Source organism: Bhargavaea ginsengi, from assembly GCF_900109165.1.
GTDB classification, from domain to species: Bacteria; Bacillota; Bacilli; order Bacillales_A; family Planococcaceae; genus Bhargavaea; species Bhargavaea ginsengi.
Genome location: NZ_FNZF01000004.1, coordinates 115,003 through 172,673, shown reverse-complemented (window position 1 = coordinate 172,673; position 57,671 = coordinate 115,003). Strand labels below are relative to the sequence as shown.

The following is a 57,671-nucleotide window of genomic DNA, read 5'->3' as shown; positions in this document are numbered from 1 at the left end:
GGCAGCATGTTTTCGGGGAAGTCCGAAGAACTGATTCGCCGTGTCCGCCGAGCCCAGTTCGCCAAACAATCAATCGCCGTTTTTAAGCCGGCGATTGACGACCGGTATAGTGAGACAGCGGTCGTCAGCCATAACGGTAATGAGATCGTGGCCTTGCCGGTTGCCAAAGCGGCCGATATCTGGCGCCATATCGATGATACCGTAGATGTGGTGGGAATCGATGAAGCCCAGTTTTTTGATGAGGGGATCGTAGAGACCGTTGCGGAACTTGCGAACCATGGCTACCGTGTCATCATCGCGGGGCTTGACCAGGATTTTCGCGGAGAGCCGTTCGGCCCGATACCGGAACTCATGGCCACCGCGGAACTTGTTACGAAACTCCAGGCGGTCTGCGCGGTTTGCGGGTCGCCGGCAAGCCGGACACAGCGGCTGATCGACGGGAAGCCGGCGCACTATAATGACCCGGTCATCCTCGTCGGCGCGGAGGAAGCCTATGAACCGCGTTGCAGACTTCACCATGAAGTGCCGAATGGAGTGAGTGTGAAAAATCGCTCAGAGGCAGAAAGCTAATCCACAATGCATGACCGATACACCCGGCCGATGACGGCCGGGTGCTTTTTGAGTTATAATGATTGGATGAATGAACCGGAACAATGACTTTAGGGGACCGTAGGGGCTCCCTGATGCCAATCTGAAGATGCGGGAGGAAGGAATCCCTTATGTATGAACGCCTTCAGGCGGTTGAAGACCGCTATGAAAAACTCAATGAACTGCTGAGCGATCCGGGGGTCGTGCAGGACACTGGCCTGCTGCGGAAGTACTCGAAGGAACAGTCGGAGATCGCCGAGACAGTCGAAGTATACAGGGCCTACAAAAAAGCTTCCGACGAGCTATCGGATGCAAAAGAGATGCTTGAGGATAAGCTGGACGCCGAGATGAAGGAGCTTGTGAAAGAAGAAGTCTCGGGGCTAGAAACAGACATCGGGGAAATGGAGGAAAAGCTGAAGCTCCTGCTCTTGCCAAAGGACCCGAACGATTCGAGAAACGTCATCATGGAAGTTCGCGGGGCGGCAGGGGGAGACGAGGCAGCACTTTTCGCGGGCGACCTGTTCCGGATGTATAGCCGATACGCTGAGTCGAAAGGCTGGAAGACCGACGTGATCGACGCATCTCCGACAGGGCTCGGAGGCTTTAAAGAGATCATTTTCATGATCAGCGGAAGCGGCGCCTATTCCCGGCTCAAGTTTGAGAACGGGGCGCATCGCGTCCAGCGAGTGCCCGAGACGGAATCAGGCGGCCGTATCCATACATCGACCGCGACGGTTGCCTGCCTGCCCGAGGCGGAAGAAGTTGAAATCGACATCCATGATAAAGACATCCGCACGGATACATTTGCGTCAAGCGGACCCGGTGGCCAGTCGGTCAACACAACGATGTCCGCAGTACGGCTGACGCACTTGCCAACCGGAATCGTCGTCTCCTGCCAGGACGAAAAATCCCAGATCAAGAACAAGGAAAAAGCGATGAAGGTCCTGCGTGCCAGGGTCTATGACAAGTTTCACCGGGAAGCACAGGCGGAGTATGACGCAATTCGCAAATCCGCAGTCGGGTCCGGGGACCGCTCCGAACGCATCCGGACGTACAACTTTCCTCAAAACCGTGTGACCGACCACCGCATCGGCCTGACGATTCAGAAGCTGGACCAAATTATCAGCGGGAAGCTCGATGAAGTGGTCGACGCGCTCATCATGGAAGAACAGGCTGCGCGTCTGGAGTCGCTGGATGCGGCAGAGTAATACGGCTGCCGCGATTCTCGCGGATGGGAAAGAACAACTAATGAAAGCGGGCCGAGAACCGCATGCAGCGGAACTGTTTCTGATGGACGTGCTTGGCCTGAGCCGCACACAGCTGCTTATCCGGCTGCGTGAACCGGTCGGAGAAGATGAGCGGAACCGCTTCTTTGCAGGGATTGCGCGAATGGCGGCAGGTGTTCCGCTACAATATGTGACCGGCAAGGAAGAATTCTGCGGTCGGCTCTTCACGGTCACTTCGGATGTCCTCATTCCAAGGCCGGAAACGGAGGAGCTGGTCTTGGGCGCGCTCGCCCGGGCCGGGCGGATCTGGCCCGCAAAAGGCGGTCTGAAGATGGCCGACATCGGAACGGGGAGTGGCGCGATTGCCGTGACGTTCAAGTTGGAGCGGCCGGATTCGGATGTGACGGCGACGGACATTTCATCTGCTGCGATCCGGGTCGCACGTGAAAACGCGGAGCAGCTGGGCGCGGAGATTTCGTTCCTGGAAGGGGATATGGCTGCACCGCTTGCAGGCACCCGGTGGGATATCGTCCTTTCCAATCCTCCTTATATCGATCCAGAGGATAAAGCGGGCATGTCCGATACGGTCACCGGCCACGAGCCGCATGGAGCGCTGTTCGCGGCGGACAGGGGGCTTGCCCATTACCGTACGCTCGCCGCTTCGCTTCCGGATCTGATGTCGGACACGGGATTGATCGGAGTCGAAATCGGCCATGACCAAGGATCGGCTGTCCGGGAGCTGTTTAGGGTTGCTTTTCCGGCTGCTTTTGTTGAGGTCGTCCGGGACATCAACGGCAAGGACCGGATGGTATTCTGTGAGATAAAGCAGCAATAAATTCTAGTTTGATTGAATAGATTGCCGGCCTCCTGCCCATAATGCGGTCAAGGAGGTCGTTCCAGATGCTGACAGATTACAATATTAAGAGGAAAGGCAACCGCCGGGAAATCTGGCTTGCCATCTTCCCATTTATTCAATTCATGCTCGTGCTGATCGCACTCCAATGCGCACTGATCCTGCTGTCGGGAGCGGCAGGGGAAGAGGCGCAAGAAGCGTTCCGTGTCCGGGTCATTGCCGATAGTAATACTGCAGATGCACAGCTGGTGAAAGCCGGTGTGGCCGGCGAGGTCAGCCGGCTGCTCAACCAAGCTGCGCTCACAGACCCATCCGGAATCGAGGCGCTCATCCCGGAGATGACACTTGCCGCCGAAGCAGCATCAGGCGGCATACCAGTCCGTGTGATGCACGGGTCGGCATTTTTCCCGCCTAAAGTGGTGGGCGGGGGTTACATCCCGCAGACCAGGACAGATTCTGTTGTCGTGACGCTCGGAAGCGGTCGCGGGGACAACTGGTGGTGCGCACTTTTTTCGGATGTATGCGAACCGGGTGAAGTTGCAGCGGAAGAAGAGGAAACAGAAGAGGAGCCGGTCACCTTTTTCATCATCGAATGGCTGAAGTCGCTGTTCGGTTAAGACCGGCAGAAAGGAAGAGATGCCGAATGGAAACGGTCATGGCACAACTCACGGGAGAAGGCGATCAATCAAAATTTGCTGATGCTGCCGACATCCTGTTAAATGGCGGACTCGTCGCGTTCCCGACAGAGACCGTGTACGGCCTGGGGGCAGATGCCACAAACGAAGAAGCTGTGCGGGACATTTATCGTGCCAAGGGACGCCCTTCCGACAACCCGCTGATTGTACATATCGGTACGGCCGGGGAACTGGAGCGCTACGCGGAGGACGTACCTGAAACCGCCAAAAAATGCGCAGAGGCATTCTGGCCGGGACCGCTCACGCTTATCGTAACGGCAAAGCCGGGTGTGTTTGCACCGTCCGTGACAGCGGGGCTGGATACAGTCGGCCTCAGGATGCCTGATCATCCGGCAGCACTCGGGCTGCTTCGCGCATCCGGTCTTCCGGTCGCCGCACCAAGTGCGAACACAAGCGGCAAGCCAAGCCCGACCCATGCGGAACATGTTGCCGCCGATATGGGCGGCAAAATCCCCTACATACTGGACGGCGGCGCGACAGGCATCGGCATCGAGTCGACTGTCCTTGATCTCACTTCCCGGCCGCCGGCCATCCTGCGTCCGGGTGCAGTGACAGCGGACATGCTCCGTCCCGTCATCGGTGAGGTCGACCACTCGGCGGAAGCGGCGGATGCCGGAGAAAATGCCCCCCGTTCGCCGGGGATGAAGTACACTCACTATTCACCGGAGGCGCCGGTCTGGATGATCGGGCCGGATGCGGAACGGATCATAAATGCGATCAGTCAGCTGCACAGCGAGGGCAAAAAGGTCGCCCTTGTCGCTCCGGAAGGTTTTGGTGCGTCGGGAGCGGATTGGTACTTCCCGACAGGGAGGCTAAATGATCCTGTCTCCGTCTCCGCCGAACTGTATGCTTCACTCCGCGCCTGCGACGGGACTGAAGCTGACATCGTGCTTGCCGTGACGGTCGATGACGCCGGTATCGGCGGAGCCGTCATGAACCGCCTGAACAAGGCGGCCGGAGGACGCCGATACCCCGGATGAACCCCTACATATGCCCATGCCGTTCCGCATAAGCTGGACAGAGTCGGAACGGAGGGAAAACGGATGTGGCAGGAACCGGTTGCGGGTCTTTTGACGGCGATGGATGTGGCTGCGGTCTATACGGTCCTGCCGCTCCGGCGAAAGCGCCTGATGCTTGCCGTCTGGACAGGTGTGCTTCATATGGCCTTTCCGATTGCCGGATTTGTGGCGGGCGGAGCGGCGGCTGAACTATTGGCCGGCCTGGGGGTCTACCTGTCCGCACTGATGCTGATTCTTCTCGGAATCCATATGATGCTGAGCGAGGAAGGCGCAGATGTGAAGATGCCTCCCTACCTGCTTGCGGCACTGCTCAGTATCGATTCCTTTTCGGTTAGCGTGTCGTTTGGTATGCTTCAATTAGATATGGTCCGATTCATCCTCAGTGCAGGAATCAGCGCGTTTGTCCTGTCCTGCGCAGCCCTCTATGTCCGGGGGTCGGCCGCATTTCTCGGGGGACGGAAGCTCCGGGTGGCCGGCGGTCTCGGCCTTGCCGCGATGGGAGTTCTCCCGCTGATCGGCTGAGCGGAGGAAGGTCGGAAGCTAGGGCGGTGATGGGATTGAATATTCTTTTCGTCTGCACGGGGAACACATGCAGGAGCCCGATGGCAGAAGCGATACTGAAAGCCGAACGGATCACGGGGGTCTCTGTCCGCTCTGCGGGCATCTCGGCTTATCCGGGTGCGCCGGTATCCGGCCATTCGGCGGCTCTGATCCGGGAGGTGGGTTTTGATGAACCCGGCACATCTTCCCCGGCGGACCGGGAAGCCGTCGAGTGGGCGGATCTCATCCTCACGATGACGGATGCCCATAAACGGATGCTGGAACGTTCGGTCCGGGAAGCATCCGGAAAGACTTTCACCCTCAATGCCTATACCGGCGTCGGGGAGTGGGATATCGCTGATCCATATGGCGGCAGTAAGGAAGAATACAGGCAGACATTCGAAGAACTGCGGCAGGCGATTTCGGTTTTGGCTGATTCGCTCCGGCGCAATATGTAATGCAGTCCATTTATGGGCTGTATTTTTATTTGTCAAATAATGATATGATGGTGTTGAAATATATCGGAAACGAGGGAAGCGGATGAAAGTAGCGATTTCTTCCGATCACGGCGGCAACCGTTTGCGCGCCGAGATCATCGATCTGATGGACGAGATGGGTATTGAATATGAAGACTTCGGGCCTAAAGATGACGGCTCCGTTGACTATCCTGATTACGCAAAGCCGGTTGCGCAGCGTGTGGCGGACGGTGAATTCGACCGGGGTATCGTCATTTGCGGGACAGGCATCGGCATGTCGATCGCAGCGAATAAGGTCAAGGGCATCCGCTGCGCGCTTTGCCATGATGTATTCAGCGCAAAGGCGACACGCGGGCACAATGATTCCAATGTGCTGGCGATGGGCGAACGCGTCGTAGGGCCGGGGCTGGCGAGGGAAATCGCCCGGACCTGGCTGGAAGGCGAGTTCGAAGGCGGCCGCCACGAACGCCGAATCGAAAAGCTGACAGAGATGGAACAGTGATTTCGTCCTGAAGGGAGTTGGTCTTCTTGGATGCGCGTCAATTATGGAAGCTGCAGCTGGAGGAGATCTTGGGCCAGCTGGAGGAACAGGCGGAATTCCGCCCGGGCCGGCTGTTTGTCGTCGGCTGCTCCACGTCCGAAGTGGCGGGGAGCAGGATCGGCACGGCCGGAGCGATGGATATTGCGGCGATCCTCTATGGCCCGCTCCGTGAGTTCGCGGAGCGGAACGGACTGTGGCTCGCGTTCCAGGGATGTGAGCATATCAACCGTGCCGTGACAGTTGAACGCGAAGCGGCCGAGAAGTACGGGCTGGATGAAGTTTCGGTAATCCCTGTGCAAAAGGCGGGCGGTTCGATGGCGGCCCATGCCTATCGCCAGATGGACGACCCTGTTGTCGTAGAAGGCGTACATGCGCATGCGGGCATTGATATCGGCCAGACACTCATAGGGATGCAGCTGCGCCAGGTTGCCGTTCCGCTCCGCACAACTGTCGAGCGGATCGGGGAGGCGGTCGTCACAGCCGCCACCACCCGGCCTAAACTGATCGGTGGAGCCCGCGCGGTCTACGTTCCCGAACGGGATGAAGAGGAAATGGATGATTTCGATTTGGAATCATCACAAACAGATGAAATGGAAGGGGAATGAAGAATGCAACTCGAAAACGTGAAGTCCCAGGACCAGGCAGTATATGAAGCGATCATGGCGGAAAAAAAGCGCCAGCAAGACAACATTGAACTGATTGCCTCCGAAAACTTTGTATCCGAAGCGGTCATGGAAGCCCAAGGTTCCGTACTGACCAACAAATACGCGGAAGGCTATCCGGGCAAGCGCTACTACGGCGGCTGCGAACACGTTGACGTTGTTGAAAACATCGCGCGAGATCGCCTGAAGGAAATCTTCGGTGCAGAGCACGCGAACGTACAGCCGCACTCCGGTGCCCAAGCGAACATGGCTGTCTACTTCACTATCCTTGAGCATGGCGACACTGTGCTCGGCATGAACTTGAGCCACGGCGGCCACCTCACACACGGCAGCCCGGTCAACTTCTCCGGCGTCCAGTACAACTTCGTCGAATACGGCGTCAGCGAAGGCGACGAAACGATCGATTATGAAGATGTCCGCCAAAAAGCCCTCGAGCACAAGCCGAAGCTCATCGTTGCAGGGGCAAGTGCATATCCGCGGGAAATCGATTTCAAGAAGTTCCGCGAAATCGCTGATGAAGTCGGTGCGTACTTCATGGTCGATATGGCACACATCGCAGGCCTTGTCGCTGCAGGTCTTCACCCGAACCCGGTTCCGCACGCACACTTCGTGACATCGACAACCCACAAAACACTCCGCGGACCTCGCGGCGGCATCATCCTGACGACAGAGGAGTTCGCGAAGAAGATTGACAAGTCGATCTTCCCTGGCCTCCAGGGCGGCCCGCTTATGCACGTCATCTCTGCAAAAGCAGTCGCATTTGGCGAAGCGCTCAAGCCGGAGTTCAAAGAATATATTGGACAGGTCGTCAAGAATGCCAAGGCGCTCGGCGAATCCCTGAAAGCGGAAGGCATCGATCTCGTGTCCGGCGGCACAGACAACCACCTGCTTCTCCTCAACCTCCGTTCCGTGGGCATCACCGGCAAGGTTGCTGAGCACGTGCTTGATGAAGTCGGCATCACCGTCAACAAAAACACGATTCCGTTCGATACGGAAAAGCCGTTTGTCACATCCGGCATCCGTATCGGCACACCGGCGGTCACATCCCGTGGCTTCAAGGAAGAAGAAATGAAAGAAATCGGCGCCATCATGGCCAAGCTCCTGAAAAAGCACGAAGACGAAGCCGTGAAACAGGAAGCTAAAGAGCGCGTCGCTGCTCTTACTTCGAAATTCCCTCTCTATGAAACAAAAGAAGAAACAGCAGCAGCAGCAGAGCGCTGATCAGCAAATAGCCATTCCCCGAAAACGGGGAATGGCTATTTTCATAAAGTAGGAGAACGGGGTGGAGTAGGAGGATGTCTTGGTGGAGTATGTCAACGATCCAACGAAGTATGTCACCGTCTCAAGGTTCGCGTGCGAATCACGGAAGTTCGCGTACGAAAATGCCTCAGCCCCCGGGGTTCGCGTACGAATCCCAAAAGTTCGCGCACAGAAAATGACGCGTCCCGACTCCGTGTCCATTCACGACAGCCTCTTCTTTACCTGTTTCCTCCTTGACTGTGCATGAGCCCGTGCGACTGTTATAATGAACGAGGTTGAAACAGAAAGCCGGGCCTAGGCCCGGTTTGAACAAACAGGCCGGTCCTGCCGGCACTGAACAGGAGAGTGAAACGATGGGAAAAGTGCATGTGTTCGACCACCCGCTCATCCAGCATAAGCTGACGTTCATCCGGGACGTCAATACGGGAACCAAGGAATTCCGCGAGCTGGTCGATGAGGTCGCCACATTGATGGCTTACGAAATCACGAGGGACATGCCGCTCCAGAAGACGGAAGTGGAAACACCGGTCATGATGGCGGAGTCTTATGTGCTCGCCGGCAAAAAGCTCGGCATTGTACCGATTCTCCGTGCCGGACTAGGCATGGTGGAAGGGATTCTGGAGCTGATCCCGGCTGCCAAAGTCGGACACATCGGGCTATACCGGGACCCCGAAACACTCAAGCCGGTGGAATACTATGCCAAGCTGCCTTCGGACGTAGGCGAACGGGAATTCATCGTAGTCGACCCGATGCTGGCCACAGGCGGATCGGCAGTCGCTGCCATCGATTCCCTGAAGGCGCGCGGCGCGACGAACATCAAGTTCATGTGCCTGATCGCAGCTCCGGAAGGGGTACAAGTGCTGGCCGATGCCCACCCAGATGTGGACATCTACATCGCGGCTCTTGATGAAAAGCTGAACGAACACGGCTACATCGTCCCGGGACTCGGCGACGCCGGGGACCGGCTGTTCGGAACGAAGTAAGGAGTGTGACTGAATTGACAAAACGGTGGAAAGTGATGACGATCTTCGGGACGCGCCCGGAGGCCATCAAAATGGCGCCACTCGTCCTGGAACTGGAAAAGCATCCCGACACGATCGAATCGATCGTCACCGTAACCGCCCAGCACCGCGAAATGCTGGATCAGGTCCTGGAGGCATTCGACATTACACCGGACCACGACCTGAATATCATGAAAGCGCGCCAGACGCTCACCGATGTGGCGGCCCGCGGCCTCGAAGGCCTGGACCGGGTCATGAAGGAAGCCGAACCCGATATCGTGCTTGTCCACGGAGATACGTCGACGACATTCATCGCAGGGCTCGCCGCGTTTTATAACCACGTCGCTGTCGGCCATGTGGAGGCGGGACTCCGCACATGGGACAAGTACTCCCCGTATCCGGAGGAGATGAACCGCCAGCTCACCGGCGTTCTTGCAGACCTTCATTTTGCGCCGACTGAAAAATCGGCCGGCAATCTGATTGCGGAAGGGAAGCCTGAAGACCGCATCGTCATCACCGGAAACACGGCGATTGATGCACTGCAGACGACCGTGCGGGATGATTACGAGCATCCGCTCCTTGACTGGGCGTCTGAAGGCCGATTGATTCTCATGACGGCACACCGCAGGGAAAACCTCGGTGAACCGATGCGTCATATGTTCCGGGCGATTCGCCGTCTGCTGGACAAGCATGAAGACACCCGGGTCATTTATCCGGTCCACCTGAACCCCGCGGTGAGGGAAGTGGCGGACGAAATCCTGGCAGGCCATCCGCGAGTCCAGCTGATCGAGCCGCTTGAAGTGGTGGATTTCCATAACTTTGCGGCGCGCTCCCATCTTATCCTCACCGATTCCGGCGGCATCCAGGAAGAAGCACCATCGCTCGCCAAGCCGGTGCTTGTCCTGCGGGATACGACCGAGCGGCCGGAGGGCATTGAAGCCGGTACGCTGAAGCTTGCCGGCACGGATGAGGAGACGATTTTCCGCCTTGCGGATGAACTCCTCAGTGACAGGGAAGCCTACGACCGGATGGCGCATGCATCGAACCCGTACGGAGACGGCCATGCATCTGAACGGATCGTCAGCGCCCTGAAGGAATACCTCGGGCGAAACCGCTAAAAAAGACACCCGCAAAAAGCTCAATGGCCAATTGCGGATGTCTTTCATGAATTTGTCGAATCTTTGACAAAGGTGGTCGCTTGTGAAGAATTTCACGGGAATCAATTGACATCAAAATACCCCTATTGTATGCTTTGAAAGGGTAAGAATGACAAGGGTTTCAGGCGTTTTTGGCGCTTGTCCGCTTGCTTTGACTGCATTCTATCATACTCGCTCCGACAGACGGAAACCGTCCGGAAATCATGATGCGGGGGACCTCGAAAAATGGAGAATTTACGGCAAATCCATAATAGGCAGAAGAGGGCTCTCTTTTTTTTGCTTGCTTTGCTTGCCCTCGGTTGGGGATTTTCCCCATGGCCGACTGTATTTGCCGGGCTCATCCTCGGGGTCCTTTTCGGTCTGTATAACTTCTGGATTCTCACCAGGAGGATGGAACGGTTCGACCGCAACCTGGCAGAAGGGAAAAAGGCGCCTTCCCTGGGCTCCGGACTCCGCTTCGCATCAGGCATCGCGGCAGCGGCCATCGCGGTTTCGCTGCCGGAGACATTCAATCTGATCGCTACGGTGATCGGGCTGATGATCCCGTATCTGTTCCTTTTGGCGGAACGGATCATCTCGCAACTGAAACACCCGGATCCTGGGGGGAAAGAGAGGTGAACATTTAATGAACCACGTAAACCCCAAGTGGGAATTTCTTGGGCTGACGTTCAACCCGTCCAACATCCTGATGTTGGCGGTGACATGCCTCGTAGTCTTCCTCATTGCGTTCATCTCGACCCGCAATATGAAACTGAAGCCGACAGGCATGCAGAACTTCATGGAATGGGTCATGGATTTCGTGAAGGGGATCATCAAGAGCAACATGGACTGGAAAACAGGCGGCCGGTTCCACCTGCTCGCCCTGACGCTCATCATGTTCATCTTTGTCGCGAACATGCTCGGCCTTCCATTCGCTATCGCTTACGACCATGTGCTCTGGTGGAAATCTCCAACAGCAGATCCGACCATCACAATGACCCTGGCGGTCATGGTACTCGTCCTGACGCATTACTACGGCGTCAAGATGGCAGGCGTGAAAAACTATTTCCTCGGTTTCACTAAGCCGCTCGCTTTTATGACGCCGCTTAAGATCATCGAGGAATTCGCCAACACGCTCACACTCGGTCTCCGTCTTTACGGAAACATCTATGCGGGTGAGATCCTCATCGGACTCCTCGCCGGCCTCGCAACTGCAAGCGTCGGCGGCTTCCTGGGCGCGATTCTCCCGGCAATGGCCTGGCAGGGCTTCTCGATCTTCATCGGGACGATCCAGGCGTTCATCTTCGTTATGTTGTCGATGGTCTACATGTCCCACAAGGTACAGACTGATCATTGATCATATAATTCCCGCTTAGCGGGCGACAAAACAAAACCAACTTTTTAGGAGGAAATTATAAAATGGGTCTTCTTGCAGCAGCACTCGCAGTAGGATTGGGCGCACTTGGCGCCGGTATCGGTAACGGTCTCATCGTTTCCAAGACAGTAGAAGGTATTGCACGTCAGCCAGAGGCACGCGGCGTCCTTCAGACGACCATGTTCATCGGGGTCGCACTCGTCGAGGCCCTTCCGATCATCGCAGTCGTTATCGCGTTCATCGTAATGAACAGATAATCATAGGGCAATGAATAAATGGCGAAGAGCATCTTTTGAATCCCTTCGCCATTCCTTTATGTACGGATATTGAAATGAAGCACCATCAGACGGAAGCCGGTCCGCCGGCTTCCCTAGTTTCCGAAGGGAGTGAGACAATCGTGTCTTTGGACCAGTTCGTATTGGCGGCATCTGCCGGCGATGGGTTTTTGGATAAATTGAACACCGGTGACATCCTCGCCACGCTCTTCTTCTTCACGTTGCTCATGCTTCTTCTCAAAAAATTCGCATGGGGCCCGCTTATGGGCATCATGGACCAGCGTGCTGAACTGATCGCTTCCGAAATCGAGGAAGCCGAAAAGAGCCGCTCCGAATCCGCCAAGCTGCTTGAAGAGCAGCGCGCGCTCCTTAAAGAAGCGCGTACGGAAGCACAGGCGATTGTTGAGAATGCTAAGCAGCAGGGTGATGCCCAGCGTGCCGAGATCATGGAAACCGCACGCGCGGAAGCAGCCCGCCTGAAAGAAAATGCGGCGGCGGAAATCGCCAACGAGAAAGACAAGGCCATCCAGGCCGTACGCGAAGAATTCGTCTCGATGTCCATCCTTGCGGCAGAGAAGGTTCTTGGCAAGGAAGTCTCTGAAGAGGACAACCGTGCCCTCATCGAGGAGACGATCCAGAAGGCAGGGGAAGGCCGATGAGCGAGTCCACTGTAGCCAAGCGCTATGCGCTAGCGCTGTTTGAAGTGGCCCGCGAAAAAGGGAAGACGGAAGTCATCAGCGCAGAAATGGGCGAGATCCGCAAGGTGTTCGCGCAGACGCAGGAACTCCGTACGCTCCTTACTTCCCCTAAACTTTCGAACCGGGAGAAAAAGGCGCTTCTGGCCAAGCTGTTCAACGGCTCGGACCAGCTGACGCTCAATACACTGTACGTACTCTCCGATGCCGGCCGCCTATCCGAGACGGTGAATGTTGCAAACAACTTCATTACTCTCGTTGACGAAGCCGCAGGCATCGCGGAAGCAAAGGTGTACTCCACCCGGCCGCTCTCCGATACGGAACAGCAGGAGCTTTCCGCTGCATTCGCCGGCAAAGTCGGCATGCAGTCGCTCCGCATCGTGAATATTGTGGATCCTTCGCTTATCGGCGGACTCCGCATCCGTATCGGGAACCGGATCTACGACAACAGCCTCAGAACAAAACTTGATCACCTTAAGCGTGATCTCGTGAATGCATAATCTTTTGAAATGAAGGGGTGACATGCATGAGCATCAAAGCTGAAGAAATCAGCGCTCTCATCAAACAGCAGATTGCGGACTACCAATCTGAGTTGGAAGTCAGCGATGTCGGTACCGTTATCACCATCGGTGACGGAATCGCACGCGCGCATGGCCTCGATAACGTCATGGCCGGTGAACTCCTTGAGTTCTCCAATGGTGTCATGGGCATGGCGCAAAACCTCGAGGAAAACAACGTCGGTATCGTCATCCTTGGACCTTACACGGACATCAAGGAAGGCGACGAAGTCCGCCGTACGGGCCGGATCATGGAAGTTCCGGTCGGTGAAGAACTGATCGGCCGCGTCGTGAACCCGCTCGGTATGCCGATCGACGGACTCGGCCCGATCAACACAACGAAAACCCGTCCGATCGAAAGCCCGGCGCAAGGCGTCATGGCACGTAAATCGGTCGATGAGCCGCTCCAGACCGGTATCAAGGCGATTGACGCACTTGTTCCGATCGGCCGCGGACAGCGTGAACTGATCATCGGTGACCGCCAGACCGGTAAAACAACGGTTGCGGTCGATACGATCATCAACCAGGCTGACCAGGACATGATCTGTGTCTACGTTGCAATCGGACAAAAAGAATCGACAGTCCGTGCCCTTGTGGAAACTCTCCGCAAAAACGGTGCACTTGACTACTCGATCGTCGTCTCCGCAGGCGCATCCGATCCTGCACCGCTTCTTTACCTCGCACCATACGCAGGGGTAACGATGGCTGAAGAATTCATGTTCCAGGGCAAGCACGCCCTCATCGTCTACGATGACCTGTCCAAGCAGGCTGCTGCCTACCGTGAACTTTCCCTCTTGCTCCGCCGTCCTCCGGGCCGCGAAGCTTATCCGGGTGATGTCTTCTACCTTCACTCGCGCCTTCTTGAGCGTGCAGCGAAGCTGAACGACGACCTCGGCGGCGGTTCCATCACGGCACTGCCATTCGTTGAGACACAGGCAGGGGACATCTCCGCCTACATCCCGACGAACGTGATCTCGATCACTGACGGACAGATCTTCCTTCAGTCCGATCTGTTCTTCTCGGGTGTCCGCCCGGCGATCAACGCGGGTCTTTCCGTATCGCGTGTCGGCGGTTCCGCGCAGATCAAGGCGATGAAGAAGGTTGCCGGCACGCTCCGTCTTGACCTGGCTGCCTACCGTGAGCTCGAAGCGTTCGCACAGTTCGGCTCGGATCTCGACGCTGCAACAAAAGCGAAGCTCGACCGCGGTGCGCGTACGGTTGAAGTCCTGAAGCAGGACCTCAACAAGCCGATCAAAGTCGAAAAGCAGGTTGCGATCCTTTATGCGCTGACCCGCGGTCATCTTGACGACGTTCCGGTTCAGGACATCCGCCGTTTCGAAGCGGAATTCCTGAGCTGGCTCGACAGCAACCACACGAACGTTCTGGATCACATCCGCACAACTAAGGCTCTTCCGGCTGATGAAGACATGACAGCTGCGCTTGACGCATTCAAGAAGACATTCGTCCGCTCCGAAGACTAAGTTCCGGCAGATCCAATAACGAGAAGGTGGTGAACAACCGATGGCATCATTACGCGAAATCCAGAGCCGGATCAACTCCACGAAAAAGACGAGCCAGATTACGAAGGCGATGCACATGGTATCGGCTTCCAAACTGAGCAAGGCGGAATTGAACGCTAAGTCGTTCAACCCGTATATGGAGAAGATCCAGGAGGTGATCGGAGCGATCGCAGCCGGCGCACCGGACGCGACGCATCCGATGCTCGAGAGCAGGCCGGTCAAGAAGACCGCCTACCTCGTCATCACTTCCGACCGCGGACTGGTGGGGGCCTATAACTCCCACGTCCTGAAGGCGGCTCTCGGCAAAATCCGTGAACGGCACACATCCAAAGATGAAGTCGTCATCCTTTCCATCGGACGCAACGGCGTTGATTTCTTTAACAAGCTCGGATATAACGTGATCCAGAGCGTCATCGGCGTTTCGGATCACCCGACCTTTGCCGAAATCAAAGACGTCACGCGTGAAGCAGTCGGCAAATTCATCGACGGTGAGTACGATGAGCTGTACATGTACTACAACCACTTTGTGAGTGCGATCAGCCAGGAAGTGACCGAGAAAAAGGTCCTTCCGCTGACTGACCTCTCGTCGATGAAATCGACCGCTTCCTACGAGTTCGAACCTTCAGCTGAAGCCATCCTCGAAGTGCTCCTCCCGCAATACGCGGAAAGCCTGATGTACGGCGCTCTGCTTGACGGCAAGGCTTCCGAGCACGCTTCGTCGATGACCGCGATGAAGGCGGCGACCGATAACGCGAAGGAACTGATCGACGATTTGACACTTTCATTCAACCGTGCGCGCCAGGCAGCGATCACCCAGGAAATTACGGAGATCGTCGGCGGGGTCGCGGCGCTCGAATAAGCGCCGGCCCTGTCCATGCATGGCTCCCGCAGCATACAGACAGGAGGGAACAGCATGAACCAAGGACATGTCCTCCAGGTCATGGGTCCGGTCGTCGACGTAAAATTCGACGGCGACAACATGCCTGAGATCTACAATGCCCTTACAGTCCAGATTGCGCGCCCGAACGAAGAGGCGCAAACACTGACGCTTGAAGTTGCCCTTCACTTGGGCGACGACTCCGTCCGCACGATCGCCATGTCCTCCACGGACGGCCTTCAGCGCGGAGCGGCTGTCACCGACACAGGCTCACCGATTTCGGTTCCTGTCGGAGACGTAACGCTCGGACGTGTATTCAACGTCCTCGGCGACACAATCGACCTTAACGAGGAAATCCCTGCATCCGAACCCCGTGATGCTATCCACCGCGATGCGCCGAAATTCGAGGAACTGACAACTGATGTTGAAATCCTTGAAACAGGCATCAAAGTCGTTGACCTTCTCGCTCCTTACATCAAGGGCGGTAAGATCGGCCTCTTCGGCGGAGCGGGCGTCGGCAAGACGGTCCTCATCCAGGAACTCATCAACAACATCGCACAGGAGCACGGCGGTATTTCCGTGTTCGCGGGCGTCGGTGAACGTACCCGTGAAGGGAACGACCTCTACTTCGAGATGTCCGACTCCGGCGTTATCAAGAAGACTGCGATGGTCTTCGGCCAGATGAACGAGCCGCCGGGCGCACGTATGCGTGTTGCTCTGACAGGCCTGACAATGGCTGAACACTTCCGTGACGAAAAAGGCGCGGACGTGCTTCTCTTCATCGACAACATCTTCCGGTTCACGCAGGCCGGTTCCGAAGTATCGGCCCTTCTCGGCCGCATGCCTTCCGCGGTTGGTTACCAGCCGACGCTGGCAACCGAGATGGGTAAACTCCAGGAGCGGATCACATCCACTAACAAAGGGTCCGTCACATCGATCCAGGCGATCTATGTCCCTGCCGATGACTACACTGACCCGGCTCCTGCAACGACATTCGCTCACCTTGATGCGACGACAAACCTTGAGCGTAAGCTTTCCGAGATGGGGATCTACCCTGCGGTTGACCCGCTGGCATCCTCTTCCCGCGCACTTTCGCCAGAGATTGTCGGCGAAGAGCACTACGAAGTGGCGACTCAGGTCCAGCAGACGCTCCAGCGTTACCGTGAGCTCCAGGACATCATCGCCATCCTCGGTATGGATGAGCTGGGCGACGAAGACAAACTTGTCGTCGACCGTGCCCGCCGCATCCAGTTCTTCCTTTCCCAGAACTTCCACGTGGCCGAGCAGTTTACCGGCCAGAAAGGTTCTTATGTTCCGGTAGCGGAAACGGTCAAGGGCTTCAAGGAAATCCTCGAAGGCCGCTATGATCACCTGCCGGAAGATGCTTTCCGACTTGTCGGACGCATCGAGGAAGTCATTGCAAAAGCGAAGGAAATGGGCGTAGAAGTCTGATTATCCTGACCAGGAGGGAAAAGCATGAGCACAATCAAAGTGAATATCGTCACTCCCGACGGTCCGGTATATGATTCGGATGTGAACATGGTCATCGCGGTCACTACGACCGGTGAACTCGGTATTCTTCCGGGTCACATCCCGATGGTTGCGCCGCTTGAAATCGGCGCCGTCCGCCTGAACAAAGACTCGTCCACAGAACGTGTGGCGGTCAGCGGCGGATTCCTGGAAGTCCGTCCGGATCAGGTCACGATCCTCGCCCAGTCCGCCGAGCTTGCGGAAGATATCGACACTGCCCGCGCCATTGAGGCGAAGAAGCGTGCCGAACAGCGTCTTCAGCAAAAGCAGGGGGACCTGGATGCCAAGCGTGCAGAGTTGGCACTCAGTCGCGCGATGAACCGTTTGGACGTCGCGAAAGGCAAAATCTAACGATATCCTCACAGAGAAAAGCGGGCAGAGTTGATCTGCCCGCTTTCTTTTTATTTTTTGGCATGAAGGACTGAGAAATCCGGATTCTTCAGGAGAACCTATTCAGAAAGGCGGTTTGCGGAGTTGGATCAATATTTTGCCTTCCAGTCTGTGACAGGGCTTATTTCCCATATCTTTTTCATCGCAGTTGCTTTTTATGCACTGCAGGCGCTTATGCCCGAAAGCTGGATCCGGAAGAACAAAGTGTTTCAGGCACAGCTCCTGTATATTCTGCTAAGTATCGCCATCGGTTCCGCTGTATCGAATTTCTTCCTGGACATATCCTATTGGTCAAGGCAGCTCCCCAGCCTTTTCGGCTGAGGGCTGTCCTTCATGGACGGGCGCGCGGAGCATCCGTTATGGTGTGTTCCTGTCTCCGTCCATGAAGGACAGATAAGAAAAAAGACAGGAAGCTGTTTAACACAAATTTCATAGGGAATGAAAAAAATAGGCAAGAAGCCCTGCACTTTCAAATGGGCGCTTACCGACACAAAACGCGAAGATTCGACGTATAGTATGTTGAAAGTATGGCAAATTGCGATTGTCAGTGGCTGCATGCCAGCTCTTCTCTTGAAACAGGGCTGGAAGCATTGTAAACTGTTTATGGTTTGTGTTTTTTAAGAACGGACCCGCGGAATCCCTATAGGATAGGCTTTCCAGGTGCGGGCCGCACCTGACGTTGCAATTAAAACAGACAATGGAACACTGGATACGAGAGAGAAGCCGGAGGGACTTATATTGGAGAAAATTATTGTTAAGGGTGGCCGACCGCTAAAAGGGTCGGTTCGTGTCGAAGGAGCAAAGAATGCGGTATTGCCTGTTCTTGCCGCGGCACTCCTTTCCGCGGATGGGACGAACATCATCAAGGATGTCCCGATTCTGACTGATGTATACACGATCAATGAAGTTTTAAGGAGTCTTAATGCGAAGGTCGAGTTTGATGCAGATCGCAATGAAGTGCGAATTGATGCATCGGCTCCGCTTTCCAGCGAGGCACAGTTTGAATACGTACGGAAGATGAGGGCATCGATCCTCGTCATGGGACCGCTGCTCGCGCGCAATGGGTTTGCACGTGTGGCACAGCCGGGTGGCTGCGCCATCGGTTCCCGCCCGATCGAACAGCATTTGAAGGGCTTTGAGGCGATGGGTGCCGAAATTACAACAGGCAACGGCTTCGTTGAAGCGAAAGTGGACGGCCGCCTGAAAGGTGCACGCATCTATCTGGACTTCCCAAGTGTCGGCGCGACCGAGAACATAATGTCTGCGGCGGCTCTTGCTGAAGGGACGACAATCCTCGAGAACGCTGCTAAAGAGCCGGAGATTGTCGACCTTGCGAACTACATCAATGAAATGGGCGGCCGCATCATCGGTGCGGGGACGGATACAATCCGCATCGAGGGCGTCCGTTCACTGCACGGGGCCACCCACCACATCATCCCTGACCGGATCGAAACGGGCACATTCATGGTTGCCGCAGCGATCACAAGGGGCGATGTTACGATCGAAAATGCGGTGCCTGAGCACAATGCGGCGCTGATCGCCAAGCTTAAGGAAATGAACATCGAAATCGAAGACACCGACAATGGACTCCGGATCCGTGCCGAAAAGCCGTTGCGTTCGATTGATATCAAGACGATGCCATACCCCGGCTTCCCGACAGACATGCAGTCCCAGGTGATGGCGCTCATGCTGACTGCGCAGGGCACAGGCGTCCTGACTGAGACCGTCTTTGAAAACCGTTTTATGCATGTCGAAGAATTCCGTCGCATGAACGCGAATGTGAAAATCGAGGGTCGCTCTGTGATCATGAACGGTCCGTCGAGCCTGCAGGGTGCCGAAGTGGCAGCAACCGACCTGCGTGCCGCTGCCGCACTGATTCTTGCGGGACTTGCTGCTGAAGGCATCACACGGGTGACAGAACTGATTCACCTTGACCGCGGATATGTTGATTTCCACGGAAAGCTTGCGAGTCTCGGAGCGGATATCACACGTGTCAATGACGGCGAAACTGCAGACGAAAAGGAAAAAGAACTCGTATGATCATTCGGGTGGGCGCACTTGGCGCCTCCCATGAACGTTTCGTGGCAGACCGGTTCCCGCCGGTGGCCGCACTTACGATACCAATCATGTAATCATCGATCTTATCCTTATCTATACGAATGAGCGGACCGGCCATAGGCGGTCCGCTTTTTCATATCCATTCAGCCTGATACATAGAATCCGATATGAAAAAGTTGATTGCTTTGGGGCTTATCATCATGCTGTTCTCCTTACCGATCCTCTTTAAGAAGCCGAGTGAAGCCGTTGGGGACAACCTTCCTTCAACGGCTGAACCTGAACAGGCTGCCGCGTCGGAGGAAGGGGCAGGAGCCTGTCAGGTCCTTTTGACGGTCGAAGGGGAGGCGGAGCCGGTACCGCTTGAGGAATATGTGGCAGGAGTCGTCTCGGGCGAAATGCCGCCCGGCTTCAGCAAGGAGGCATTAAAGGCGCAGGCCATTGCGGCGCGCACATATGCACTCCGGGTGACCGCCGGGGGCAAGGAGCCGATCCGTAAAGACACGGCCCATCAGGTGTACAAGCCGGTGGCCGAGCGGAAAAATGAGTGGGACAAGGACTATCCGGAAAATGAGAAGAAAGTGAGGGAAGCGGTGGCCGAGACGGAGGGCATGGTACTTATCCATGAAGGGGAACTCATCTCCGCCATGTTCCACTCCACCAGCAATGGCAAGACCGAAACAGCGAAAAATTACGGCGGCACGGACATTCCATATCTCCGCAGTGTGGACAGCCCGGAAGATGCCGACGTTTCTCCGAGGTTCGAGGATTCGGAAACATTTTCATTGAGTGAATGGGACAAGCTACTCGGGGGAGGCTGGGATGCGGTACGTTTTGGAACGCTGAGGCTAAAGCGGAACGAGACCGGCCGTGTGCAGCAGGCGGAGGCCGACGGCTTTACGATGGAAGGCCGGGAAATGCGTGAAAAGCTCGGGCTCCGCTCAACGGACTTTGACATCGCCTATGATCCGAAAAAGAAAATTGTCCATGTTTTCACAAAGGGGTATGGCCATGGTGTCGGCATGAGCCAATACGGTGCGGAAGCCTACGCGCGCGAAGGTTGGCCTGCCGAAAAGATTTTATTCCACTATTATGATGGAACGACAATAAAAAAATTGGAAGCTGACGATCCGGAGTGTTTAAAATCCCCTTAACCTGCCAACAATGCGGTTGAGGTGATGATAATGAGAGAAGAGAAACCGAATAATCCTTCTCAGAAGAACAAGAATCGCAAAAGCTGGCTATGGCCGGCCATCTATTCAGGTTTCGCGGTCTTATTCGTAGGGATGGTCTGGACCTATCAGGCAGTAACGAACGACGATGCAGGTGAAAAGGCGCAAGTGTCGCAGTCCGGTGATCCGGCAGGCGGCGGAGGCGGAGAAGTCACTCTTGAGACCAACGCCTCCAATGAAACGATGAAATTCCCGTTTGATGAAGCCCTTCTCGACAATGTATCCGTGCTGCAGGAATACTATGACGTGGAAGCAGATTCAGAGCAGCGCGAAAAGGCCCTCCTCGTCTTTAATCAGACATATGTGACGAACAGCGGGATCTCTCTCTCGAACGGTGATGAGCCATTCGAGGTGAAGGCTGCGCTGAGCGGCACGGTGGAGGACGTCGTGGTCGATGAATTCATGGGCAACAAAGTCACCATCAAGCATGCTGATGGACTTGTGACCAGCTACGGTTCGGTGACGGGCATCCTCGTGGAAAAAGGCGACCAGGTCGCGCAAGGTGCTACAATTGCGACAACAGCAGCGAATGAGTGGAATCCTACTGCAGGCAATCACTTGCTGTTCGAAGTGAAAAAAGATGGTGTCGCAGTGAATCCGGGGAATTACCTGGCATTCTGATCACAGCCGGGCAGCCGACCAAGCGTCGTGCTGCCCGGTTTTTAATGTTTCCGGGATCCGGTGAGGGGTGAGACGTTGACATAGTATATTGAGACGTTGTGATACTCTGCTGAGACGTTGCTATACACCATTGAGACGTTACGATACCCGACTGAGACGTCACAAAGAAACGCTGCATTCGAAAATCCGCCGGAACAGAACTGTCCCCGCTTTTCTTCCTAAAGTCGATTTGCTTCAAACCGGTCTGAATTCCCTTGCACCAGCATATGTTGTGAAAAGCGTTCCTACATGAGGAAAGGAAGAGAACGTGCACGAACATATCCGGCGCCGATGCCTGAAGTTGGGGGAATTGCTGCTGGAGACGAGGGCGACCGTCCGGGCACTTGCCCGCTCGACGGGGTATTCCAAAAGCACCGTCCACAAGGATCTGACGGAGCGGCTCCCGAATGTTGATGGGGAGCTTGCCAGGGAAGTGGCGGAGGTGCTGGCCTATCACAAGGCGATCCGGCATCTCCGCGGCGGCGAAGCGACGCGCGACAAGTGGCGCCGCACCCGAACCGGTCCGGGCGGATGCAAGGAGCCGGCGGCCCCGAAATCCTGAAAAAGCGATCCGCGTCCGGCATTCAGCCGGTCCGCCGGGGCGCTTTTTTCATTGAAACGGACTCCCTGATTCCTATATGTTCATTGGTGTGCCGCTATGATAAAATGGGACAAGGCAGAAAAACGTACGGAAACCGGACGGAAGGAGCACGGATATGTTCTACAAGGATATCGGAATCGATCTCGGCACATCAAATACGCTGATCCACGTCAAGGGGAGCGGCATCGTACTGAACGAGCCGTCGGTCATCGCGATCGATCCGAAAACAAAACAGGTGCTGGCGGTCGGAGATGAGGCCTACAGGATGCTCGGCCGTGCGCCAGGAACCATCCGGACCATCCGCCCGATGAAAGACGGTGTCATCGCCGATTTCGATATGACAGAAGCGATGCTCACAAAATTCATCGACCGTCTCGGTGTGAAAGGCTTTCTGAGAAAGCCGAGGATCCTGATCTGCTGCCCTGTAGAAGTGACGGCCGTGGAGCAGAAGGCGATCCAGGACGCAGCGCTCAAGGCGGGCGCAAGGCGCGTATACATAGAGGAAGAACCGAAAGTGGCCGCCATTGGAGCCGGAATGGACATTTTCCAGCCGAGCGGCAACATGATCATCGACATCGGCGGAGGAACGACCGACATCGCGGTCCTGTCGATGGGCGGTATCGTCACAAGCCAATCCGTCAAGGTCGGCGGGAACACATTTGATGCAATGATTCTTCAGTACATCCGGAAGCATGAAAAATTGCATATCGGTGAGCCGACTGCGGAGTTCATCAAAAAAGAAGTCGGGACGGCACTCCCGGGTGCTGAGAAAAAGACAGTCGATATCCGGGGCAGGGACCTTGTCAGCGGCCTTCCCAGGGCTGTCACAGTCGATTCGGACAAGATTGCCGGTGCCATCCGAGAGTCGGTTATGACGATCGTACAGGGCGCGAAGAACGTCCTGGAAAAGACACCGCCGGAACTGTCGGCGGATATCATCGATCGTGGAATCATCTTGACCGGTGGAGGTGCCCTTCTTCAGGGCATCGACGGACTTTTGTCCGAGCAGCTGAAAGTTCCCGTCTACCTAGCGGACGATCCGCTCGGATGTGTCGTTAAAGGAACAGGGATCATGCTGGACAGGCAGAGGCCGGCATTCGTCAAAGGCTAAATCAGTGCATGGATTAGGGAGATTGCAATGACTGAAAAAGAAAAGCGTGAACAGAATACAGGCCGACGGTCCGTTAACCGGAAAAACACCGGTTCAGCCGGTACAGGCACGTTGCGGGCGTCCAACCGGACTGCCGAGCGCCAGAAAGTCCAGAAAAGGCAGCAGCGTGCGCCAAAAACTGTACCGGTTGCGGGACAGGCAGGCGGTAAGGTGTTCAAGGCGACGAACCGCACGGCAGAACGGGAAAAAGCACGGGTGTCCGCCAAAAAGAAACCTGCAGGAAAAGCGGAAGCAACGAAAGGCGGCCAGGAGGAAGTCGGCCGCTGGGTCCAGATCAGGCTGATTCCGATCTGGCTGCGCGTCCTGCTGTTTCTGATCGGAGTGGTGCTTGCAGCAGTGCTCGGGGTCATGTTCGGGTTCAGCGTCATCGGAGACGGCAAGGCGGCGGATGCGCTGAAGCCGGAAACTTGGCAGCATATATGGAAAATGATTATAGGTGATGTATGAGCGGCACCGTGCCGGCCATATTGAAGGAGGACATCAAATGTTGACGACAGAACAGATCCAGGCAATCCTGCCGCACCGCTATCCATTTCTTCTGGTCGACCGGATTACGGAGCTGGAAGAAGGGAAGCGTGCAGCAGGCTATAAAAATGTCACGATCAATGAGGACTTCTTTAATGGGCATTTCCCGGGATATCCGGTCATGCCTGGAGTCCTGATCGTTGAGGCGCTGGCACAGGTGGGCGCTGTTGCGGTCCTTTCCATGGAAGGCAATGCCGGACGCCTTGCGTTTTTCACCGGCATCGACAACTGCCGTTTCAAGCGCCAGGTAAAGCCGGGGGACCGGCTTGAACTGGAAGTCGAACTTACCCGACTCCGCGGCACGATGGGCAAGGGCCATGCAATTGCACGTGTTGACGGCGAAATCGCCTGCGAAGCGGACATCCTGTTCGCCATCGGCCCAAAAGCTGAGTCCTGAACTGCGATTAGCATGCTCAGGAAAGAAAGCTTTATACGGGAAGCAAAGGCTTAAATAGGAAATAAGAATTTCATCATCGTTCCTCCCCAAACAGCCAAGCTAATGACATCGCGCAGGCCTGCGTGATGTCAAGGCGGAGCGGCTGTCCGGACGGCCGTGCGGAAACCTTGCACAATAGCCGTAGGGGAGGAATTTTAATGTTGAAAAAAGCGGCACCGGCACTGTTTGCCACCGCAGTCATGCTTGCCGGCTGCAACGGGAACGACGAGGACGCGCTCCCGGCGGACAACGAAACACCCATGGAGGACATCCAGGAAGGCAATGACGAGATGTTCGACGGTAATGGCAAAGGCAAAGGCAATGGCAACGGCAACGGCAACGGCAACGGAAACGGTGACGGCATGGGCGGAGAAGGCACAAACGGCCCGGTCGACCCGGACGGAACGGGTCCGGGATTTGGTGAATTCGGCGGCAATGATAACGGCGGAGGCACGGATACCGAAAAGCGCGATGAGATCATTGAAGACGATCTTGACCGCAACGGAAATGGTAACGGCGGGGGCATGGGCGGAGGATAATGAAAAAGAAACCCGGCTTGGGCAAGCGCCCGGCCGGGTTTTGTCATATGATGAACCGTCAAAAAGGCGGCCCTGCTCATGATGGGGGAAGTTTGTTCCGGTCGCGCTTCAGTTGCGGCCGGTTTTTCATATCATCCCGGAACCGGTCAAGCATGTCGTCTCCCTGCAGCCCTTCTGCAATCAGTTCCTCAAGCAGATGTTCCGCGTATTGCGAACGGACTCGCTTCAGCGGGCCTTTCAGGAGGACGGAGATATGGTCGCCGATTTCCTTCACGGCATAAACTGCCAGCCGGAAGCCCGCAGGTTCGTTCTCGGGATAGGAGATGACCGCCTTGGCATTCATCACTTCACCGGATTCCAGCCATTCATCGAACAGCGGCTTATGTGTTTTCTCGATGAACATCTCCAGGATCCAGGAACGGCGGCTGTTTTCCTCGTTGATGATAATTCCGTCCACGAGCGGGCAGGAGATGAATTCTCCGTCCTTCTCAAAACCGACAGACAGCAGTTTAAACGACTTCAATGCCCACGCCTCCCAGGTGTTTTCGTACGCCCAGTATACCATAAGGCCGAAAGTCCGAAAATTGTTTGCCAATGTGCCAAAATCGAATTTTGCCGAATCACTGAAACGGGCCGAAAACGGGACGGCGCAAAGGCCAAGCCGTTCCGGAGGACAAAAGGAAGACTCCGCAAAAATGAATTTTGGGACAAAAATCGTCCTCAATCTTCAAAAATGGCGTTTTGCCTCTTTTGCCAAGCCTCGGTTATGCTTGGCTCATCCACAGCAAAGGAGGTGAACCATTGAATCAGGTGGCATTGGTCGGGCGGCTCACAAAGGATCCCGAACTGAAGAAACTGTCGGAAGGCCGGGTCCAGACCAGCTTCGTGCTGGCTGTCAACCGGAGGTTCAAGAATGACCGGGACAATGACGCAGATTTTGTCTTATGCACTGTCTGGGGGAACTCGGCGGTCAATACGGTGAAATACTGCGGCAAAGGGTCGCTAGTCAGCATCGGAGGCCGGCTCCAGTCCCGGACCTATGAAAAGGACGGAAACCGGGTGTATGTCACACAGGTGGTGAGTGAGGAGCTCCGGTTCCTTTCCACCAAACCGCCTGCCCACCGGACAGCTGTAGCTGACAGTCCCGGAGGCGGCAGGACGGAGGAGATGTCCGTTCCGGTTCGGCGGACCGGGATGGAAGGAATAACCCCGCAACACTCCCACGAGGAACACCATGGAAGCCAGCAGGCACAGGGACACACACTCCCGCATGGCCTGGAGTTCGAAACAGGCGAAGAACCCATCCGGCCATGATTCCGTCAACCGGCGGGACCGCAACGCCGGACAGACGGGATCGGATCCCGGAACTCTGCGACGTCACCCCGACCACCTTTTGAGAAAAGCCAACCTTGAGAAAGGACCTGGTATGGATGGAACAAATCAAGCATCAACTCGGCCGGACCGAGCAGCAGATCGAACAGCTGATCCGGATCGTCGCCCACCTCAACGAGCGGGTCATTTACATGGAAAAGAAGCTGAGCGACCGTCATTGGCAGGAATCGGACATAATGAATTTCGTCATGAAGCGATGAATGAGTGAACATTTGTGGAGGATACAGGATAATGGACAGCCCGGCCATGGGGGTGGCCGGGCTGTCTGCTTCTGTATGGTTGAAGATCGTGAGTGTTTCATTTAACATCGTCAACGTTTCGGTCAACATAATCAACGTCTCAATGAAGATAATCAACGTTTCAGTAAAGATAATCAACGTCTCAATAAAGATAATCAACGGCTCAATCACAGAAACCTTACACCGGTAAAATCACCCGATGGCGAAGAGGTCATTGAGTTCTTCGTCCGTAAGTTCTGTGATCCAGGCGCCGGATTGGATGAGATCCGCGGAAAGTGCGGCTTTCTCGGTGATCATCCTGTCGATCTTTTCTTCGATCGTGCCGATCGTCACGAATTTGCGGACGTGGACAAAACGGTCCTGTCCGATGCGGTAGGCCCGGTCGGTCGCCTGGTTCTCGACTGCGGGGTTCCACCACCGGTCGGCATGAAGCACATGATTGGCTGCGGTCAGGTTGAGTCCTGTGCCGCCGGCCTTCAGGGATAGGATGAAAACAGGAAAGCCGCCATTCTGGAATTCCTCAACGAGCCGGTCGCGGCGGCCCTTCGGCATGCTGCCGGTCAGGAAAGGTGCTTCGATATCGTACAAGTTGGACAGGCAGTGGCGGATCAGTTCACCCATGCCGATGTACTGGGTGAAGATCAGCACCTGTTCGCCGCGGTCCACGATGTCGGCGGTTAGTGTCATGATCCGCTCGAGCTTCTTGGAGCGGGCAAGCATCTCATCGGGTTCCCCGAACGGCTCCTTCAGGAACAGAGCCGGATGGTTACAGAGCTGCTTAAGCCGGCTGAGCATCTTCAGGATGATGCCGCGCCTGCGGAATCCTTCCGCCTCCAAGAGGCTTGCTTTCGTTTCACTGATATAGCCTTCGTAAAGCGCAGCCTGTTCCTCGGTGAGCGGCACGAACTCGTTTTCCTCGAGCTTATCGGGAAGGTTAAGCTTCAGTGCCGGGTCCGATTTGGTCCGGCGGAGGAGGAACGGAGAAATCTTCGCGCGCAGCCGCTGCATCTGCTTTTCGGAACCGTCGCGCTCAATCGGCCCGATAAACTCCTCCTGGAACTCCGCGAAGCGCCCCAAATAGCCGCGGTGGATAAAGTCAAAGATCGCCCACAATTCGGCAAGCCGATTTTCAATCGGTGTGCCGGTCAGTGCGATGTGGTGACGGCCACGCAGTTTCCGGACTGCCCTGGATTGCTTCGTCTGCATGTTTTTGATGTTCTGGGCTTCGTCGAGCGCCACAGCGTCCCATTCTTTTGCCGTCAATTCCTCATGATCTTGCATGAACGTACCGTAAGTGGTCAGCACAAGCCCGTTTCCGAGCGAGGCCAATGCATCTTCCAATCCATCGTCCCGAAGGCGCCCTGGGCCGTAATGGACAAGTACAGGGTGGTCAGGGGCGAATCTCTGGAGCTCCTTTTGCCAGTTGCCGATGACCGACGTCGGGCAGATGATCAGGGACGGGGATTCGGCGAGGCCGGACTCCCGTGCATGGAGCAGGGTGGCGATCAGCTGGACCGTCTTTCCGAGTCCCATGTCGTCCGCAAGCACCGCCCCAAATCCGTGTTCCCGCATAAAGACAAGCCAGTCGAATCCTTTTTGCTGATAAGGCCTGAGTTCCGCATGCAGCCGATCCGGCACCGGTGTTTCCGGAATGCCTTCTTTGCTGCGGATGCGCTCGACGGCATCTTTCAATGAATGCTGCAGGAGGAAATCAAACAGCGGGTCGTCTTGCTCTTCGTCGTCAGGCCGGGAGCTGACTGCACCCAACTCTTCTTCAAGATCCCTGAAAAGGAGGTCCTTGACGGTCCAGCCGCTTTTCTCGGCCGTCTCCATCATTTCACGGATGCGGGCAAGCCAGGCAGCATCCAGCCGGAACCATTCATCGCCGGAGCGGATGAATTCCCGCTTTTCCTGGACAAGCCGCTGGAAGCGTTCGGCTGGTATTTCGGACCCTCCGAGCGAAAACGACCAATTGAAACTGAGCGCGTCCTCGAGGCGGGCATTGCCGGATGAACCGGCAGAGGCAGACGCCCGGACACGCACACGGCGTTCTGCGGCTTCCCGGAGCCAGCCGGGCAGGATGACGTCGATATCAAGTGCCTGCAAAAGGGGAAGATCGTCTTTCAGGAAACTCCGGACTTCGTGGTCCTCAAGCGGCAGGGCGATAAAGGTAGTGTTATCGGAACTGTAGTCACCGGAGAGGACAGTGCGGATTCTGGACTGCATCCGTGCGACGGACCCGGCATAGGGCTTCCACTTTTTCGGTAAAGATTCGGAAGGCGGCTGTGCCGATTTGCTTATGGCAGGTGTCCAGTGTGATCCGGTCTTCGGATTCACAAGGGTGCTCTCCAGCATCCACAGCCCGTCGTCTTCCACAGGTTCCGACAGACGGAGGGCCATTCGGAAGGGGAGGGGCGCATCAGGTGTTTCCGAAGCTTCCAGACGGCGGAAGCGGATGACGTCATCCAGCCGGTCCTGCCCGATGCCGCCTTCTTCCAGGATTTCCTCGAATACCTGGCCCAGAAGGCGTGCTGCTCCCTCCGATACTTGTTCGGCGACCTGAAGCGAACCGCCGGGGGCACCGAGTATCCGGGGTAGGCCGGGTTCGCCATAGATGGATGCTGCTTCTTTAAAGGTACTGATCCACTGTTCATCTTCTTCGGACCTGCCGACATAGCGGACAAACGGATGCGGATCGCCGAACGATTCCACGATCTCGCGGCTGCCCGCCCTGACAGCACCATCTTTGTCCTCGATGAGAAGGCCCATATAGGAGCGGGTGTGGCTAAAGAAAAGCAGCTCTTTCAGCGGACGGCTTCCGATAAAGTCACCCGACGGATCAAAACCGGCAAACAGAAAGCGGCCATCGGGCGATTCACTGACCTTCAAGCTTATCTCCCGGTTTAAAGTTAGGGGCTTCATGACAGCAGCCCTCCTTTCTCGAGTTCTTCCATGAGCGCACGGAGCCGTTGGTGCCGGCGCCTGAGAGCGTCGACATAGCCCGTCCACCACTCAGTGCGGCCCGCCTTTTTGGCGGCGCGCTTCATCTTCTTCATGATCCGAACGGCCTCGCGGTAGTTCTGGCGGCTTTTTTGTGCAATTTGCTCCTCCACATGGACATTCAAGAGAAACACCGCTTCCATGGGTGCTTCATCGATCATCGTCTTTAGTCCGGTCCGTTCGATCCGCTCAAGGCTGGAACGGTTCAGATGATGGTATGCCGCCCATTCCCTGTAATGACCGCGGCTAAGTAGGAACTCCGCATACTCGGCCTCTGCGGCGCTTCCGCAGCGGAACAGGATGTCGGCAGCAGTCTCATCGGGAACCTCGGTATCCCGGCACAGGTCAGCCAGTCTTCCGGCGGCCGTGCGCTGGTCGAGGAACGAGACGGATTCCATATAGTTGCCGATCTGCGGTACAAGCGACATGAGGAGATTCCGCGCCTCATCAGGATGTCCGTTTTCCGCAAGTGTGGATGCCAGATCGAGGTAGGAAGGGAAGAGAGGCAGAGAGTTGTCTGTGAGCGGTGCATCCAGCTCTGTGGCAGTTTCGCCCGACAGCATTTCCAGATAGGCGGTCATCAGCCGGAGGGCTGGCGGCTCTTTATCGCCGTCCTTCATCTGCCGGAGCGTTTCCAGTTCACGCTGACGCGCAGGCGCACTGTTGAAAAGGGATTCCCACATCTCCCGGTAAACGGACAGCCATCTGCCCTGGACGTTTTCTGCGGACAAAACCAGTGTCCGGATGAAATCCTCCAGATCCTGATAAAAAGGATCTGCAGCAAACAGCCTGCGGGAGGTGGAGAGAAGCTTTAACTCTTCCCTGATGCCGTCGGTGAGGGAATCTAGCAGACGGCCGTACTGCCACCGGTCATAGCCGATCGAGAAACCGCCTGCCGGTGCACCCGCCGTTATGGCACTGAGTCCGAAAAGTCCTGCATACAGCCGGAACATCGGTTTCCATTCCTGTTCCAGCGGTTCCGCCTCGCGCACCTGCTGCCGGTAAAGGGTGACGGCGGATGAAATCATATGGAAGGGAACATTCTCACCGATCGAAGGAAAGGTGCCGGTCAGCTGCCCGAATACTTCTCGCCATGCTTCAGGCGTCTTTTCCGCTGCCCGTGACGGAGCGGCTGACTGGGTGGCAGAATGACGCCATTCCGCCAGCCAGTCCGACAGGGAAGCAAAGCGCTGGTATAGGGCGAAGTAGGCGGCTGTCGTATGCTCGCAGCCCTTATCGCCGTGGACGCTGCATGCGGCACGGGGGTTATAAAGGCGGATCTCCGCTTCCGGCTGAGGAAATCCGGGAAATGAGAACCGGACGATTCCTGTCTGATCGGATTGGAGAAGGCGAAGCCAGTCATTGCGCACCATCATCGCAGCCTGGCGGAACCTTCGTTCCCTCACATCATGGGTGACCGGCAGCTTTTTCTGCTGTTCCATTGCTTCAATGATTTCCGTTCTATATATATCAGCGACTTCCGTGAGCTGGTCCATCATTTAAAACACCGCTTTCTATAGGGCTGTTTTCCTTACTGGCCGGCAATGTCGACCGCCGGAAAAAGCCCTCAAACTAAAAAAGGCTGTCCCTCCATTATACGATGCCGTAAATCAATCGTAAATGGAGGGGCTGCCGTTTTCGGCCAAGACTGACCGATCGGGTTCAATTCTTTACTGAGGCCGACCACAATCACCAAAGTGTTGATTGTGGGGCATCGTCAAGTCCGTGCAGCCTCTTCTGATTGCTCGTCTTTCCCAAGCCTCCAGTTGACAAGCCACATCTTGGTTGGTTAATGAAGTTGGGTCCGGGACTTCGGGTCCTTCATGGCCGGCAATGGGGATCACGGAAAAAGGAAGAAAACCCTTCCGACCGCAGCGAATAAAAAGGTCCCGGGCATCAAGCCCGGATTATTTTGTATGCGCTTTCATATAATTATGGTAAACTGTTGATAACGGAATATTTAGAAAAGGAGGGAGCCCCATGCTGCACATCCAAAGAATGAAGCCATTTTACGTTACGCAGGAACAGGCGAAGGTGAAGCTTGTCTTTGAATATCAGTACTTCACGATCAAGAAAGGTGAAGAACTCTTCCACTTTATTCCGTCGGAGGGGAAGGAGATCCACATCAACCTCCAAAGCCTTCAAGTTGAAAACCTCGGCGACATTTTCGTCTTCCAGAAAGGCAGCCGCTTCATCCGCCTCCCGCTTTATCAGTTACTGCTTATATCGGACATCCATACCCACCTCAAAGAAATCCTGCAGGGGGCGGACATTATGGAAAATGACCCGCTGCTGCTCGAACCCGGTGAAGCGGAAAATGTGATCCTGGAACTTGAACGGATGAACCTGCTTAACCTGATCGACCGCGCACTTGAACAAGGCGACCGGGACCTCTTCCACCATCTGACCGGACAATTGAACGGAACTTCATAAAATCTAAATACTAAAGAACCTGCTGGAGGAACCGGCGGGTTCTTGACGTTTAGGGACAGAAACGGGAATTTAATAACGTTTCATTGAATAATGGCAAGGTGACTGGAAGATATGTCACCGTTTCACTTCACTTCACTTCAGTTCATTTTCGTTTTCAACAATGACCCTGCCTCCCATACCCCGATTCCTGACGGCTAAACCCGCTTTTTGTTGAATAATCCCCTGGTCCTGTGTCGTTTGGATGGTTACAAAACGACTTTATTTTGGTAAAGTTGAGGGGTGTAACCTATTAACCTATCGGGCTTGAAGGGATATGGATGTATGTTCTTTGATTTCAAATTCTGGCGCTTCCTGCTGAATCAGCGGGAACTGACAGACCGGATGGAAGGGAGCGCAATGAAAGGCTTCCGCTGGCGGGTCGCCGGATTATTCCTGTCTGCTGCCGTCCTGTACGCCCTGATGGACATGTGGGGCATCGGGACGCGCGGACTCACGCCGATCGCCGTGACAGGCGGCGAAGAAACGTTCGCCCTCAGGCGGATCCTCACGCTTTTAGCTGCCATTCTGCTGTCCGTCCTTTATACGGCGTTCCATGTGTATGGCGTCGCGTTCATCCTACATAAGCTGACAAATGTCGAATACCGGAAGCTCGTCGTCCTGCAACTGTTTGTGACAGCGATCCTGCTTCTCGAGAAAGCGGTCATTTTTGCGATATTCCTGATCAGCGGGGCTGCGACGCCGGTTTCACCGCTGTCATTCGGGCCGCTTGCATCGACATTCCTGACGTATCCGTTCCTGATCTTCTTTCTGAACCAGCTCAGTGTCGGGACCGCGCTTGTCGTGGCTTACCAGTTCCGGTTTATCCGCCAGCTGCTGCCTGAAGCCGGCCGGAGCCTGTTGTGGATTTTGCTTGGCCTCCAGGTGCTGATGGCGCTTGCAGTCTCGCTTTACGGCATGATTCCTGCGGAGAGGCTGTTCACGGAGCTTTTCGGAGGAGGTGGGACGGTTGAATAAGCTTGGGAATATCGCCGTGGCGGTAGCCGTCACCGCTTTTATCGCAACAAACCTCATGCTGCTATACGGGCAGAAGAGCCTGATCCCGAAATATGTCTATGCGCCTGAAACGGAGCGCATGGTCGCTGCCGACTACGCCGAGAAACTGGCCAAGGAAGCGTTCGTTGTTCCGGATATGGTCTATACCGCTTATGTCGACAAAGAGGCGACTGTCGAGGAATGGCTCGTCCAGGAGGGGGAGCAGGTCACGGCAGGGCAGCCGATCGCGAAACTGGATGCCGGCCGAATGGAAGGCCAGCGTTCTGTGTGGCAGTCCGAACAGAATGCGCTTCAGGCCCAGGAGCGGGAACTTGAGTCCACACTGAGCCAGCTGGAGCGGGAACGCCGTTCTTCACAGTCGGGCTCGCGATCCAACTCCAACACGAACGAACGATTCGGAAACAGTGGAAGTTCTGTTGACAACGACAGCCCGATCGTCGACCTGAGCGTCGATGTCAATGTCGATGTACCACAGGAAGGTGCTTACGCACATGCCATCACCGCTGTAGAAAATCAGCTTGCGGACATCAGACGCCAGCTGACGGTCGTCGAGGCCCAGTTGGAGCAAAGCGGGGAATCCCCTTCTCTGCTCAGCCCGGTCGAAGGCACTGTGGCCCAAGTCCACCGGCAGGGTGAGCAGCTGGCAGTTGATGTATATTCTTCCGAACGGACGATTCTGACGTATGCGTCCGGCGAGGAGTGGCAGGACATCCAGCAAGGGGACCGCGTGTTCATTCAGGCTCCAGGCCTGGATGCTGCGATTGAAGGCAGTGTGTATTCAATTGCGGAAGTAGAGGCACCGGAGTCGAAGTGGCTCGATACCTACCGTAGCCTCGACAACCGGGATGTCAGCAATCCGCTTGCCTACTATGAGGTGAGGGTCCTACCGAATGAAGATGTCAGTACGCTGCCGTTCGCGAACAATGTCAACGCAGTCGTTTACACTCAAGAGGCATTCGATGCCGTCGCGGTGAAGACGGATGCCCTTACCGGCAAGTACAGGGACGAAGCGATCGTCACTGTCATCGACGGAGATGGGTATGCAGTCAGTGTACCGGTCATCACTCCGTTTGACTGGAAGGGACAAAGCGTCATCACGGACAACCTGTATGCGGGTGACTTTGTGATCACAGGACCGATCTACGACCGGAATATCTCGCCGCCTGCGACCATTCTTCCGATGCCATTTGAATGGCCGTCCAAGGAAGAATGGAAAGCGCATGACTGGCGCGATTACACGCGTTATATTCTGTTCAGATAATCGAATTTAACCAAACGCCGTCCGCGTTAGCGGGCGGCTCTTTTTGTTTATCCCTCTGTTGAGCGGGTAACCTCAAACTAGACTGCTAAAGGAGGCGTTAGGAAAATGACTGAACGTAGAGTAGTAGGTTATTACAACAACGAACAGGAAGCGATTGATGCAATCGAGGATCTGAAACGCCAGGGTTACACTTCAGAAGACATTTCCGTTATATCCAAAAACAATGATGATGTGGAAGCGATTGAAGAAGAGACCGGCACACAGGCTGCCGAAGGTGCTGCAACCGGCGCTGCGACCGGCGGCGTATTGGGCGGACTCGGCGGTGTGCTTGCCGGCCTTGGAGCATTGGCGATTCCGGGTATCGGGCCGATCGTTGCTGCTGGTCCTGTAGTTGCCGGACTCACCGGAGCGGCTGCAGGTGCGGGAGTCGGGGGCCTTGCCGGTGCTCTGATCGGCATGGGCGTACCGGAAGACGAGGCAGAGCGCTACGAGACGTATTTTAACGAAGGCAAGATTCTTGTCCTCGTTGACCGTAATGCCAGCGTCGAAGACACGGGCTTCACGACGGGAAGCACACTTAGAGATGAGACAACATTTACAACGGGCCGTACACGGATCGACGAATCAGCTGCCACTACTGACCGGCTGGATGACTCGGTCAATCCGGCAGACCGCAACCGGTTCAACGACCCTCTATAATCGGTACAGACGGGACAGACCGCTGCACATTGGTGCAGTGGTCTTTTTAATGGAATAAAACCAATAAAAGAACGGCAGAATGGGAGGAAGATAACAGGGAAAGGGTGCGTCTGCATGTTTGATGGATGGGGAGAAGGGTGGGACAGTGTCCATTTTTGGGAGATGGTCACCCGATCAACGATGGCATTTGCGGTTCTGCTGCTTCTGACAAGGCTTCTTGGGAAAAAGCAGATGAGCCAGCTGACATTTTTCCATTACATTACGGGAATTACGATCGGATCGATTGCAGGAAACATTGCCGGGGAAAGCGAAACGCCATTCTGGAACGGATTGGTCTCGCTTGTCACCTGGACACTGCTGACGGTGATGCTAAGCTTCATCACCCTGAAATGGGGCAGCAGCAGGGCATTTCTCGATAACCAGCCAACCATTCTGATCAGGGAAGGACGTGTTGATGAACATGCGATGAAATCCGTCCAGCTGCACTTGGATGATTTGAACATGATGCTTCGGGAAGCCGGGGTATTTTCCACTAAAGACGTTCAGTATGCTGTCCTGGAAACAAACGGTGCACTGAGCGTTCTTCAGAAAGTCGACAAGCTTCCTGCCACCAAAAAGGACATTAAAGTAGGAGGAGGCCCTCCCCAATACATGCCCTCGGAAATCATCGCGGACGGAAGGGTCAACCGGAAAAATCTCAAGTTATACGGCTTAAACGAAGAATGGCTTCTTGAGGAAATCAGCAAACACGGGGTGTCACGTTCAGATCAAGTCTTTTTTGCACAGCTGCAGGAGGACGGGACATTGGATGTCACACTGAAGCAGCCCAAACTAAAAAAGTAAACCTTTGGACCCGTGCCGGAAAAAGGGTCCAAAGGTTTATTTTTTGTGTCCCGAAATAAATAAAGAGCGTCTTGGTTCAGATGTGCCATAGAGCCGGTAAAAGGCATGGAATAGTCCGAAAGTCCGGCATGAAAAATCTCTTATTTTCCTTTAAACTCCTATGCTATATTAAAAATGTTCCACATAGTATGAACATTTTGGATAGGGGGAGAGATTTTGGAGGGGACAAAAAGACGCAGGCCCATAATTTTCATGATTTTGCTGATGGTCCTGTCGCTGATCTTGCCGACAGGCGCATTTGCTGAATTACAGAAGCCTGCAACAGGTCAGAGCGATGCGGTCATGCAACAGAAAATGGCCATCGCAATGCAGGACAGTGCAAGGAACGGCCTGCCTCAGCTGCATCCTGATTTGCGGGAGCTGGAAGGACAGCAAGAGGTGAATGTCATCATTCAGTTATCTGAAGAACCGATTGCAGTTGCGGAAGGCAAGAAAAAGCTGAAGAAACTTCCGTACCAGGCATCCGAACGGGCCAAGCAGGTTCACGCCATCAAAGCGGAACAGCAGCATGCCAAGAAGACGATGAATGCTGCCAAGCTGCTTGTCAAAGAAGGCTACGCCTATGAAACGGTGCTGAACGGATTTGCGGCGACCGTCAAGGCTGACGACCTCGAGAAGCTGCTCGATGTTCCGGGAGTCAAAGTCGTGGAACCGGATGTTGTCCGCGAAGCGATGGAAGTGCCGTCCAAGGACGGTAAGGCGGATATCCAAATGGATTCCACGAACACTTTCCTCGGAATTGAACGCCTGTGGAATGAGAGACTCACCGGAGAGGGAATCAAAGTAGGGGTTCTTGATACAGGAATCGACTATCACCATCCGGATTTCAGTGAAAATTACGCAGGCGGATGGAACTTCGTGCCGGATTCCTCGGACTACGCACGTCCGCGCGACAAGCGCGACCCGATGGAGACCACGCCGCTTGACCGGCCGAATCACAAGCCGGAATTCAACGCGCAGGGCAGTTCGTTCTACACGTCACACGGCACGCACGTGGCCGGCACTATTGCGGCTGCCGGAAACAACGAATACGGCATCAAGGGCATCGCGCCGGATGTCGAGCTTCATGCCTACCGCGTCCTCGGCGCGTACGGCAGCGGTGCAACGTCCTGGATCATCGCGGCGATTGAGCAATCGGTCGAGGACGGCATGGATGTCATTAACCTTTCCCTTGGCGGCGGAGGCAACACATCCATCTCCGCAGATTCATTTGCCATCAACAACGCGATGCTGCAGGGCACGATCGCGGTTGTCGCGACCGGGAACTCCGGACCGAACCGGGGCACGATGGGCACACCGGCCACCGCAACACTCGGCATAGCGGTCGGCAATACGACAAAGCCGGAAGAAACAGTTTCTGCTGATGTCCGCATGTCCGCAGGAGAATATCATGCCGAGGTACCTATGAATCTTATGGCAACCACTTTCGGCGCTGATACGGCATCACAGCTTGAAGGTGAATTCGCAGTTGTCGCCATCCCTGGAACCGGGTCGGATGCCAGTTATACCGGCCTTGATGTAAACGGCAAAGTGGCACTTGTCTCGCGCGGTGATATCCCGTTCGTGGACAAGATTGCAGCGGCGAAAAAGCACGGGGCTGCTGCAGTCCTGATCCACAACTTCGCAGGCGGCACGAATGCGCCTGATGCTTCCGGGACGTATCTCGGCAGCGACTTCGAATACATCCCGACCTTCGACATGAGCCAGACGGACGGAGAAGCCTTCCGCTCGGCGATCGGAAATGGAGAAGGCACGGTTACTTTCGGCAACGTCCTGACACAAATGTCAGAGGGCGATCAGGTAAACGACTCGAGCTCACGCGGACCGTCGACACCGGACTTCGACATCAAGCCGGACGTAACAGCACCAGGCACGAACATCATGTCGGCCATCCCGGCCTACAAGACGGATGTACCGGATGCCGACTACAGCCAGGCATACGCACGCAAGACAGGCACGTCGATGGCGACGCCTCACATTGCGGGAATTGCGGCACTTGTCCAGCAGGCGAACCCCGGATGGACACCGTTCGATGTGAAAGTGTCACTATCCAACACGGCAAAGCTTCTCGACACGAAGGCATATGATGTGTTCTCCCAGGGGGCAGGACGCGTCCAGCCTTATGAAGCAGCCTTCCCTGAAGCGCTCGCCTATTCCTATGACAAGGCAGATGCGGACGGACAGGGCACGATCGTCGACAACATCAAAGGAACCATCACATTCGGCAAACTCCAGCAGGTTGCCGAAGCAGATGTGGAAGTTTCAAAGACCGTCAAAGTGAAAGATGTGGCAGGAGCGGGAGGCAACTACACCGTCACTGTCCAGACGACGAAAGCGTTCGGCGATGCGGCAGTCACCGTGGACAAGTCGAATTTCACGCTTAACGGCGAGGAAGAACTTACGGTCACGCTGACTGCACCTCAGGCAGAGGCAGAAGCGGGCGACGAGCTGCTCGGTTATGTCCACATCACCGGTCCGGAAGCCGAACTCTCGCTGCCGTTCGCTGCCTCGTTCGGACCTGACAGCGCGACAGCCATCGAGTACATGGACATTTCGGGCACAGACCTGTCGTTTAACGGGGACGGTGTGAACGACTCGGCGTTGCTGTCGTTCAAGATCACGGGTGACCTCGGCACCAACTATATTGAACTCTGGGATATCCAGGACCCTGAAGGCGGTCCTTATGGCGATGGTTATATCGGCTATCTCCATGCTGGGAGCTCGCTTCCGGCCGGCGCTTATACCCTGAATATCGGCGGCACCTATATGCCATGGGACGGCGAAGAGCAGGCTGCTATCCCTGAAGGTGTATACACAATCGATCTTACCGGCCTGACGGCATCCGGCATTCCTCCGGTTGTCAGTGACTACGTCGGACCGGTTTTCGTGAAGTCCACTGAACCTGTTGTGGAATCCTCTGCGGATGGCCCGATTGTCACCGGCCGGGTAGTCGACAAGTACGTCGACTACAAGAATGTCCTTGTACCTTATGGTCTGGACTATGATTTGAATTCGAAATTGAACGCTAAAGTTCAAGTTGTATCCGGCGAGGAAGTCGTTGCGACAGAAGCGGTCACACTGGGACAAGACGGCAGCTTCTTGGTAGACCTTGGCGAAAAGCTTGGAGCGGGACAAGCAGCGCGCCTCATCGTAGAAGATGCGGCCGGCAATTCGGCATCCACGGTAATTTACACAGCACCTGAAGAAGAGGAGCCGGTGATCACGGTTCCGGACAATGAACTCGAAGAACAGCTCGAAAACAAATCTTCCAATGAAGTGGTTGTAAACGTCCCTGAATTTGAAGGGGCAGCGGAAGTGGCACTGACTGCGGCTCAAATCAGTCAGATCGCCGACGCTAAAAAAGGCCTGACTGTACAAAGTGGCGATGCCGGTTTCGTCTTTGACAAGAAAACGGTCAGCCAGCTTTCGGCTGCAGGCGATGTCACGGTCGCACTCGGCAAGGAAGATTCGGCTGAGGAGAATGCCATCTCTGAAGTGTACTCGGTCCACTTTGTTGATGCAGAAGGCAACAACATCGACACCGGCAAACAGAAGGTTGATGTCTCCATACCGGTTGACTTGAGCGGCATCCAGAAGACGAACAAACTGACTGTCAGCGATAGTGACAGCGGCAAAACGTACAAACTGAAAGTGAAAGGCGACATCGGAACATTCAAGGCGGATGGCCCGGGCACTTTCACGGCAAAAAGATAAAAAAAACCAAGAACCGTTCCGGGTAAATCAGCCGGAACGGTTTCTTCTTGGGAAAATAAATATTACAATATGATTACATTACCACGGAAACGGAAATAGAAGAGTACTAGACAGAAGGCGGTGGATACCTATGGTAAACCCGAGGCGGGAAGTGGAAACTCTGCTGGAAGAGAAAATCCGTCAGCAACGCAAACAGGCACGGCCGCCGAGGCGGCCGAGACGATACAAGACTTCTGTGAGGAAAGCCGCAAGCTATGTAGTCCTGGATTTTGAAACAACCGGATTCCGTTCAGGCGCTGACCAGATCATCCAGATCGGGGCGGTCAAGTACAAGGACCACGAGAAAACCGGCACATTTGAGACACTCGTCAATCCGAAGCGCCATATCTCACCGAGAATCACCCAGCTGACCGGCATCACAAATGAATCCGTGAAGAATGCTCCGGTGATCGATGATGTCATCGGTGGACTGATCGACTTTATCGGAGATCTTCCGCTTGTCGCACATAATGCCGCATTTGATATGGGGTTCCTTTATGCCATAGAAGACTTGCACGGCATCCAGATCCCGGAATACACGGTTATTGATACAGTGCAACTGTCACGTAAAGTCATCACCGAAACACCTGATCACAAGCTGACGACACTGAGCAAATATCTGAAGCTGGAGCACGACGCACACGATGCCGTCGGCGACTGCCTCGTCACAGCCAAGCTTTATCAGCACTGCCTTGGCATCATCGGGTAAATGGCCTGCCGTCTTGGCGGGCTTTTTTGTGCGGCGGCTTCTTCCCGGTCTGCTATACTTACAGCTATGAAAGATCATGCCTTGCAGGCTGAGGAAAGGAAGACCGGTCCATGTGGAAGATTTATGTGATGCTGACCCTCGTGATGTTCATGTGGGGGCTGAACCTCCCGATGCTGAAGTATCTGCTTGAGTTTGTAGGGCCCGTCACGATGACATCCCTCCGGATCTCCACCGCGGGGGTAGCCGTCTTCATCATCCTGTCGGCCATGAAAATCATCCGGCTTCCGCGCCGTTCAGAATGGATTTATATCATCCCGGGCATGTTGCTGAATGTCGTTGCACACCACTATTTCCTAAACGCTGGGCTTACGATGACCTCTGGCACCAATGCCGCCCTCATCCTCGGCACCGGTCCGTTCCTGACCGCAGTGTTTTCCTCGCTGCTGATCCGCGTGTTCCCGTCGAAGCTGCAGTGGCTAGGCGTCCTGCTTGGACTTATCGGTGTCAGCTCCGTCGTTCTTGCGGGAGGGGGGATGTCTGGCATTTCTCAGGGCGATGTATTCATCTTCCTGTCCATCGCCACTCAGGTGCTGAGCTTCCTGATTGTGTCGAAAGCAGCTGCGACACTCGACCCTCGGCTGCTGACCGCCTACATGCTTCTGATCGGTGGCTCCACTTTATTCGTCATCAGCTTGTTCACCGAACCGGGAGAACTTGCCGCGTTCGGCCAAGTCCCGCCGACGTTCTGGCTGATCTTTGGACTGAGTGCGTTATTTGGCACCGCCATCAGCCACCTGCTTTATAACTATTCCGTCGGACAGGCCGGCCCGACAAAAGCAGCGATATTTATGAACCTGAACACACTCGTCGCACTTCTCGGATCAGCGCTGTTCCTCGGTGAAGTTATCACCATCCGTCATTTCCTCGGCCTTATACTGATTGTCACCGGTGTCCTCTTCGGATCAGGCGCAGCAGAAGACCTGTGGAAAATGCGCCGTACCCGGAAAGGGGCGGGGGAGCGGAATGTTGATGGTGTCGTGTGAGACGTTGATTATCTATTATGAGACGTTGACAAAGTTCATTGAGACGTTGACTATCTTTTATGAAACGTTGATTATGTTTAATGAAACATTGACGATCTTCATTGAAACGTTGATTATCCCAAGAAATATGATTGAAAATTAAAAATTCAACTATTGCGTCACGGCTTTCCTTCGCCTATGGTAAAGGAAACGAAGCCCGACGCTTTTTATTTGCGATCCCCCTCCGGCCGGAGAGGAGTCGCAAATGAATACGACTGATTGGGAGATTCATCGCCTGGAGCGAGCTGCCGTCCGTCTTCAGTCTGCGGAAACAGTGGACAACGGCCTGCCCGAAGTGCCGACAGTTGAGGCGATCTTGGGCATCGCGAATGGTGCCGGAGAGTTCGAATGGGAGAGAAAGCAGGCACTGGCCGACATTGAGTCGGTCTTATACCGGAAAAAGGCAGGCCGGGCAGGGGAGGAAGCGGTGGAGCAGACGCTGACTGAAATTGTTTTCCCAGAGGGCTCACGTGTTTTCAGAAATGTGTCACTGCTCATCAGGAAAGGCTACCGGATCGAAATCGATGTCCTGATCCTCACTCCATCGTTTGCTCTGATTCTGGAAGTGAAGAATATCGCGGGTACTTTGAGTTTCAATGAAGAGGAAGGGAAGACCGTCCGAATCCGGGAAAATGGCGAGATTGACGAGTTCGATTGCTATGTCCATCAGCTGGATAGGCAGATCAGCGGGTTGAATCAGTTTCTGGCCATTCATCGGATCACTTTGCCGGTCCATGGCGCCATCGTCTTGTCGAATCAGAACACTGTCATTAAAAAGCGGCCCGAAACCTTGCCGCTTATATACCGTAAGCAGCTCGCACGTTATTTTAGAAGACTTCAAACTGCTGATCTGACACTATCGGAAACTGCGGCTCATCAGCTTTTTGGGCTCATCGGCATCCGAGCAATGAGCGCTGATGAACAGCCGCTGTGCACGGAGATGAATCTCAATCCACTCATGTTCCGCCGAGGAGTGCTGTGTCTAGGATGCAACCAGCGAATCCAAGCTTATCAGGGGCGGGGGTGGTATTGCAGGAAGTGCAAATTACCGGGAAGAGAAGCGGTGCGCCAGTCGGTTGAAGACCGCCTAATCCTGATAGGACCGGAGATCACGAACAAGCAATGCAGAGAGTTCCTCATGATCGGACACCGTGCGCAGGCTACAAGGATTTTGAAATCGCTGTCTCTGACTAAGCTGGGCGAACCGCCCGGGACGGTTTACCGAAAGCTGGGGAGCGGGCGGTTAGAGTGGGCGGAAAGTTAGATAATCAACGTCTCAATGAAGATCGTCAACGTCTCATCAAACATAATCAACGTTTCACAAAAGATAATCAACGTCTCAATAAAAATCGTCTACGTTCCCCTATCAGAACAGTCTCTTCGATCACTTCTACTCATAAACTGACTGATAAAGAAAGGATGATCACTATGGCACTCAGGATCAATCCGCTGGTGAAGAAGACGCCGCTGTCGGGGATCAGGCAGATGTCGAACCGGCTGCCGGCGCATCCGGGGGCGGTGAATCTGACGGTAGGACAACCGGATTTTCCGCCGCCGGATGAGGTGAAGGAGGCAGCGAGGCGGGCGATCGGGGAGCGGGCGACGGGGTATTCGATGAATGCGGGGTTGCCGGAGCTTAGGGAAGCGGCGTCCGCCTACTACGGCAAGAAGTATGGATTCAGTTACAATCCGGCGACTGAGACCGTGATCACTGCGGGCGGGAGCGGGTCGATGGATGCGGTATTGCGGACGATCCTTGAGCCGGGGGATGAAGCCATCATCCCCGTGCCGATCTACGCGGGGTACGAGCCACTGATCCGGCTGGCAGGCGCAACTCCGGTTTATCTGGATACCCGGAGGACGCGTTTTGTCCCGGACGCAGCCGCCCTTGAAAAACTGATCACTCCCAGGACGAAGGTCGTGATCTTTAATAATCCATCGAATCCGACCGGTGTCGCCATCCCGAAAGCGGAGATGGACCGGCTTGCCGAGGTTCTCGCCAAATACGAGGTCTATATCCTGTCCGACGACATCTACAGCGAAAATACGTTTGACGCAGCGCATCAATCGTTCGGTTCTTATCCGGCGCTCCGGGACCGGCTTTTCCTGATCCACGGCCTCTCCAAGTCCCATTCCATGACTGGATGGCGGATCGGAGTGCTGTTCGGTCCTGCCGCAGTGATGAAGCATATCGTCAAGATCCACGCCTACAATGCGATCTGCGCACCGACGCCATCACAATACGCGGCCATTGCGGCGTACACAGGGTCCTCCGAGGCAACGGACAAGATGAACCGTGCATACATCCAGCGGAGACAATTCCTTATGACTGCCCTAAAAGAGATGAATCTCCCGATTGTCCGCCCGACCGGTGCGTTCTATGCGTTCCCTTCGATCGAGGAATTTCCGATCACCTCACAGGACTTTGCCATAAGGGCGCTTGAAGAGGAGGGGGTCGCAGTCGTCCACGGCAGTGCTTTTACGATGTACGGGGAAGGCCATATCCGGATTTCCTATGCCGCCAGCATGGATCAGCTGGAAAAGGGGATGGAGCGGCTCGGCACGTTCGTCCGGAAGCTGCGCGGGGACACCCGCACCATCGTCCCGGATCCGCCGCAACTGTGATCAACCAAGGACCTTCGAAAAGGGTCCTTTTTTCCTGCTCATAAAACCTTTAAAACTCCCCGGACAGGGTATTTTCATAGAAAGATACCTGGAAAGGGGCTTCCATATGCTGAAGAGATTTCTTGCCGCCATCCTGCTTGCCTTCACGGTTCCATCCGCCGCATCCGCAGCTACAAAGAGTTTTACAGATGTCGGGCCGTCATTCTGGGCCGCCGAAGAAATCCAGGAACTGACCCAGCTCGGTGCGCTGAAGGGCTATCCGGAAGGGCGGTTCTACCCGAACAACCTGCTTACCCGTGCGCAAAGCGCCAAAGTGCTTCACGAACTCACAAATCCACAGCAGGCACCGCAGGGCTTCCGCACTCAATTCACTGACGCCACACCGAACCACTGGGCTTACGGCTACATCCGTGACCTGACGCACAGCGGCGTATTCCGGAATGCGGAGAGTTTCCGGCCGGAAGAAAACCTGTCCCGTGCCCAGATGGCGAAAATCATTGTAGAATCATTCGACATCATTACCGATGACAATGACCTGTCATTCTTCGCCGATACGCCTTCCGGGGAATTCCATACGTACATCACGACCATTGCGGAACTCGGAATCACGACGGGCCGTGCAAACAGTCGCTTTGAACCGAATGGTAAGGTGAGCCGCGCCCAGTTTGCCGTGTTTGCGAGCCGTGCATTGGAGTTTGACCGGAAGCGCGATGCCGGAGAAATCGTCTATGACAAGGAAAGTGAACAGTATGTCGACCTGACGGATGCATCACCGAATCCGCCTAGCCCTCAGGAGGAAATCAGCCAGCAGACGATCGACCTGGTCAACGCGGAGCGCGAGGCTCGAGGTATTGCACCGCTCACCGCCGACCCCGCATTGTCCATGATGGCCCAACTGAAATCGGAGGACATGGCAGAGAACAATTACTTTGAGCACGAGTCGCCGACGTACGGCCAGGTGTGGGACATGGCGGCGATGTTCGACTACCCATTCACCCGCATCGGGGAGAACATCGCCTGGAATCAGCAATCCGCCAAGGAAGTCGTCACCGACTGGATGAATTCGCAGGGGCACCGTGAAAATATTCTTGACCCGCGGTACACCCACATCGGAGCAGGATTCGCGAAGAATGCGGAAGGGGAAACCTACTGGACGCATCACTTCTCAAGAAAATGACTTTTAAATCCAGTCCGTCTGGATTATGATGGTACTATGAAAAAATACCTATTTCTGCTGCTGATCGTTGCCTTACTGTTCCTTTCATCCGGACAGACGTACGAACAGCAGTCACTGATTCCGAAACTGAAAGAGTGGCTTCCTGACCGTCCGCTTGAAGGTCTCCTTTCCACACTCCAGGTACCGTATTGGGGGCGGACGATCTCTGTTGAGTCAAAGGGCTACTACCATTTCATCGAGTTCCTCATACGAAAAGGGGCACATATCGCCTCTTTCGGCGCGCTGGCTGCGGCAATCTTTGCTGTGCTGCCAAAGATCCGCTTCCGTTACCTGTTGGCATTTGTATTGACCGTCATCGCGGCAGTTCTGGACGAGTATCACCAGTCGCTTACGGGGGGCAGGACGCCTTATCTGGGTGACGTGGCGCTAGATGCATTCGGAGCGGCACTCGCCCTGAGTCTCATCGCCCTGCTACTAAAACGAAATAGGATGCCCAAACAAAAGACCGCCGGAATTTCCTGAATGGAAATCCGGCGGTCTTATTGGTCAGCGGTTCATCGCTGAGCTGATGATGCTGCTGCGCATCGATTCTTTTTCCGCCTGGTATTGGTCGCGGAAACTTTGTGCGTATTCCTTGCTGTAGCCGTTCTGTTGCAGCTCGCTCTCGACTGCGCCGATCAGCTGGTTGAACACGGCGTCGGTCTGTCCTTCCAGGGAAGCTGCCGCGCCCATGTACTTCTGGTAGAAGTAGCCGTAGCTGATTGATTCACCATTGCTTTTCTTTTCACTGTATTCGGCTTTGGCACGGCCGACAAGGGAATTGATCTTGCCGTGTGCCTGGGACTGAAGACTTTCAAACGACGGCGCATATTTGTTCTTGATCGCCGCGACTGTCGGTTTGGAGCCGGATGGCTGTGTGCTGTCGGCGGAACCCGAACCTGCACTTCCGCCGGAACCGGAGCTTGCACTTGACCCGGATTTGGAACCGGATGAATTGCCGGCGCCCTGATTTTCAGAAGATGTCTGGCTGACTCCTGCTACGGCCGCCGATCCGGCACCGCCAGGCGTCCCTTCAGTAGAGACGATTTTATCACTGCCGTCACCTGTGGCTTCACTGTCAGCACCCGATGCAGACCCCGCGCCTGATTCAACGGAAGCTGATGCATCTTCACCGGCTTCGGAATCGGAATCTCCCTCATCGGCGCTTGCATCATCATTGTCACCACCGATGTTCGTGCCGTCAGGCAGTTCGATCGTATAGTCCTCATCCGTAATCTTTTCAACTTCGTCGTCCGCTACATCGTATTCCTTGAATTGGAACTGATAAAGCAGATAGCCCCCGACAACCAATACGACTGCAAACAGCCCAAGGAGAGCTTTTTTCCAATGACGCTTCATGGTGCACCCCTTCCATTCCCGAAAAATGACCATTTTCTTAATGCATAGAATAACACATTCTGAGTCGCAACTCGAATAGTTATATCGAGGTTTCGACATTTTTGGTAATTAGGCACCAATAGTTATTTGTACTTCTATCAAATAGAAATGGATTCAAAGCAACCTTTTCCCCATAGCCCGTATCGCCTTAATTGGTTGTGCGGTATAATCCTAAAAAGGATGTGTGAAACGGAGGAGGAAGAATTGTTAAAGAGATTAGCATCAGTGTTCATGATCATGATGGTCCTCTTCGGTGCGCAGAGTTTCCATACTGGGCATTCCGTACAAGCATCTGTACTTAGTGAAGTGAAATATTTCGTGAAAAACTATTACTATGGAGATATTCCGCTTTACCTGGACAGCATGAAAACAATAAGTGAAATTGAAAGTAAGCTGGATGCCTACTCGGAGTATCTGACGAAAGAAGAGTATCAGGCATATCTGAATACCTTACATATACAAGGGATCAGTCTTCATGAGGTGCCTGTGGATATCGCCTCTCTGAGCAGCAAGCATGTCACGTCTCAGTTTCTTTTTGGGAATACGGCCTATATTGGGGTGGAGCGATTCCAAGTCGAGACACCGCAGGCCGTTATCCGTGAATGGGAAACCCTTCGTAAAATGGGCGCAAGGAATCTGATTATTGACTTCCGCTTTAATGGTGGGGGCTCCGTCGAAAGTGCGCAGGCCATTATCGGTATGTTCCGTGGAGCAACAGATGCATATGTCCGGCATAACAGGGAAGAGAGCTTGAAGCTGAAGGCGAAACCTTCGGCGATTATGTTCCCTGACAAGCCATATGTTCTCGTCAATAAATATTCGGCTTCCGCCTCTGAATTAGTAGCTGCAGCGGTCAAGGACCAGCAAGCCGGGGTGATTGTAGGGCAGAAGACATACGGAAAAGGCAGCATACAAAGCTTTTTTGAACTGTCGAATGAAGGCGCGATGAAACTGACGACCGCTCATTTCACCGGGCCGGGGGGGACGAAAATCCAAGATTTTGGAATCATGCCTGACCAAGTGACGCCTGTTGGCAAAGAATTGCAATACGCCCATAAAGCTCTTGTCAGGAAGGAATTGTTGGACAGGGGATATCATGAATTTCCAAGTCTTGAAATGCAAGTTCCCGCCAAGCCATTTACCATCACATTTACACAAGATATGAACTTTTCTGCTCCTGCTACGTCCAATCGTGTGGAAATGATCAAAATGGGTAACGCAGTCCCGGTTAAAATTGACGTAAAGCAGGCTGGTGCCCGCACACTGCGGGTGGAGCCATTACAGGCGCTGGAGCCGGGAGCGGTCTATGTCCTGGCAATCCATCCGAAGTTTGCGGACAGTGAAGGAATTTACATGAGGAAGGGAGCCTACTTGCTGCTGGAAACGACCCGTTAACTCGATAGCTGTTGTAATCTTTCTCCTTCTGACGGATGACAATGCTTTATGTTATAATGGGGAAATTGATTTGACCTTAACTTGTATTTGCAGTTTTGCATCAGGAAAGGAAGACTTGGAATGACGAAGAATCTTTGTGTCATCGGACTCGGCTATATCGGCCTGCCGACTGCGGTCATGTTCGCCAATCATGGCGTACGCGTTCACGGTGTGGACGTGAACCAGCGCGCAGTCGAGATGATTTCGAATAAACAGCTTCACATTGAAGAAAACGGCCTGCAGGAGCGTCTGGATAAGGCGATCGACAGCGGCATGCTGACGGTTTCAACGGAGCCCGTCGAAGCGGACGCGTTTATCGTAGCTGTCCCGTCCCCGATCCGTGAAGACCGCACTGCTGACCTTGAATATGTACGGAAGGCGACAGCGTCGATCGTTCCTTATCTGAAGAAGGGCAACCTGATCATCCTGGAATCAACGGTGCCACCGAAGACGGTAGAGGATGTCATGCTTCCGGAACTCGAAAAGTCCAGCTTTAAGATTGGCGAAGAGCTTTTTGTCTCGCATTCTCCTGAGCGGGTCATCCCTGGCCGTATCTTCGAAGAACTCGAGCAGAACGGCCGGATCATCGGCGGCATCAATGAAAAGTCCGCTGAGATGACGAAAGAGTTGTACGAAGCATTCGTCAAGGGACCGATCGAGCTAACGGACGCGACCACCGCAGAATTGGTCAAGGTCATGGAAAACACTTACCGTGACGTAAACATCGCGTTCGCCAACGAAATGGCGAAAATCGGGGAGCACCTGGACGTCAATATCTGGGACGCGATCCGGTTTGCAAACTTCCACCCGCGCGTCAACATTCACCAGCCGGGTCCCGGCGTCGGAGGCCACTGCATCGCGGTCGATCCTTGGTTCCTCGTTGAACTGGCACCAGAGCAGTCGAACATCATCCATCTTTCCCGTAAAACAAATGATGGCATGCCGGAATTCGTTGCTGACCGGGTAATGGAGTTTGTAGGGGATTCGGAGCGGAAAATCGCCGTCCTCGGTCTATCCTTCAAGGCCGACGTAGACGACATGCGCCAGAGCCCTTCGATTGATGTCATTAACAATCTGCAAGAAAAGGGCTTCACCGTCGCGTCATTCGACCCGCACGTGAAAGATGACAGCCATCCGACACAAGTCAAATCCATCGAAGAAGCGGCCGAAGGAGCGGCGATGGTCCTCATCCTGACGAACCATAAGGAATTCAAGGATCTTGAGCCGGGCCAGGTGGCGGATGCCATGGACGAGAAGATCATCTATGACACGAAAAACTGCATCGATCTTCCGGCTTGGAAGGTAGCAGGCTTCCGGACTTATCTGCTGGGAGACCATAAAGACAATACGAACGAGTAATCGACTCGAGCATACGGGTGAATCTAATGAAAGAACAATTTTTCGGGGTACAGGTCAATACGGAACGGTTCGATGAGATGCTCGACCTCATCTTCTCGCGCAAGCGGGAAGGGAAGAAGTCGTTTATCGTCGCGATCAATCCGGAAAAGCTGATGAAAGCGAGAAAAGACCCTGCCCTACACAAAATCTTGAATACTGCGGACTTCCAGATTCCTGATGGCGTCGGCGTGCTGATCGCTTCCCGGCTGAAAAAGGGGACGATCCGCGACCGCATCACAGGCGTGGACATGATGGAGCAGCTTTGCGCCCGGGCGGCTGAGACCGGAGACGGTGTCTTCCTTTACGGTGCAAAGCCGGGCGTCGCTGATCAGGCGGCGGCCGGGCTGCGGGCGAAGTTCCCGGGACTGAACGTCGCCGGGACGCTCGACGGCTACGTCAAGGATGAGCAGCAGGTGCTGGACACGATCAATGCATCCGGCGCTGCCATTCTGTTTGTCGCCCTTGGCAGCCCGACGCAGGAAAACTTCATCATCCGCAATATGGAAAGGCTTGTTCCGTCCGTCTACCAGGGAGTCGGCGGGTCGTTTGATGTGTTCTCCGGAAACATCAAGCGTGCTCCTGCCGCCTTCCGGAAGCTGGGCCTGGAATGGCTTTACCGCCTTTTGAAAGAACCATCCCGGTGGAGGAGGCAACTCGAACTGCCGAAGTTTCTCATCGCGGTCCTAACCGGCCGACATGAGAAAGGCGGCGGTGTCAATGAGTAAGATGAAGGTTGCGTCGATCCTGTTCCTGTTCTCGACTTTTGTCTTGAAATTCTCAAGCATGATCCGCGACCTTGTCATCGCCGGCCTGTTCGGCGACTCCTATCAGGCTGATGCCTATCTGGCTGCGATGACGATTCCAAACGCATTTGTCCTTTTTCTCCTGACGGGGATGAAAGATGCCTTTCTGCCAAGTTATTATAAGTTCAACGCCATTGGCAGGGGAGAAGAGCACCTGACGAATATCGTGAAGGGAACGTTCTGGATCACGCTTGGCGTTTCAATCCTGGGCGTGCTCCTATCCGGCCCCATCATCCGGCTGTTCTACCCGAACTTTGGGGAGTTCGAACATGGATTCGCCATTGCCACCGCAACGGCAGCACTCTATTTCGCATCACTATGTATGGTAGGCGTAAACGCCGTTTACGAAGGCTACTTTGACGCGAAGAAGAAGTTCTCGTTCAGTGTCTTCTCCCAGACGAGTGTCGTTCTAATGACGATCCTGTTCGCGGTTCTCTTCCACGAGCAGCTCGGGATCATCGCCATTCCTGTCGGCTACTTTGTCGGGACGATCGTCAGTCTGCTTCTGAAAGTCATTTACCGCACGCCAAAGAAATTCCTGAACTGGCAGCAGAAGTTGGACATCGGGGAAGTCTCGGACTTTTACCATATTTTTTGGCCCGTCGGGCTGACGATCGCCGTCGGCCAGATTAACCTGATGGTCAACACATTCTTCGCTGCCGATCTCGGGGAAGGGGTCGTGTCGAACCTGAACTATGCGTTCCGGCTCGTCAACATCCCACAGGCGATCTTCGGCGTGACGATTGCAACGATCGCATTCCCGATCATCGCCGAAGCACACAACAAGAAAAACCCGGCCCTGTTCAAGCGGGGGCTTGAAAAAGGGTATCTGTACCTGCTTGTTTTCCTCACACCGATGCTGGCAGGCATGTGGTACCTCATGCACGAACTCGTCGGAACAGTGTATGAGCGCGGAGCCTTCTCGGCAAGCGCGACGAGCCTGACAACCTCCTATGCGGTGCTTTATATCGGATCGGCCTTCTTCTATAGTATCCAGGCCGTCACCGCTAAGGGCTTCTACACACTGGAAAAAGGGCATTACATGATGCGGATTGGGCTGTTCTCGATCATCCTGAACATCCTGTCGAACTGGATCTTCTCCCAATTCTACGGGGCACAGGGGATTGCGCTATCCGCTTCGATCGTGGCGCTCCTTTACTGTGCGATCACCTTCTCGACGCTCTATAAAGAAGTTGGAGGATTTGATGTCCGGTATCTGCTTAGGAACACCGCACAGATCGTCCTCGGCGTTGCCGTGATGATGGCGTACCTGTACGGCTTTGACGTGATGGTTCCGGGCTCCGAAGACTGGCACCGCATCATCCGCCTGGTCGTCCTCGGCATCTCAGGAGCGATTGTCTACTTCGCCGTTATGCTGCTGTTCCGAAACGAATTTGTGAAAGAGATGCTAGCCAAAGGAGGAACACCATCATCCCGCTGATGATGAACCATTGACTATGAAAACATTAAAAAACTTCGTCGGCCGGCTGAATCGGATCGACGCATTCTCACCCTATTTCTTTTTGCCATTTGTACTGGTACTTTATTTTGTCGTCAGCCTTTTTGACTTTCACCGGTTCGCCTACTTCAATGTAAGAGAAACCATCTGGCCGGCGGTGATCCTGTCACTGGTCGCGTATTACATCGGTGTCTGGATCACGGACAAGAAAGGCTGGACGTTCCCGGGCTTCGGGCTCGGATTCATGAAAGGGAAGACGGTTTGGGTGATCTGGGTTCTGGCGATGATCGGCGCGATCGCCTACGCGGCGATGCTCGCGACCGGACAGGTCGGACTCACTGACGAATCGGTCCGTCGCAACTTGGACCCGAAGCTGAACCTGCTTAGCCAGCTGCTCTGGTTCGGTGTTGTTCTTCTCCTTTCTTACAAGATCATCCGTGATAAGGAAATGTCGAGGAAGAAGATGTGGATCTACGGTACGATCTATTTCGGAGCAATGGTCCTGTTCCTTCTCATGGGGTACCGGACGCCGATCGCTGTCATGCTCTTTACCGGTCTCGTCATCTTCCACTACGTCATCAAGCGCATCAAGCTCACATGGCTGCTCGCCGCCATGTTCGTCGTGGCACTGTTCTTCTCGATGTTCGGCTTTGTCCGGGTATTGACAGAAGACACAACCAAAGAGTTTAACAGCCGCGAACAGCCCGATGTCGTTCTAGAAGAAAAGAAGCAAGTTGACCTGAAGACGGACGAAGACATCGTAAACGAGACACCTAAATGGGTCCGTCAAATGAATGCCGAGATGGTCACTGGGCATATCGTTCTTTCCAAGATCATCGAGTATACAGGCAATGAAGGTTATCTGAAAGGCCAGATCCATGGCGGCATCTTTGGCACCGTCTTGCCGGGCGAACAGATTTCCCCGCGTATGAAAGTGACGGAAGTCGTCAACTCGATCAGTATTGAAGATGGTCGTTATATCACACGACCAACACGTACGACGACGCCTACATATACCGGCCAGCTGTTCCTGGACGGTGGCTACCTACTCGTAGCGATCGGCTTCCTTTTCTACGGAGTCATCGTAGCTATGCTTTATAACCAGGTTCAGGCAGCAGGCGTCCGGAGTTACCAGGCAGTTGCGTTCGCATTTGTCATGACAATCTTTACAGTCTCACTGCATACCGGCCTGCTCGATCTTATCTTTATCCTGATGATCGGCTTTGCCATCCTAACGGCTGCAATCGAGTTCTCAGGCAGAAAAAAAGACTTGAACAAAACTTTGGAGCGCGATATACTGTAAGCGCCCATAGAATAAGTTCCTTGTTGCATATAACAATTGGTCATACAGAAGCGGACCGGCGTCATTTATTGATGCCGGTCCGCTTTTTTGTACAAAAGCCTCTTAAATTATGATAATATTCGATTATTTTCTGCAAAAACTTCGCAATCAATTGGAAATCATACTGAAATCCGTTGACATCACTTTGTAATACTCTATAATGAACATTGAGCATTCTACCAATCTGCTATTCTAGCGGTTCAGGTAGAAATGGCATCATTTCTTCACATTTAAGGAGGAACATATTCTATGGCAACAAAAACTTACAAAAAGTTTTTGACTGGCGCAGCGACAGCCGCAATGGTCGTATCCGCAGTGGCACCTGTAGCTGCACAAGGGCAGGATGTAGCTGATCAGGCGAACTCTTCGTTCTCCGACATCGGTCCTTCCAGCTCCCACTACACTAACGTGATCGAAGCTCGTGAACTCGGATTCCTTTCCGGTTACACAGACGGCACATTCAAGCCGAACAAAGATCTTAACCGTGGTGACGTTGCGAAAATGCTCGGTAAGTACGTCGTTGCTTCTAGCGGCCTGACACTTGACGAGTACGTAGCAGCAAACAACATTGCAGACGTTGAGAACTTCTCCGATGTTCCAAACACTGCAAAAGACCAGGAGCTCGTAACTTACTCCAAGATCGTTAAAGACGCTGGAATCTTCCAGGGCTCGAACAACAACCTCATGGCAACAAAGCTGATGCCACGTGACCAGATCGCTGCAGTCCTCGTACGTGCTTTCGATCTCAAAGATAAAGAAGGCGCGACTGAAGTAGAAGACGGCGCTAACTCCGGTTACGTTGATGAAATCGAAATCCTTCTTGAAAACGGAGTATCGAACGCTAACCCTTACCGTCCGTTCGAAACAACAAGCCGTGCGCAATTCGCATCGTTCCTCGTGCGTGCGTACAAAGTATCCGAAGGCCTCGACCCAAGCCAGCCACTTCCAGAAGAGCCAGGCGATGAAGTTGAGTGGGAAGGCGACATCAGCATCGAAGCTTCCAAAGCTAACCTCGCTGCTGACGGCAAGGACACTTCCGTCCTCACATTCTCCGTTCTTGATGCAGACGGCAACGTAGACACATCTGCTGACGATGTTGTTCTAGAGCTTTCTACTACTCACGGAACATTCGCTTCCGAGCGTGTAACTGTACAAGACGGCGTAGCAACAGCTACTCTTACTTCCGAGCAGAGCAACACTGACCTGACTGCACGCATCGATGCAGTAGTCATCGAAGCAGGCGAAGGAAGCAAGGACCTGATCGGTAAAAAAGCTGCTACAGCAGAAATCGGCTTCGTAGCTTATGACCAAGCAGCTGAAACACTCAACGTAGTTGGCGCGGAATCTAACCAAGTTGACCGTGTGACACTCTTCTTCGACCGTGATGTCGAACTTGAAGACTTTGTCGTAACAAGCCCTGCTTCCGGTGCGGTAAATTATCAGATCCGTACAGCAGACGGCTGGAGCGCTCCAACTCCATTTGTACCAGCTACTGTAAATCCTGAAGATGTACGTCATGCTCTGAACCCAGGTGCCATTGTCATCAATGACGAAATTGGTGCAGATGCAGAACTAGACGGCATTCTTGGCCTCAAACCAGTTGCAGGCAATGCGAAAGCAATCGAAGTTATTCTCGAGAAAGATGCAGTTCTGGCTGACAACAGCCAAGTAGATGTAGAAGTGAACTACACTTCTCTTTACGGCAAGAACTCCACTTCTTCGACTGACTTCATTCTTACAGATGCACGCACACCTGAAGTTACTCAAGTGACTAACTCAGATCTTCAAACAGTCGCAGTTAAGTTCTCCGAGTCTATTGTCTCGGCTGACTTCAAACTCGATGGCTCTTACGTAATCGCTGACGATAACGTTGAGTACGGAGAATTTGATGCACGTACGCTTGAAGACAACCGTAACATGGCTTACGTAGGAATCGGTGCAGACTACAATCTGAACACACCTCCTACTCCTGCAGGCTACATGGCAGCTGGCCCACACAAAATCGAAGTATCCAACTCTACAGACTTCGCTGGTAATGTTGGTAAAACACAAAACTTCGACTTCACAGTGGCAGCTAACACAACTGCACCATCTGCGACAGTAGAAGTAGCTTCTCCTGAACAGTTCCATGTCACGTTCAACACTGAAGTTCCTGCTGACGAAGTTGAAGACTTCCAATTCCAGGTTTACGATGAAGATACAAAGACTTGGGTAGATTCGGAAATTGAACTTCTTGTCACTGATCTTGGCGACAATGTGTACTCCTTCGAACTTACTGAAGACTGGACACAGATCTATGACACAGATGGAACTGGTGAAAACTACTACAACGACAAGTACCGTATTGCATATGCAAAAGATGCACTTGTTAACGTTGCAAATGGCGTGACAAATGCAGAGGCAATTGAACTTGACCTCAACTACAGCGGCTCCCCGCTCAATACACGTGATAGCGTCAGCCCGACAATCACGGATGTTGCTCAACAAGGCACTGCTGCTTCGTTCATTGTTACTACAAGCGAACCAGTTAAACTTGCTGGCGAAGCAGACAATGCTGGCGAAACTCTCAGCCAAACTCAAGAGGATTCCAATAATGGTACTCTTCCAGAGGTTAAGGCTACATTCACTGCAACTACTGTAGAAGGTAAGACAATTACCATCAATGGTACTGTTGGTGACTTTGTAGACGACTATGACAACAAGTTCGAAGTCGACGCAGACGAGGTTACTGTTGCAGAAGATTACACTGTTAACCGTGTCGTTCTGGTGGAAGCTGGAACATACACTGTACAAGAGCTTGTTAACCTTGGTTACCTGGACACTGACTTCACACTTGAACTCAGCCAGCTGACTGATGATGTAGGTAACACTGCTAACACTGCAACTTACGACTTCGAAATGGCAGCAACTACTGCTAACCCTGCAGCAACGCCATTCTTCATCGAAAATGCAGCTCTTGAAGGAAATGTTGTTACAGTAACATTCTCCGAAGGCGTTGTTTCGACTGGCGGTGCCAACGATGCATCTGCAGTAACTCAGTGGAACATCAACGGTCATGACCTGCCAAATGGCACGTCCATCACAGTCTCTGATGAAGATGAAGTAGCTGGCAACGAAACTGTAGTGATCACACTTCCAGAAGACAACACTGTCATCGACGAAGTGTCTAACGTCATTACAGTTAACCGTGAACTCAAGTCCTTCGATGGTTCGGCTCTCGTTGGCACGAACTCCGTAGTACTTGGCGCAGCACCACTCGTTGTTGCTGAATAATTAAAGGTTGATTATATCCACCTTTAATTGATAGAGAACCCTGATAGCAATTTTGCTATCGGGGTTCTTTTCTTTTGCACGAGTTCCGGTGATGTTAGTGATTGAATGAGCGAGACCCTTACTTTCAGGCTATAACCTGTGAAATGACCATGGCTAATGGGAATGTAATAGTATATTATCGGACTTTGTTAGTAAGTGAACTTGGCATCTTCGTGCATAAACTCAATTAAAAATCTTAAGAACTCGCTGAAGTGTGTAGCTAAAACTGATTATAGATAATGGTCAGTCTCAATGTGTTATATCTCTCGATTAAAGGGTAATGGAAAGGGAGAAGGCTGTAGCCTTCTCCCTTTCCATTATTTACTTATAGGAGGATGTTGTTCTTGAAAACTAAGACATACAAGAGATTTGCAACAGTAGCAGCAACTTCAGCACTGATCGGTTCCGCAATTGTGCCTGTAGCGGCGGCACCCCAGGAAGTGGCTGAGGAATTTTCGTATTCTGACGTTCCAACCTCAAGCTCTCACTATGTAAACATTATGAAAGCCCGTGAGCTTGGTATTATGTCAGGATACCAAGACGGAACATTTAAGCCGAATCAGAAGTTGAATCGCGGTAATGTTGCAAAGGCACTTGGTAAGTATGTGGTGGCAAAGAGCGGGATGTCACTTGATGAATATGTTGAAGAGCACAACATCGCCGATGTAGAAAACTTCTCTGATGTGCCGAACGATTGGGTTGACTCTGAACTCGTCACGTATTCGAAGATTGTCAAGGAAGCCGGAATCTTTAAAGGCTCCGATAACAAACTGGAGGCTTCAAAACTGATGCCCCGTGATCAGATTGCTGAAGTGTTGGTAAGGGCGTTCGGCTTTGAAGATCAGGAGGGTGACCCGGGCATATCGGATACTGAACAATCTGGTTATGCGAAGTCTATTGAAATCATCTATGAAAATGGTATTTCCAATGCCAACCCATACCGCCCCCTTGAGACAACCAGCCGTGGCCAGTTTGCTTCATTCCTGGTACGTGCCTATGAAGCAACAGAATCAGATCCAGCATTTAGCATAGAGTCGGTGGAAGCCGTTGATGCAACCATTGACAATGATACTGAAGGCCAATTTGCTACATTTACTATCAATGATGGCCAGGAAGCCAACCTGGATCAATTGAAAGAGGAAGGATATACAGTCGAATTCCTTTCTACTGAAGGAGAGCTTTTCGCCGATACAGCGACAGGTGAAATCGATCCTACAGCATTGGAGGGTCTTGAATCTGTCGCCTTCCAGGTGAAGCTGACCAAAGATGGCGAAGAAATCACATCGAACGAAGCTACTTTAACTGTTGAGGACTTCCAGGAAGTAATCAGCAGCCTAGACTCCTATAAGCTTACCATCGATGATAGGGAAGCGAATGAGGATACGAATACGATAGTGCTTAACGAAGAAAGCGGTCAAATATCCAATGTGGTCGGGACGACAAAGTCTGGCGATGAAAATGCGATCGATCCATCTGAGCTGACTTATACATCTTCTAATGAACAGGTTGCTATCGTCAGTGAAACAGGTGAAATCGTTCCGGTGGCGCCTGGGGATGCCAATATCACTGTTACTCATGAAGCTTCCGGTGAGACACTCACTGTCCCGGTTAAGGTTGCTTCAGATGAGAGGAAACCATCTACTGCAACTACTTCAGCGGAGAGTATGGGGCTTGCGGCTGGTGCAGAGCGCACATTCAGCTTTACACTTACGGATCAGTATGGAA

Annotated in this window: 55 protein-coding genes (2 of these 55 only partly in view); 50 read left to right on the top strand and 5 right to left on the bottom strand. The window is 54.0% G+C overall.

Going from position 1 to position 57,671, the window contains the following annotated elements; translation table 11 throughout:
- The 30 genes from BMX91_RS11905 to BMX91_RS11750 all read left to right on the top strand — a co-directional run.
- Positions 1-570 carry the 3' portion of a thymidine kinase gene (locus tag BMX91_RS11905; RefSeq protein ID WP_092054691.1) on the top strand. The gene continues 42 nt to the left of window position 1, outside the view, so only the last 570 of its 612 coding nucleotides appear in the window; its start codon lies beyond the left edge, outside the window; the stop codon is at positions 568-570.
- Between the two features lie 149 nt (positions 571-719).
- Positions 720-1,796 carry a peptide chain release factor 1 gene (gene prfA, locus BMX91_RS11900; RefSeq protein ID WP_092054541.1) on the top strand — a complete coding sequence of 359 codons (1,077 nt, stop codon included), beginning with the start codon at positions 720-722 and terminating at the stop codon, positions 1,794-1,796.
- Positions 1,783-2,649: a peptide chain release factor N(5)-glutamine methyltransferase gene (gene prmC / locus BMX91_RS11895; protein ID WP_092054538.1), complete on the top strand. Its 867-nt coding sequence runs from the start codon at positions 1,783-1,785 to the stop codon at positions 2,647-2,649. Before prfA ends, prmC begins: the two co-directional genes overlap by 14 nt.
- 65 nt (positions 2,650-2,714) lie before the next feature.
- Positions 2,715-3,284, top strand: coding sequence for a stage II sporulation protein R (locus BMX91_RS11890; protein ID WP_177168374.1), 570 nt, complete (start codon positions 2,715-2,717; stop codon positions 3,282-3,284).
- A 26-nt stretch (positions 3,285-3,310) separates the two neighbouring features.
- Positions 3,311-4,342 carry an L-threonylcarbamoyladenylate synthase gene (locus BMX91_RS11885; protein ID WP_092054531.1) on the top strand — a complete coding sequence of 344 codons (1,032 nt, stop codon included), beginning with the start codon at positions 3,311-3,313 and terminating at the stop codon, positions 4,340-4,342.
- A gap of 63 nt (positions 4,343-4,405) precedes the next feature.
- Complete coding sequence (locus BMX91_RS11880; protein ID WP_092054528.1) at positions 4,406-4,903, top strand: manganese efflux pump; 498 nt, start codon at positions 4,406-4,408, stop codon at positions 4,901-4,903.
- A 29-nt stretch (positions 4,904-4,932) separates the two neighbouring features.
- A complete protein-coding gene (locus BMX91_RS11875) occupies positions 4,933-5,379 on the top strand; it encodes a low molecular weight protein arginine phosphatase (protein WP_281242837.1) in 447 nt (148 codons plus the stop codon).
- A gap of 82 nt (positions 5,380-5,461) precedes the next feature.
- A complete protein-coding gene (gene rpiB, locus BMX91_RS11870; protein WP_092054525.1) occupies positions 5,462-5,899 on the top strand; it encodes a ribose 5-phosphate isomerase B in 438 nt (145 codons plus the stop codon).
- 26 nt (positions 5,900-5,925) lie between these two features.
- Positions 5,926-6,543: a TIGR01440 family protein gene (locus BMX91_RS11865; RefSeq protein WP_092054522.1), complete on the top strand. Its 618-nt coding sequence runs from the start codon at positions 5,926-5,928 to the stop codon at positions 6,541-6,543.
- Between the two features lie 3 nt (positions 6,544-6,546).
- Positions 6,547-7,821 carry a serine hydroxymethyltransferase gene (locus BMX91_RS11860; RefSeq protein WP_092054519.1) on the top strand — a complete coding sequence of 425 codons (1,275 nt, stop codon included), beginning with the start codon at positions 6,547-6,549 and terminating at the stop codon, positions 7,819-7,821.
- 392 nt (positions 7,822-8,213) lie between these two features.
- Positions 8,214-8,843, top strand: coding sequence for a uracil phosphoribosyltransferase (gene upp, locus BMX91_RS11850; RefSeq protein WP_092054513.1), 630 nt, complete (start codon positions 8,214-8,216; stop codon positions 8,841-8,843).
- 14 nt (positions 8,844-8,857) lie between these two features.
- A complete protein-coding gene (gene wecB / locus BMX91_RS11845; RefSeq protein WP_092054510.1) occupies positions 8,858-9,979 on the top strand; it encodes a non-hydrolyzing UDP-N-acetylglucosamine 2-epimerase in 1,122 nt (373 codons plus the stop codon).
- Between the two features lie 264 nt (positions 9,980-10,243).
- On the top strand, positions 10,244-10,636 hold the full coding sequence (locus tag BMX91_RS11840; protein WP_092054507.1) for an ATP synthase subunit I: 393 nt from the start codon (positions 10,244-10,246) through the stop codon (positions 10,634-10,636).
- Positions 10,637-10,643: 7 nt separating this feature from the next.
- The gene (gene atpB / locus BMX91_RS11835) at positions 10,644-11,354 is read left to right on the top strand and encodes a F0F1 ATP synthase subunit A (RefSeq protein ID WP_092054504.1); all 711 of its coding nucleotides are present in this window, start codon (positions 10,644-10,646) and stop codon (positions 11,352-11,354) included.
- Between the two features lie 62 nt (positions 11,355-11,416).
- On the top strand, positions 11,417-11,629 hold the full coding sequence (gene atpE / locus BMX91_RS11830) for a F0F1 ATP synthase subunit C (protein WP_008296656.1): 213 nt from the start codon (positions 11,417-11,419) through the stop codon (positions 11,627-11,629).
- A gap of 140 nt (positions 11,630-11,769) precedes the next feature.
- Positions 11,770-12,306 carry a F0F1 ATP synthase subunit B gene (gene atpF, locus BMX91_RS11825; RefSeq protein ID WP_177168373.1) on the top strand — a complete coding sequence of 179 codons (537 nt, stop codon included), beginning with the start codon at positions 11,770-11,772 and terminating at the stop codon, positions 12,304-12,306.
- Positions 12,303-12,842 carry a F0F1 ATP synthase subunit delta gene (locus BMX91_RS11820; RefSeq protein ID WP_092054501.1) on the top strand — a complete coding sequence of 180 codons (540 nt, stop codon included), beginning with the start codon at positions 12,303-12,305 and terminating at the stop codon, positions 12,840-12,842. The genes atpF and BMX91_RS11820 overlap by 4 nt, the downstream gene beginning before the upstream one ends.
- 26 nt (positions 12,843-12,868) lie before the next feature.
- Positions 12,869-14,380 (top strand): F0F1 ATP synthase subunit alpha, encoded by a 1,512-nt coding sequence (atpA, locus tag BMX91_RS11815; RefSeq protein ID WP_092054498.1) that lies wholly within the window; start codon positions 12,869-12,871, stop codon positions 14,378-14,380.
- Between the two features lie 40 nt (positions 14,381-14,420).
- A complete protein-coding gene (atpG, locus tag BMX91_RS11810) occupies positions 14,421-15,278 on the top strand; it encodes an ATP synthase F1 subunit gamma (RefSeq protein WP_092054495.1) in 858 nt (285 codons plus the stop codon).
- Between the two features lie 54 nt (positions 15,279-15,332).
- Positions 15,333-16,748 (top strand): F0F1 ATP synthase subunit beta, encoded by a 1,416-nt coding sequence (gene atpD / locus BMX91_RS11805; protein WP_092054492.1) that lies wholly within the window; start codon positions 15,333-15,335, stop codon positions 16,746-16,748.
- A gap of 24 nt (positions 16,749-16,772) precedes the next feature.
- The gene (locus BMX91_RS11800) at positions 16,773-17,177 is read left to right on the top strand and encodes a F0F1 ATP synthase subunit epsilon (protein WP_092054489.1); all 405 of its coding nucleotides are present in this window, start codon (positions 16,773-16,775) and stop codon (positions 17,175-17,177) included.
- Positions 17,178-17,300: 123 nt separating this feature from the next.
- Positions 17,301-17,537: a DUF1146 family protein gene (locus BMX91_RS11795; RefSeq protein WP_092054486.1), complete on the top strand. Its 237-nt coding sequence runs from the start codon at positions 17,301-17,303 to the stop codon at positions 17,535-17,537.
- A gap of 417 nt (positions 17,538-17,954) precedes the next feature.
- Complete coding sequence (gene murA, locus BMX91_RS11785) at positions 17,955-19,256, top strand: UDP-N-acetylglucosamine 1-carboxyvinyltransferase (RefSeq protein WP_092054481.1); 1,302 nt, start codon at positions 17,955-17,957, stop codon at positions 19,254-19,256.
- Positions 19,257-19,441: 185 nt separating this feature from the next.
- A complete protein-coding gene (gene spoIID / locus BMX91_RS11780) occupies positions 19,442-20,425 on the top strand; it encodes a stage II sporulation protein D (protein WP_092054479.1) in 984 nt (327 codons plus the stop codon).
- Between the two features lie 30 nt (positions 20,426-20,455).
- Positions 20,456-21,124 carry a M23 family metallopeptidase gene (locus BMX91_RS11775; protein WP_092054476.1) on the top strand — a complete coding sequence of 223 codons (669 nt, stop codon included), beginning with the start codon at positions 20,456-20,458 and terminating at the stop codon, positions 21,122-21,124.
- Between the two features lie 307 nt (positions 21,125-21,431).
- Entirely contained in the window at positions 21,432-21,725 is a 294-nt protein-coding gene (locus tag BMX91_RS11770) for a sporulation transcriptional regulator SpoIIID (protein ID WP_092054474.1), read from the top strand.
- 154 nt (positions 21,726-21,879) lie between these two features.
- On the top strand, positions 21,880-22,875 hold the full coding sequence (gene mreB, locus BMX91_RS11765; protein WP_092054471.1) for a rod shape-determining protein: 996 nt from the start codon (positions 21,880-21,882) through the stop codon (positions 22,873-22,875).
- A gap of 27 nt (positions 22,876-22,902) precedes the next feature.
- The gene (locus BMX91_RS11760) at positions 22,903-23,382 is read left to right on the top strand and encodes a DNA-directed RNA polymerase subunit beta (RefSeq protein ID WP_092054470.1); all 480 of its coding nucleotides are present in this window, start codon (positions 22,903-22,905) and stop codon (positions 23,380-23,382) included.
- Between the two features lie 37 nt (positions 23,383-23,419).
- On the top strand, positions 23,420-23,857 hold the full coding sequence (gene fabZ / locus BMX91_RS11755; protein WP_092054467.1) for a 3-hydroxyacyl-ACP dehydratase FabZ: 438 nt from the start codon (positions 23,420-23,422) through the stop codon (positions 23,855-23,857).
- Positions 23,858-24,054: 197 nt separating this feature from the next.
- Positions 24,055-24,435 carry a hypothetical protein gene (locus BMX91_RS11750; RefSeq protein WP_092054464.1) on the top strand — a complete coding sequence of 127 codons (381 nt, stop codon included), beginning with the start codon at positions 24,055-24,057 and terminating at the stop codon, positions 24,433-24,435.
- A 76-nt stretch (positions 24,436-24,511) separates the two neighbouring features.
- Here the strand turns inward: BMX91_RS11750 and BMX91_RS11745 are convergent, their stop codons facing one another.
- On the bottom strand, positions 24,512-24,958 hold the full coding sequence (locus tag BMX91_RS11745; RefSeq protein ID WP_092054682.1) for a YwpF family protein: 447 nt from the start codon (positions 24,956-24,958) through the stop codon (positions 24,512-24,514).
- 287 nt (positions 24,959-25,245) lie between these two features.
- On the opposite strand from BMX91_RS11745, the gene BMX91_RS11740 reads away from it, so the two are divergent.
- Positions 25,246-25,749: a single-stranded DNA-binding protein gene (locus tag BMX91_RS11740; RefSeq protein ID WP_245744438.1), complete on the top strand. Its 504-nt coding sequence runs from the start codon at positions 25,246-25,248 to the stop codon at positions 25,747-25,749.
- 5 nt (positions 25,750-25,754) lie between these two features.
- Here the strand turns inward: BMX91_RS11740 and BMX91_RS15645 are convergent, their stop codons facing one another.
- The 3 genes from BMX91_RS15645 to BMX91_RS11725 are packed head-to-tail and all read right to left on the bottom strand — an operon-like array spanning position 25,755 to position 30,565.
- Positions 25,755-26,237, bottom strand: a complete 483-nt coding sequence (locus BMX91_RS15645; protein WP_143059381.1) for a hypothetical protein — start codon at positions 26,235-26,237, stop codon at positions 25,755-25,757.
- Between the two features lie 21 nt (positions 26,238-26,258).
- Entirely contained in the window at positions 26,259-28,988 is a 2,730-nt protein-coding gene (locus BMX91_RS11730; protein ID WP_092054456.1) for a DEAD/DEAH box helicase, read from the bottom strand.
- On the bottom strand, positions 28,985-30,565 hold the full coding sequence (locus tag BMX91_RS11725; RefSeq protein ID WP_092054452.1) for a hypothetical protein: 1,581 nt from the start codon (positions 30,563-30,565) through the stop codon (positions 28,985-28,987). The genes BMX91_RS11730 and BMX91_RS11725 overlap by 4 nt, the downstream gene beginning before the upstream one ends.
- Positions 30,566-31,046: 481 nt before the next feature.
- On the opposite strand from BMX91_RS11725, the gene BMX91_RS11720 reads away from it, so the two are divergent.
- The 12 genes from BMX91_RS11720 to BMX91_RS11665 all read left to right on the top strand — a co-directional run bounded on the left by BMX91_RS11720 (position 31,047) and on the right by BMX91_RS11665 (position 45,283).
- Positions 31,047-31,499 carry an IDEAL domain-containing protein gene (locus tag BMX91_RS11720; protein WP_092054449.1) on the top strand — a complete coding sequence of 151 codons (453 nt, stop codon included), beginning with the start codon at positions 31,047-31,049 and terminating at the stop codon, positions 31,497-31,499.
- A 321-nt stretch (positions 31,500-31,820) separates the two neighbouring features.
- Complete coding sequence (locus BMX91_RS11715) at positions 31,821-32,513, top strand: hypothetical protein (RefSeq protein ID WP_092054446.1); 693 nt, start codon at positions 31,821-31,823, stop codon at positions 32,511-32,513.
- Positions 32,506-33,813 (top strand): efflux RND transporter periplasmic adaptor subunit, encoded by a 1,308-nt coding sequence (locus tag BMX91_RS11710; protein WP_092054443.1) that lies wholly within the window; start codon positions 32,506-32,508, stop codon positions 33,811-33,813. The genes BMX91_RS11715 and BMX91_RS11710 overlap by 8 nt, the downstream gene beginning before the upstream one ends.
- 105 nt (positions 33,814-33,918) lie before the next feature.
- Positions 33,919-34,512: a general stress protein gene (locus BMX91_RS11705; protein ID WP_092054440.1), complete on the top strand. Its 594-nt coding sequence runs from the start codon at positions 33,919-33,921 to the stop codon at positions 34,510-34,512.
- 114 nt (positions 34,513-34,626) lie between these two features.
- Positions 34,627-35,355, top strand: coding sequence for a YetF domain-containing protein (locus BMX91_RS11700; protein WP_092054437.1), 729 nt, complete (start codon positions 34,627-34,629; stop codon positions 35,353-35,355).
- A 216-nt stretch (positions 35,356-35,571) separates the two neighbouring features.
- A complete protein-coding gene (locus BMX91_RS11695) occupies positions 35,572-39,129 on the top strand; it encodes a S8 family serine peptidase (protein ID WP_092054435.1) in 3,558 nt (1,185 codons plus the stop codon).
- A gap of 130 nt (positions 39,130-39,259) precedes the next feature.
- Positions 39,260-39,877 carry a 3'-5' exonuclease gene (locus BMX91_RS11690; RefSeq protein WP_092054431.1) on the top strand — a complete coding sequence of 206 codons (618 nt, stop codon included), beginning with the start codon at positions 39,260-39,262 and terminating at the stop codon, positions 39,875-39,877.
- A gap of 110 nt (positions 39,878-39,987) precedes the next feature.
- Positions 39,988-40,920: a DMT family transporter gene (locus tag BMX91_RS11685; protein ID WP_092054426.1), complete on the top strand. Its 933-nt coding sequence runs from the start codon at positions 39,988-39,990 to the stop codon at positions 40,918-40,920.
- 244 nt (positions 40,921-41,164) lie between these two features.
- Complete coding sequence (locus tag BMX91_RS11680) at positions 41,165-42,223, top strand: nuclease-related domain-containing protein (protein ID WP_092054422.1); 1,059 nt, start codon at positions 41,165-41,167, stop codon at positions 42,221-42,223.
- Positions 42,224-42,387: 164 nt separating this feature from the next.
- Entirely contained in the window at positions 42,388-43,584 is a 1,197-nt protein-coding gene (locus tag BMX91_RS11675; protein WP_092054419.1) for an aminotransferase class I/II-fold pyridoxal phosphate-dependent enzyme, read from the top strand.
- Between the two features lie 106 nt (positions 43,585-43,690).
- Complete coding sequence (locus BMX91_RS11670; RefSeq protein ID WP_177168372.1) at positions 43,691-44,761, top strand: CAP and S-layer homology domain-containing protein; 1,071 nt, start codon at positions 43,691-43,693, stop codon at positions 44,759-44,761.
- 36 nt (positions 44,762-44,797) lie between these two features.
- Positions 44,798-45,283 carry a VanZ family protein gene (locus BMX91_RS11665; protein ID WP_092054411.1) on the top strand — a complete coding sequence of 162 codons (486 nt, stop codon included), beginning with the start codon at positions 44,798-44,800 and terminating at the stop codon, positions 45,281-45,283.
- Positions 45,284-45,307: 24 nt separating this feature from the next.
- Here the strand turns inward: BMX91_RS11665 and BMX91_RS11660 are convergent, their stop codons facing one another.
- Positions 45,308-46,159, bottom strand: coding sequence for a hypothetical protein (locus BMX91_RS11660; RefSeq protein ID WP_092054407.1), 852 nt, complete (start codon positions 46,157-46,159; stop codon positions 45,308-45,310).
- A 270-nt stretch (positions 46,160-46,429) separates the two neighbouring features.
- Here BMX91_RS11660 and BMX91_RS11655 point away from each other — a divergent pair, with 270 nt between their 5' ends.
- The 7 genes from BMX91_RS11655 to BMX91_RS11625 all read left to right on the top strand — a co-directional run.
- Complete coding sequence (locus tag BMX91_RS11655) at positions 46,430-47,593, top strand: S41 family peptidase (RefSeq protein ID WP_177168371.1); 1,164 nt, start codon at positions 46,430-46,432, stop codon at positions 47,591-47,593.
- Positions 47,594-47,713: 120 nt separating this feature from the next.
- Positions 47,714-48,991, top strand: coding sequence for a nucleotide sugar dehydrogenase (locus BMX91_RS11650; RefSeq protein WP_092054399.1), 1,278 nt, complete (start codon positions 47,714-47,716; stop codon positions 48,989-48,991).
- A gap of 26 nt (positions 48,992-49,017) precedes the next feature.
- Positions 49,018-49,755, top strand: coding sequence for a WecB/TagA/CpsF family glycosyltransferase (locus BMX91_RS11645; RefSeq protein WP_092054395.1), 738 nt, complete (start codon positions 49,018-49,020; stop codon positions 49,753-49,755).
- Positions 49,748-51,274: a murein biosynthesis integral membrane protein MurJ gene (gene murJ / locus BMX91_RS11640; protein WP_092054391.1), complete on the top strand. Its 1,527-nt coding sequence runs from the start codon at positions 49,748-49,750 to the stop codon at positions 51,272-51,274. The genes BMX91_RS11645 and murJ overlap by 8 nt, the downstream gene beginning before the upstream one ends.
- Positions 51,275-51,290: 16 nt before the next feature.
- Positions 51,291-52,595, top strand: a complete 1,305-nt coding sequence (locus tag BMX91_RS11635; protein WP_092054680.1) for an oligosaccharide repeat unit polymerase — start codon at positions 51,291-51,293, stop codon at positions 52,593-52,595.
- Positions 52,596-52,883: 288 nt separating this feature from the next.
- Entirely contained in the window at positions 52,884-55,907 is a 3,024-nt protein-coding gene (locus tag BMX91_RS11630; protein ID WP_092054387.1) for an S-layer homology domain-containing protein, read from the top strand.
- A 383-nt stretch (positions 55,908-56,290) separates the two neighbouring features.
- Positions 56,291-57,671, top strand: partial view of an S-layer homology domain-containing protein gene (locus tag BMX91_RS11625; protein WP_092054383.1) — the 5' portion only. 944 nt of this gene lie beyond the right edge of the window; 1,381 of the gene's 2,325 nt are visible here — the first part of the coding sequence; the start codon lies at positions 56,291-56,293; its stop codon lies beyond the right edge, outside the window.

Bases quoted from the DNA above. Each gene is read 5' to 3' on its own strand.
- BMX91_RS11800 (WP_092054489.1), top strand. From the start codon at position 16,773: ATGAGCACAATCAAAGTGAATATCGTCACTCCCGACGGTCCGGTATAT.
- rpiB (WP_092054525.1), top strand. From the start codon at position 5,462: ATGAAAGTAGCGATTTCTTCCGATCACGGCGGCAACCGTTTGCGCGCC.
- BMX91_RS11725 (WP_092054452.1), bottom strand. From the start codon at position 30,565: ATGATGGACCAGCTCACGGAAGTCGCTGATATATATAGAACGGAAATC.
- BMX91_RS11705 (WP_092054440.1), top strand. From the start codon at position 33,919: ATGACTGAACGTAGAGTAGTAGGTTATTACAACAACGAACAGGAAGCG.
- prfA (WP_092054541.1), top strand. From the start codon at position 720: ATGTATGAACGCCTTCAGGCGGTTGAAGACCGCTATGAAAAACTCAAT.
- BMX91_RS11645 (WP_092054395.1), top strand. From the start codon at position 49,018: ATGAAAGAACAATTTTTCGGGGTACAGGTCAATACGGAACGGTTCGAT.
- BMX91_RS11655 (WP_177168371.1), top strand. From the start codon at position 46,430: ATGATCATGATGGTCCTCTTCGGTGCGCAGAGTTTCCATACTGGGCAT.
- atpG (WP_092054495.1), top strand. From the start codon at position 14,421: ATGGCATCATTACGCGAAATCCAGAGCCGGATCAACTCCACGAAAAAG.
- fabZ (WP_092054467.1), top strand. From the start codon at position 23,420: ATGTTGACGACAGAACAGATCCAGGCAATCCTGCCGCACCGCTATCCA.
- BMX91_RS11650 (WP_092054399.1), top strand. From the start codon at position 47,714: ATGACGAAGAATCTTTGTGTCATCGGACTCGGCTATATCGGCCTGCCG.
- BMX91_RS11630 (WP_092054387.1), top strand. From the start codon at position 52,884: ATGGCAACAAAAACTTACAAAAAGTTTTTGACTGGCGCAGCGACAGCC.
- BMX91_RS11685 (WP_092054426.1), top strand. From the start codon at position 39,988: ATGTGGAAGATTTATGTGATGCTGACCCTCGTGATGTTCATGTGGGGG.
- BMX91_RS11880 (WP_092054528.1), top strand. From the start codon at position 4,406: ATGTGGCAGGAACCGGTTGCGGGTCTTTTGACGGCGATGGATGTGGCT.
- atpA (WP_092054498.1), top strand. From the start codon at position 12,869: ATGAGCATCAAAGCTGAAGAAATCAGCGCTCTCATCAAACAGCAGATT.
- BMX91_RS11750 (WP_092054464.1), top strand. From the start codon at position 24,055: ATGTTGAAAAAAGCGGCACCGGCACTGTTTGCCACCGCAGTCATGCTT.
- BMX91_RS11730 (WP_092054456.1), bottom strand. From the start codon at position 28,988: ATGAAGCCCCTAACTTTAAACCGGGAGATAAGCTTGAAGGTCAGTGAA.
- BMX91_RS11775 (WP_092054476.1), top strand. From the start codon at position 20,456: ATGAGAGAAGAGAAACCGAATAATCCTTCTCAGAAGAACAAGAATCGC.
- BMX91_RS11885 (WP_092054531.1), top strand. From the start codon at position 3,311: ATGGAAACGGTCATGGCACAACTCACGGGAGAAGGCGATCAATCAAAA.
- murJ (WP_092054391.1), top strand. From the start codon at position 49,748: ATGAGTAAGATGAAGGTTGCGTCGATCCTGTTCCTGTTCTCGACTTTT.
- atpB (WP_092054504.1), top strand. From the start codon at position 10,644: ATGAACCACGTAAACCCCAAGTGGGAATTTCTTGGGCTGACGTTCAAC.
- spoIID (WP_092054479.1), top strand. From the start codon at position 19,442: ATGAAAAAGTTGATTGCTTTGGGGCTTATCATCATGCTGTTCTCCTTA.
- prmC (WP_092054538.1), top strand. From the start codon at position 1,783: ATGCGGCAGAGTAATACGGCTGCCGCGATTCTCGCGGATGGGAAAGAA.
- atpE (WP_008296656.1), top strand. From the start codon at position 11,417: ATGGGTCTTCTTGCAGCAGCACTCGCAGTAGGATTGGGCGCACTTGGC.
- BMX91_RS11675 (WP_092054419.1), top strand. From the start codon at position 42,388: ATGGCACTCAGGATCAATCCGCTGGTGAAGAAGACGCCGCTGTCGGGG.
- BMX91_RS11875 (WP_281242837.1), top strand. From the start codon at position 4,933: ATGGGATTGAATATTCTTTTCGTCTGCACGGGGAACACATGCAGGAGC.
- BMX91_RS11715 (WP_092054446.1), top strand. From the start codon at position 31,821: ATGTTCTTTGATTTCAAATTCTGGCGCTTCCTGCTGAATCAGCGGGAA.
- BMX91_RS11840 (WP_092054507.1), top strand. From the start codon at position 10,244: ATGGAGAATTTACGGCAAATCCATAATAGGCAGAAGAGGGCTCTCTTT.
- BMX91_RS11700 (WP_092054437.1), top strand. From the start codon at position 34,627: ATGTTTGATGGATGGGGAGAAGGGTGGGACAGTGTCCATTTTTGGGAG.
- BMX91_RS11660 (WP_092054407.1), bottom strand. From the start codon at position 46,159: ATGAAGCGTCATTGGAAAAAAGCTCTCCTTGGGCTGTTTGCAGTCGTA.
- BMX91_RS11760 (WP_092054470.1), top strand. From the start codon at position 22,903: ATGACTGAAAAAGAAAAGCGTGAACAGAATACAGGCCGACGGTCCGTT.
- BMX91_RS11680 (WP_092054422.1), top strand. From the start codon at position 41,165: ATGAATACGACTGATTGGGAGATTCATCGCCTGGAGCGAGCTGCCGTC.
- BMX91_RS11670 (WP_177168372.1), top strand. From the start codon at position 43,691: ATGCTGAAGAGATTTCTTGCCGCCATCCTGCTTGCCTTCACGGTTCCA.
- BMX91_RS11890 (WP_177168374.1), top strand. From the start codon at position 2,715: ATGCTGACAGATTACAATATTAAGAGGAAAGGCAACCGCCGGGAAATC.
- BMX91_RS11690 (WP_092054431.1), top strand. From the start codon at position 39,260: ATGGTAAACCCGAGGCGGGAAGTGGAAACTCTGCTGGAAGAGAAAATC.
- BMX91_RS11635 (WP_092054680.1), top strand. From the start codon at position 51,291: ATGAAAACATTAAAAAACTTCGTCGGCCGGCTGAATCGGATCGACGCA.
- upp (WP_092054513.1), top strand. From the start codon at position 8,214: ATGGGAAAAGTGCATGTGTTCGACCACCCGCTCATCCAGCATAAGCTG.
- BMX91_RS11820 (WP_092054501.1), top strand. From the start codon at position 12,303: ATGAGCGAGTCCACTGTAGCCAAGCGCTATGCGCTAGCGCTGTTTGAA.
- BMX91_RS11860 (WP_092054519.1), top strand. From the start codon at position 6,547: ATGCAACTCGAAAACGTGAAGTCCCAGGACCAGGCAGTATATGAAGCG.
- atpD (WP_092054492.1), top strand. From the start codon at position 15,333: ATGAACCAAGGACATGTCCTCCAGGTCATGGGTCCGGTCGTCGACGTA.
- mreB (WP_092054471.1), top strand. From the start codon at position 21,880: ATGTTCTACAAGGATATCGGAATCGATCTCGGCACATCAAATACGCTG.
- BMX91_RS11720 (WP_092054449.1), top strand. From the start codon at position 31,047: ATGCTGCACATCCAAAGAATGAAGCCATTTTACGTTACGCAGGAACAG.
- BMX91_RS11665 (WP_092054411.1), top strand. From the start codon at position 44,798: ATGAAAAAATACCTATTTCTGCTGCTGATCGTTGCCTTACTGTTCCTT.